This is a genomic window from Georgenia halophila (assembly GCF_039541595.1).
This window is the reverse complement of sequence record NZ_BAABGN010000003.1, coordinates 1-56447: the sequence shown is the minus strand read 5'-3', so window position 1 is coordinate 56447 and position 56447 is coordinate 1. Positions and strand designations below refer to the sequence as shown.

Sequence of the window (56447 nt, the reverse complement as noted above, 5' to 3'; positions counted from 1 at the left end):
TGCGCGGGATCGGCTCACCGACGTAGCGCGGTTCGGCGTCCTGCGAGAACTCGGAGCCGAGCTCGATCTCGGGGGGCGGCACGTCGTAGGAGCGGCGCCAGGTCATGAACTGCTCCTCGCCGTACTCGTCCCGGATCTCCTTCTTGTTCTTGCCCTGCAGGGCGCCGTAGTGCCGCTCGTTGAGGCGCCAGCTGCGCTTGACCGGGATCCAGTGCCGGTCGGCGACGTCGAGGGACAGGTTGGCCGTGGAGACGGCACGGCGCAGCAGCGAGGTGTGCACGACGTCTGGGGTGATGCCCGCGTCGACGAGCAGGTGCCCGCCCCGCTCGGCCTCCTGCGTGCCCTTCTCCGACAACGGCACGTCGACCCAGCCGGTGAAGAGATTCTTGGCGTTCCACTCGCTCTCGCCGTGGCGGAGCAGTACCAGGGTGTAGGTCATGCACACATTCCACCACGAAGACACCGGCGGCCGGCCACCTCACGGGTGGCAGGCCGCCGGTTCTGGTCCAGCTGGTCGACGGTCAGGCGGTGGCCTTCTCGTACGCCTCACGGATCTCCGCCGAGATGCGGCCGCGCTCCGAGACCTCGTAGCCGTGCTTGCGGGCCCACTCGCGGATCTTGCCGGCGTCCGAACCCGAGCCCGAGCCCGCGCGCGTCCCGCGCCGACCGGTGGTCCGGCGGCCGCCGGAACGGCGTGCGTGACCGACCCACTCGGCGAGCGACTCGCGCATCGCCTTGGCGTGGGCCTCGTTCAGGTCGATCTCGTAGGTGACCCCGTCGAGCGCGAACGTGACGGTCTCGTCCGCCTCGGACCCGTCGATGTCGTCAATGAGCTGGACTTGAACCTTCTGTGCCATGAGCTCTCCCCGGTCAGTTTGGAATACGGCCATTCAACAGGTCGCAGTGGCTGACGTTCCCGTCTGGAGCGACAGTATATTGTTTGGGCGGGAATTGTCATGCGAACCGCTGTCGAGATGTCCGGCTCCGGCGTTGGGACTTACTCGCCGGCGATCGGCCGGTCGGTGTTATTCGCCGCCGACTCGTGCGCGAGCCTGCGCTCGGCGTCACGCTCTTTTCGGTCGGCGTTGACGATGGCGCGTATCGCCAGGTAGAAGAGTATTCCCGTCCCGATCGAGGGGACGAGTGCGACGAGGTGGTCCACACCGAAAGTCTACGTCGATTGTCTCGGCGCGGTGGGCGCGGCGGCGTTGTCCTGTGGAGAGCGAGTGGGGGGGCATCGTGGGCAGCAGACTGCGCCTGACGAGCGGCACACGTTGCCGGGACGGCGGTGACGCCGCCGGATGACGCGTCGTGGTGGCGCGTGCGTACGTCCTGCGCCGGCCCGCGGCGGGAGCGGCGGCGCCCTCCGGCACGCGGCAGGTCAGACTCGGGACCAGGACGGTCCCGCAACGACGAAATGCCCGGTCAAACCACCGCCACTCGTGCCGGCACAACACGCCCCCGCCATTGTGATGCCTGGCACTTTCCCCGCGGGGCGTGCATTGCGAGTCACGAGGGGCAATATTAGGGACGGGACTGGCCGCTTTGCGAGACTGCGGCGGCGGGCGGACCGCGAGGTCACGGCAAGCACCATGGAACCACCGGCTCGGCTGCGTGACCGCCAGGAGCACGTACGAGGAACACGTCAGCAGGAAGCAGCATTTCGCTCGCATACTCCGGTGCCCACGCTTTGAAGTAATCCACGGCGCACCGCATTGACGAGGCCCCGGTCAGGACGGCAGCTCGACGCGGAACCTGCACCCGCGGGCGGAGACGAGATTTTCCACACCAACCCGGCCGCTGTGGGCCTCGACGATCCCCTTAACGATGGCCAGCCCGAGCCCGGCTCCCCCGGTCCCGGGCACATCGTCCACGCTCGCGTCGTCGGCACGCTCGGGCGTCCGCGCCCGGCTTCCCTGCCAGGCGACGTCGAAGACCCGGGCACGGTCCTCGTCCGCCAGGCCTCCGCAGCGGTCGCTGACGCTCAGCTCGATGCTCTGGGAGAGTCTCCGGCCCCGGATCTCGACCACGCCGTCGTACGATGTGTGCCTGATCGCGTTCGCCACCAGGTTGGCCATGACCCGGGACAGCCCCGCCGGGTCGGCCGCCACCACCAGGCCGGGCTCCACCGCGCCGTCCAGGCGCACACCGTGCGCCCGGGCCAGCGGGTCGGCACCGGCGATGGCCTCGCTCACCAGATCGCCGATGAGCACGGGCTGGGTGTCCAGCCGCATCACGCCGGCGTGGAGGCGGGAGAGCTCGAAGAGGTCGTCGACCAACCGGACCAGCCGGTCCACCTCCACCCCGATCTGTCGGTGGTAGCGCGACGGGTCGGGTGCGAGCCCGTCCTCGAGGGCCTCCGTCATGGCCCGCATCCCCGCCAGCGGGGTGCGCAAGTCGTGGGAGACCCACGAGACCAGCTCGCGTCGCGACTCCTCCAGGCGGCGCTCACGGGCCCGCGAGTCCGTCAGGCGTTCGTGGGTGGCGGCCAACTCGTCGGCGAGGCCCTGGAACTCCGCCGGCCCACGCCGCTGGGACGGGTAGGGCGTCGGCTCGGAGAACCGGCGGACATCGGCCCGCAGGGCCGCCGACCAGTGCGCCAGCGCCAGCCCGAGCAGCCATGCGACGACGCCCGCGACGAGGGCGGCTACGGCGGTCACCATCGTGACCACCTGCAGGTCGTGCTCGGACAGGAACATGCGTTGCGCGATTCCGAGCACACCAGCGAGGACTGCGCCGACCGCCACTACGGCCACCAGACCGAGCTGCGTCCGTAGCGACCGGTGCCGCAGCAGCCAGCCCGCGAGCACCCCGAGGATGCCGACCCCGAGCGCGGCGACCGTGGCGACCACGACGATCTCGATCTGGTCCGCGGTCATGCTCGTGGCTCCCACCGGTACCCGACGCCCCAGACCGTCACGAGGTTCTCCGGACGAGTGGGGTCGGCCTCGATCTTCTCGCGCAACCGGCGCACGTGGACCGTCACCGTGCTGGTGTCCCCGAAGGACCAGCCCCAGACGAGCCGCAGGAGGTCGTCCCGGGAGAACGCGGTGCCGGGGTGGACCATCAGGAACCGGAGCAGGTCGAACTCGCGGCCGGTCAGCACCAGCGGCCGGCCCGCGAGCGTGGCCTCGTGGCGGGCGGCGTCGACGACAAGGTCGGCGTCGGGTCACCACGTCCGATTGCGGCCGCGTGCCACCACCGGCCCGGCGGAGCACCGTGTCGACGCGCAAAGCCAGCTCCCGGGGGCTGAACGGCTTGGTCACGTAGTCGTCGGCGCCGTGGCGAAGGCCGACCACCGGGTCGGTCTCCGCGCCGAGAGCGGTCAGGATGATGATCGGGACGTCGCCGCTGGCGCGCAGCTGTTTGCACACGTCCAGCCCGTCGACGCCGGGCAGCATCAGGTCCAGGACCACCAGGTCGTAGGGCAGGCCGGACACCGCCCGCAGCGCGGCCTCGCCGTCGCCCGCCTCCACGGTTTCGTGACCCTGTGCCCTGATGTAGGTCGCCGCGACCTCGCGCACCGTCGGGTCGTCGTCGACCACGAGGACCCGGGCCATCAGGTGTCGCTCGAGATCTGACGCATGTATCGATCATCGCAGCGGCGGATCCGCGCGGAGGCGCAAACCCGGGGTTACCGACTCCTTACGGCACGGCACGGCACGGCACGGCACGGCACGGCACGGCACGGCACGAGAACAGCTCCTCGCCCGCACCATGGCAAGCAACCTGGCACAGGCCGGGAAACTGGTTGGCACCGCGTTCGCCGGGTTCACCGGTGAGGAGGAGGCCGCCGCGTGAGTCTCGGTCGTGCGGGAGCTCATGGTCATCAGGACTGTGCCGCACCCAACGCCATCCCGGTTCGCGCAGACCCGCAGGTCTGCCTTGCAGACTCACCGGCCGTCGGCGTCCACGGAGCGCTCGTGTGCCTGGGCGTGCAGCCGTCGCGCGCCCTCGGAGACCTGGGAGGCTCGGGCGACCGCACCGTCGACGGCCTCCAGCACCGCGGGGTCGACGGTGGCGCGCAGCGGCACCCGGGCGGCCCGTTTCCCGTCGGCGAGCACGAACACCTCGTCCATGCCGTCGACGTCGCGATCGACCGACGTCACCCGGGTGAGGTCGACCTCGCGGAACTCGGGGGGCCCGAACGGCGACTCTGCGCTGAGCGTGTTGCCGTCGAGGGTGACGACCACCGCGGTGGCGCGCATCCGTCGGTTCCCGAGGATGGCGTACGTGATGCGGGCGAGAATGAAGCCCACGAGGACGAACGCGGCGTAGAAGACAAGGTCGCCCCACAGCCGGTCGTTGCCGATGCTGACCAGGACCCCGACCGCGCAGGTGAACACAAGGACGCCGGCGACCAGCACCAGGTCTTGGCCACGCAGCGGATGCGCGTGGACGGACTGGTACGGCTCGTCGGTGCGGTGCGCGGGGTCATCGGGTGTCAATGCAGGGTTCCTATGTCGCGGATGGCTCGACTGGCCGGTCAGGCTACGCTACAGCGACCAGCCGTCCGCCTTCGCGCCCGGCGGCTCCAGCGCCTCGATCGCCGCTTCGGGCACCGCGGATGGATGGAGGGTATTCGCCAACTGCGGGTCTCGGGGTGAGGAGGGGCGCGGCGTGTCCTGTAGCCGGGTCGAGCCGACGTGGGCAACCATTGAAAGGCCTCTCGCGGCAAGCTGATTCGTCACCATCGGAATTGGCAGGCGAGACCCAACGACCCGATCAGAAGAGGATCTCATGCCAGCTATGGAGAAGCAGGTGGCCCGCGAGTGGAGCCATTCCCCCGAGCAGGTGTTCGCCGCGCTCACACAGGTGGTCGAGGACGGCAAGTACCGCCTCGGCGGCCGCGACGACGCCACTGGACGGCTGTCGTTCGAGAAGGGCAGCAAGTGGGGTTGGATCCACGTGTTCACCGCCACCGTCGAGCCTGCTGGCAACGGTGCGCGCCTCGATCTGACCGTCGCCTCGCCGCCTGACGCCGTGATCGGGCTGGCCAACGGCCTGATCCTCCAGAAGGCGGCTGACAAGACGGTCAACGCCGTCGACGCGGCGCTGGCGGACCGGTAACCCAACGCCGAGCCTGCGCGGCCACGCCCGTCTTCAGCAGTCGGCAACATGCCCACCGTTTGCTACCTCACCGCCGGAAGCAACCTTCGACGAGAACAATTGCTCGATCGATCCTGACGCCGTCGTCGAGCGGATCATGTTCTCCCCGTGCCACGTGCGCGAGCACGTGGCGTCGAGGCTGCGTGAGGCCCCGTTGACCGTCGACCGGCCGTTCCAGCTCGCGAACATCGTGGGTGCCGGGGGAGCACGGCCTGCCGAGCATGGGATCGCGAAGCGGCTGGTGGAGTTCGCGCACGAGTACTCGGCGTGCCGCTGCGGACGCAATGTCGCAGGTGCGCCACGCGGCCACGAACGTCTCCTGCAACAGGTCTCCGGCTCCCGCCTCCTCCGGCCGCTCGGCGACGCAGGCGCAGCAGCTTGGCATGGTGCTCATCCTCCTGGGCTCAAACAGGAGCGGCATCAACCCTGGGACTCTTCAGACCTCGGGGCCTCAGGGACGCGTTCGCCCAGACCGCCGCCGGAATGGCTACTGCGCCCGCCCTATCCGGCTCACCGGCTCCTCCACAACCGTGGTCGTGGACCACGACGCCCGCGGGCTGGTGTTGGCAGCGCCGGGAAGTGCCCCGACGCCGTCCGGGCCGCTGATCCGTTTCATGTGGTGAAGTGGCCACCGAAGCACTCGACGAGGTCGCCGCAGAGCGTGGAACGAGGCCCGGGCACTGGCCCGCACCGACGCGGCCGGGGCCGCCCCGCGCCGAAGCACCCCCGAGACCCGGCAGCGAGCGGGGCCAAGACGCTCTAGGGCGCCCGCTACTCGCTGTGGAAGAACCCCGGGAACCTCACCGAGAACCAGCAGGTCAAGCTCGCCTGGATCGCCGCCACCGACCCGAAGCTGTACCGGGCCTACCTCCTCAAGGACGGACTGCGGGTGGTGTTCCAGCTGCCCTACGCCGCCATCGAGCACGGCCTGTCCAACGGCCTGATCGAGTCCACCAACACCAAGATCCGACTCATCACCCGGATCGCGTTCGGCTTCAAGTCCGCCGACGCCCTCATCGCCCTAGCCATGCTCAACCTCGGCGGCCACCGCCGCGTACTCCCGAGCCGCAAATGACTCACAGGTCAGTCAGGAGAGCCGGAAAAGGGCCTCTGAGCAGGGAATGCCCCGGCGCTCGGGGTGACCGGGGCGTGGAGCCGCCTGTGGGAATCGAACCCACGACCTATTCATTACGAGTGAATCGCTCTGCCGACTGAGCTAAGGCGGCGCGGACGCCGGCAGGCCGGCGACTCAGCGCACACAACTCTACAAGGGCGCTGTCGCGGGCGACAAAACGTCCGGGCGTGACTCGCGACACCTGCCGAGCCCAAGGCCACCACCTAGAGCACGGCGGGCGCGTGCCCGGGTGACCCGCAGGCCAGGCCCTGAGCCATCAGCAGGTCAAGCCGTCCTTCGGCGGGTCACCCTCGACGAGGAAGGCGTCGACGGCGTCGAGGACGCAGTCGTTGGACCGCCCGTACGCGGTGTGCCCCTCCCCCTCGTGGGTCACGAGCACGCCGCTCGCGAGCTGCTCGGCGAGGCTGACGCTCCACTCGTAGGGCGTCGCCGGGTCCCCTGTGGTGCCGACGACGACGATCGGCGGGGCGCCCTCGGCATCGAGCGGGCCCGGGCGCTGCTGACCCTCGACGGGCCAGGCGTCGCACAGGACGTCGCCGTAGGACAGCGCCGGGCCGAACGTCGGTGCCGCGTCGGCGAGCTCGTCCGCCTGGCGACGCCAGTCCGAGATGTCGCCGGTCGCCGGCTGGTCGAGGCAGTTGACCGCCCAGTTGGCCTCGGTCGAGTTGTTCCGGTACGTCCCGTCCGGCGCCCGGCCGGCCATGGTGTCGGCGAGGAACAGCAGCTGTGATCCGTCCCCGCTCTCCATGGCCTGGGTGAGGGCGCTCGTCAGCGCCGGCCACGAACGGGTGTCGTACAACGGCGTCAGGATGCCGGAGACGGCCAGCGGCGCCGTCAGCTCCCGGCCGTCCGCCGTCGGCAGCGGGTTGTCTGCGGTGAGGTCGAGGAGCGTGCGGATCTGTTCCATGCCGTCGTCCGCATCGCCACGGAGCGGACAGTCCGGGCCGGCCTGGCAGTCCTCGACGTAGGCGCGCAGCGCCTCCTCGAACCCGACGGCCTGGTCGAGCGTCATCTGGTGGGCGCTCAGGGAGGGGTCCATCGCGCCGTCGAGCACGAACCGGCCGACCCGCTGCGGGAAGATGTCCGCGTAGACGGCGCCGAGGTGGGTGCCGTAGGAGTAGCCGAGGTAGTCGAGCGCGTCCTCGCCGAGCGCGGCACGCAGGATGTCCATGTCCCTGGCCGCCGAGGCCGTGTCGACGTGGCCGAGCAGCTCGCCGGTGCGCGAAGCGCAGCCCTGGGCGATGAGCTCGGCGTCCTCGCGGTACGCCTCCAGGCCTTCGGGGGTCTCGACGTCGTAGTCCGCCGCGCGCAGCCGGTCCAGCTGGGCGTCGGAGACGCAGTCGACCGGCGCGGACCCGGCGACGCCGCGGGGGTCGAACCCCACGACGTCGTACGCGGCGAGCAGCTCGGGACTGAACATGCGCTCGACGCTCTCGACCATGTCCGCGCCCGAGCCGCCGGGGCCGCCGGGGTTGATGACTAGGGACGGTGCCCCGTCGCTGCGGCTGGGCAGCCGCTTGAGGGCCAGCTCGATGGACTCGTCGGCGGGCGCGTCATAGCTGACCGGAACGGTGAGCTTCGCGCAGTCGTAGTTCCCGCAGGCCTGCCAGTCGAGGTCCTGGTCGTAGTACTCCTCGAGTGCCGGGTCCTGGGGCGCGGGGGTCGACCCGCTCGGTGCGGATTTGGGCTCGTTCGGCTCGGGCGAGGACTGGGACGCCTGGTCCTCACCCGCGGTCTCCACCCGCTCCATCGGCTCGTGGCCGCATCCGACCAGGACGATGGGCAGCAGCACCGCGACCACGCCGAGGCGCCTCGACAGGGACCGGGGAAGCACGCGACGCACCCGGTCACGCTACCTGTCCACACGGTCCTCGCGCGGCCGGTGCCGTCGGCTCATGGTGGCGCGGCTCAGCTCGCCTGCGGCCGCAGCGCCACCATCATGGCCTCGACCGCGAGAAGCGGCGCCACGTTGGCCTCCAGCCGCTCGCGCGCCACTCCCACGGAGTCCATGCGACGCACGGTTCGCTCCGGCGTCGAGTCGGCCGCGAGGCGGCGTACCTCGTGCTCCAGGTCCGTGTTGACCAGGTCGACGGCGGCACCGAGCTGGACCACGAGGACGTCCCGGTAGAGCGAGAGCAGGTCGACCATGGCTCGGTCGAGCACGTCGCGCTGTGCGCGGGTGGCCCGGCGCTTCTGCTCCTCCTCGAGCTGGCGGACCTGCCCGCGCAGCGCCGGCGGGAGCCGCGTCCCGGCCTCGGCGCCGAGGCTGCGCAGCAGAGCCGCCTTCTCGGTCGCGTCGCGCTCCTCGGTGGCCGCCTTGGCGTCCGCGCCGGCAGTATCGATGAGCTCCGCTGCCGCGAGGACGGCGTCGCCCACCCCGCGGATCCCGGCCGGCACGGCGAGGAGTCGACGGCGGCGTTCGCGCGCGTCCGGGTCACGGGCGAGCCGGCGTGCCAGACCGACGTGCGACTGTGCGGCCCGCGCGGCGGTGAGCGCCACGTCGGGGTCGAGGCCGTCGCGGCGCACGAGCAGGTCGGCCACGTCGTGGGGGTCGGGCACCCGCAGGTGGGCCCCGCGGCTTCGCGACCGAATGGTGGTCAGCACGTCCTCCGGGCTCGGCGCGCAGAGCAGCCACACCGTGCGCGGCGGTGGCTCCTCGATCGCCTTGAGGAGCACGTTCGAGGTGCGCTCGACCATGCGGTCGGCGTCCTCCATGAGCATCACGCGCCACCGGCCGCGGGCGGGCGCGCGCTGCGCCTGGGAGACGAGCGGACGGATCTCGTCGATGCTGAAGATGACCTTCTCGGTGCCCACGAGCGTCACGTCGGCGTGGGTGCCGGCGAGCACGGTAGTGCAGTCGTGGCAGCGGCCGCAGCCCGGCTCCTCGGGGTCGGTGCATTGCAGCGCCGCGGCGAACGCGCGCGCGGCGACCGACCGGCCGGAGCCGGGCGGTCCGGTGATGAGCCACGCGTGAGTCATGGCGCGCGCGCCGGCCTCGCCGGAGGCGTGCCTGGAGGCGAGCACGGCACCCTTGAGGGTCGTGACGACCGCGTCCTGGCCGACGACGTCGTCCCAGACGCTCATCGCGATCCCCCGGCGGGCAGCAGCGGCAGGAGGCGGTCACGGACGGCGGCGTGGACCTCCTCCGGGCTTGCGGCGGCATCGACGACGAGGAACCGTTCCGGCTCGGCACGGGCGAGCGCCAGGAAGTGCTCGCGCACGTGGATGTGGAACTCGATCGACTCGCGCTCGAGCCGGTCCGGGGCATGGCTGCGCCGCGCCGCGCCGGTGGCCGGGTCGAGGTCCAGCAGGACGGTCAGGTCGGGGAGCAGCCCCTCGGTGGCCCAGAGGTTGAGGTCGCGGATCTCGCCGTCGCCCAGCTCACGGGCCGCGCCCTGGTAGGCGATCGAGGAGTCGAGGTACCGGTCGGTGACCACCACGGCGCCGCCGGCGAGGGCGGGGCGCACCAGGTGGTGGACGTGGTGGGCGCGGTCGGTGGCGTAGAGCAGCGCCTCCGTGCGGGGGTCGAGGTCGTCGCCGTGCAGGACGGCGTCTCGCAGCACCCGCCCGAGATCGGTGCCGCCCGGCTCGCGGGTGAGGACGACGTCGTGCCCCGCAGCGCTCAGCCACGTGCCGAGGAGGTCGCGCTGGGTGGTCTTGCCCGCGCCGTCGCCGCCCTCGAGGGAGACGAAGCAGCCCGCGAGCTCGCCGGACGTGCCGGTGGCTGGCGCTCGAGGGGCGGCAGGGACCTCTGGACTCACCCGGTCAGGGTAGTCGGGCGCAGCGACACGGCGTGCCGACGAGCAGTAGCCTGCGTCGGGATGAGTGAGCGGACGACTGCGGACTTCTGGTTCGACCCCTCCTGCCCGTACACCTGGCTGACCTCGCGGTGGCTGGTGGAGGTCGCGCGGGTCCGGCCCGTGGACATCCGGTGGCACCTGATGAGCCTGTCGGTGCTCAACGAAGGCCAGGAGGAGGATCCCGAGGGAGACACCGAGGGCTACCTGTGGGTGCCCGTGCGTGTCTGCATGGCCACGCTGGAGGAGCACGGCGAGGCAGCGCTCGCGCGCCTCTACACGGCGCTGTGGACGGAGCCGCGCGAGGGTGACTGGCTCGGCGATCTCCACGCCGCCCTGCGTGCCGCCGGCCTGCCCGAGTCGCTCGCCGACGTGGGCGACTCGACGGCGTACGACGCGGCCGTGCGGGCCTCGCACGCGGAGGCGCTCGCGCAGGTGGGCGAGCACGTCGGCACGCCCGTCGTCAGGGCCACCACGCCCGACGGCGGATCGGCCGCCTTCTTCGGCCCGGTGATCTCGCGGTTGCCTGCCGGCGAGGATGCCGGACGGCTCTGGGACGGCACGCTGCTGGTCGCGGCCACGCCGGGGTTCCACGAGCTCAAGGGCCGCCCCCACGCCGAGCCGGAGCTCGACGCCACCGCCTGACCACGCGAAGGGCCTTCGCCCGGACCTCCGGCACCGGTGGAGAATGTGCTGAGTTTGCGGCTACGAACGACAAGTACAGCAACTTTTGGCGCCTGGGCGGGCCCGGGCACCTGGGGCGGGTCCGCGCGGCGCCCGGCCTGGCCCCGAGGGGTCAGGCCGCGAACGAGCGCTACTCGCCCGGGTAGACGACCCCGAGCTGGCGGCGCACCTCGTCCATGATCTCCATGACCTCGATCGTGGCGCTCCACGGCATGACGGGGGACTCCTGCTGCCCGGCCGTGACGCAGCGGGCCACCTCGGCGGCCTGATGCTGGAAGCCACCCAGGCGGGTGCCGTCCCCGGGCCAGGTCCAGGCTTCGCCGTCGGCCGGTGTGACGGTGATGGTGGTGGGCGCCCAGGCGCTGCCGGCCACGTCGATGCGACCCTCGGTCCCGATCACCGACGCGTCGGTGCGGCTGCGCGCCCACATGTTCGCGGTCGCCACGGCGACCGTGCGGCCGTAGCCGAGGGTGACGGCCTCGTGGACGTCCACGCCGAGCTCGTTGAGCGCACCGGCCGCGTGGACGTTCTCGGGCGCACCGAGCACGCTGTGGATGAAGGAGACGGGGTAGACGCCGAGGTCGAGCAGCGCACCACCGGCCAGGGACGGCTCTCGGAGGCGCTCGACGAGGGGCAGTCGCTGCCCGTGGTCCCCGCGCACGGCGAGGATCTCGCCGAGCACACCCGAGGCCGCGACGGCACGCAGCACCACCATGTGGGGCAGGAACCGGGTCCACATGGCCTCCATCGCGAACAGGCCGCGTTCCTCGGCCACGGCGAGCACCTCACGGGCCTCGCCGGCGTTGCGCGTGAAGGCCTTCTCCACCAGGACGGGCTTGCCCGCCTCCAGCGCCAGAACGGCGTGCTCGCGGTGATGGCTGTGCGGGGTGGCGACGTAGACGACGTCGACCTCGGGGTCCGCGAGCAGGCCGGCGTAGCTGCCGTGGGCACGGCCGATGCCGTGCGCCTGCGCGAACTCCTCCGCCTTGTCGACGGACCGCGAGCCGACGGCGACCACCTGCTGCGAGGAGTTGGCGGGCACCTCGGTCGCGAACTTCCGGGCGATGCCGCCCGCGCCGAGGATGCCCCAGCGCAGGGGCGGGGCGTCGTGCGGATCCGGCACGTCGGGAAGGCCGTCGGGCAGTGCGCTGGTCGTCGTCGCCGAAGAAGTCATGTCGGTCAACCTAGTGCCGCACCGGCTGCGACCGCGTCACCGTCCGGGACGCGGCCGCTCGAGCATCCCAGCGCTCGATCCTCGGGTGTTGACGTGCGAATCACTCGTTGGGCGAGCGGAACTTCCGCATCGGGTCGTAGCCGGCCTCGCTGATCTGGGGATCGGTCGACGCCGTCCGGTCCAGCGTCGATGCGGTCTCCGCCCTCCTCCGGGCCCGTTCGCTCGCCTGCCGGAACGCCGTGAACAGGATGACGAGGGCGACACCGACGACGACGGCGATCGAGACGAACAAGCCCTCCGACGAGAGCCGGTCGAACACGAACAGCAGCACGAAGGCGGCGATCGCGATCGCCGACAGCCCCAGCGTGCCCCGGATCGAACGCCGGAGGAACCGGTCGTACATCGTCCTCAGCCCTTCTTGGCGGTGCTCCGCTTCGTGGTGCTGCGTGAGGTGCTCTTCTTGGTGGACGCCGGCTTCTTGGCCGGGCCCTTCGCCCGCTTCTCGGCGAGCAGGTCGAACCCGCGCTCAGGTGTGATGGTATCGACGTCGTCGTCCTTGCGCAGCGTCGCGTTCGTCGCTCCGTCGGTGACGTACGGACCGAACCGGCCGTCCTTGACGACCACCGGCTTCCCGCTGGTCGGGTCCTCGCCCAGCTCGCGCAGCGGTGGGCGTGCGGTGGCGCCACGGCCGCGCTTGGGCTGTGCGTAGAGCGCCAGCGCCTCCTCGAGCGTGATGTCGAAGATCTGGTCCTCCGTCTCGAGGGACCGCGAGTCGGTGCCGCGCTTGAGGTAGGGGCCGTACCGGCCGTTCTGCGCGGTGATCTCGACGCCGTCCGGGTCCGTGCCGACGACCCGCGGCAGGGACAGCAGCCTGAGGGCCTGCTCGAGGTCGACGGTCTCGAGCTGCATGGACTTCAGGAGCGATGCGGTCCGCGGCTTCGGCTTCGCGCTCTTCTTCTTGCCCTTCTTCGGCCCCTCCTCCTCCGCCTCGGGAAGCACCTCGGTGACGTAGGGCCCGAAGCGTCCGTTCTTGGCGATGATCGTGTGTCCGGTCTCCGGGTCGGTGCCGAGCTCGCGTCCGTCGTCGGCCTGCTTCTCGAGCAGCTCGCGCGCCAGCTCGGGCGTCATCTCGTCGGGCGCGACGTCGTCGGGCACCGAGGCGCGGCGGGCGGGCTTGCCCTCTTCGCCGGGGCCCTCGATGTAGGGGCCGTACCGGCCCACGCGCAGGGTCAGACCGTCGCCGATGTCGATGCTGTTCGCGGCGCGTGCGTCGATGTCGCCGAGGTCGGCCACGAGATTGCGCAGACCCGGCCGGTCCGAGCCCTCGTCGCCGCGGTAGAACCGCGTGAGCCAACCGACGCGCTCCTCCTCCCCCGCCGCGATGCGGTCGAGGTCGCCCTCCATCTCGGCGGTGAAGTCGTAGTCGACCAGGCGGGGAAGGTTCTCCTCGAGCAGCCGGACCACGGAGAACGCCAACCAGGTCGGCACCAGGGCCTGCCCGCGCCGGTCGACGTAGCCACGGTCGGTGATGACGGAGATGGTGGCCGCGTAGGTGGAGGGTCGGCCGATGCCGCGCTCCTCGAGGGCCTTGACGAGGCTGGCCTCGGTGAATCGCGGTGGCGGAGTGGTCTCGTGGCCCTCGGGGGCGACCTCGTTCGTCTCGACGGCGTCGCCCTCACTCACGACGGGCAGGCGCGTGTCGTCCTTTCCCTGACCGCTCTCGTACCGGTCGGCGTCGCGGCCCTCCTCGTAGGCGGCGAGGAATCCGCGGAAGGTGATGACGGTGCCGGACGCCGTCAGCTCGGCGCGGGCGCTGCGCCCGTCGGCCAGGACGGGGTCGGCCCCGAGCCGCACGGTGGCGGTCGAGCCGCGGGCGTCGGCCATCTGCGAGGCGACGGTGCGCTTCCAGATCAGCTCGTAGAGCTTGAACTGCGCGCCGACGAGGCTGCTCGCGACCTGGGCGGGGGTGCGGAAGGAGTCTCCGGCGGGGCGGATCGCCTCGTGGGCCTCCTGGGCGCCCTTGGCCTTGCCGTAGGTGCGGGGCTTGTCGGCGACGTAGTCGGAGCCGTACAGCTCGGCGGCCTGCCCGCGCGCGGCGGAGACAGCCTGCGAGGACAGCGCCGGGGAGTCCGTACGCATGTAGGTGATGAAGCCGTTCTCGTACAGGCCCTGGGCGGTGCGCATGGTCTCCCGCGAGCTCATGCGCAGCTTGCGGGACGCCTCCTGCTGCAGCGTGGAGGTGGTGAAGGGCGCGGCCGGCCGGCGGGTGTACGGCTTCGTCTCCATCGAGACGACACGGGACTCCGTCTTCTCCAGGGCGGTGGCGACGTCGGTCGCGGTCGCCTCGTCGAGGTGCACCGCGCCGCTCTTCTCGGCCGCGGCCTTGAGCCGGCCGTCGTCGCCGAAGTCACGACCGGAGGCGACCTTCTTGCCGTCGAGGTTGACCAGCTTGGCGACGAACTCGCCGCGGTCCTCGGCGGGGCCGCCGGTGAAGGTTCCGCGCACGTCCCAGTAGGAGGCCGCACGGAAGGCCATCCGCTCACGTTCGCGCTCGACGACCAGGCGGGTGGCCACGGACTGCACGCGTCCGGCCGAGATCCCAGGCTTGACCTTGCGCCACAGCAGGGGCGAGACCTCGTAGCCGACGAGCCGGTCGAGTATCCGCCGGGTCTCCTGGGCGTCGACGAGGCGCTCGTCGACCTCACGGGTGTTCTCCAGGGCGCGGGTGATGGCCTCGCGGGTGATCTCGTGGAAGACCATCCGCTTGACGGGGACCTTGGGTTTGAGCACGTCGAGGAGGTGCCAGGCGATCGCCTCGCCCTCGCGGTCCTCGTCGGTGGCGAGGTAGAGCTCGTCGGACTCCTTCAGGGCACGCTTGAGCTCGGCGACCTTCTTCTTCTTGTCCGAGTCGACGACGTAGTAGGGGTCGAAGTCGCCCTCGACGTCGACGGCGAACTTCCCGTAAGGCCCCTTCTTCATGTCGGCCGGCAGCTCCGAGGGCTGCGGCAGGTCACGAATGTGCCCGACGCTGGCCTCGATCTCGAAGTCGTCGCCGAGGTAGCCGCGGATGGTGCGCGCCTTGGTCGGCGACTCGACGATCACGAGCTTGCGGGAGCTGGCCACAAGGACCTTCCTTCTGGGTGCTGGACGCCGCACGGCGTCCCTGGGTTCGCGCCGACCGTACATCTTCGCCGCGCAGCCGCGCAGTCGGGATCTGTGTCGCCGCTACCGGCGGGCTGGAGGTGCAGACCTGGGCCGTGGTGCCGCCAGCCACAGGGCGACGACGGCGGTCAGGCAGGTCACGGCGACGACGCCGACGCTGGCACCACCGTAGGCGATCAGGCGTTCGAGCCGTGCACCGCCGTCGCCCTGTGTGGTGATGAGCATGCTGAGGAGGGCCGCCAGGCCCGCCCCGATCCCGACGACCAAGAGGAACGCCCGGGTCGCGGTGTCGGCCCGGCGCACCCACTGCGGCGCGACGCGTCCGGTGTCGTCGGCGCCCGGTCCGAGGACCACGAGGGCCACCAGCAGCCACGCGGCGACGACGAGCACGGCCGCGACGACGTCACTGGCGCGGTGCCAGCCGCCGATCATGGTGGCCACGCCCGTGCCGCCGGCGTAGACGGCGCCGAGGAGCGCGGCGAGCCAGCGCCACCGCGGGGGCGCGACGATGAGGGCGGCCGCGGCCACCGTGGCTGCGACGGTGGTGTGACCGCTGGGCATGGAGTTGTCCACCGTCTCCGAGATCCCGTGGTCCGGCCGGTCCAGCAGGTCGTACTTGAGGATCTGCGTGCTGAGGTTCGCTCCGGCGACGACCACCGCCACCGCGACGGCGTGCCGCCAGCGGCGCCGCAGGAGGGCCAGACCGCCGGCGACAGCGATGACCAGCACCAGGAACGGCACCGACACGACCGCGAGCACCTGCTGCGCCGTCGAGTCGAGCCGGCTGCGGCCGATGCGTGACCCCTCGTAGGCGACCTCGTCGAGGCGCTGGCCGGTCGGGGTCGTGACGAAGAACCACCACACCGCCAGGACGGCGGCGGCCGCGACGACGGCGAGGACCACACCCGCGATCCGACGGTTGGCGCCGCGCGCGTCCTGGGTCACGCGACAACCGTAGGCGTCCGGAGGCCGCACGGTGTGGTTTCGTTGCGAGCCGTGGTCGCGCAGAGGTCGGTGCTGTCAGAAGACCGGCTTGCCGCCGGTCACACCGAGCACGGTGCCCGAGACGTAGCTCGCCTCGTCGCTCGCCAGATACACGTACGCCGTCGCCACCTCGACGGGCTGGCCGGCGCGTCCCAGCGGGGTGTCGGAACCGAAGCCCTCGACCTTCTCCTGAGGCATCGTGGACGGGATGAGGGGTGTCCAGATCGGCCCGGGGGCCACCGCGTTGACGCGGATGCCGCGGGGGCCCAGCTCGCCCGCGAGATTGACCGTGAGGTTGTTGAGCGCAGCCTTCGTCGCGGCATAGTCGAGCAGCGGTGTGGAGGGCTCGAAGGCCTGGATCGAGGTCGTGTTGATGACGCTCGAGCCGGGTTCCAGGTGTGGCGCGGCGGCCTTGGTCAACCAGAACGTGGCATAGACGTTGGTCGCGAACGTGCGCTCGATCTGGTCGTCGGGGAAGTCCTCCAGCTCCTGGTGGGCCATCTGGAAGCCGGCGTTGTTGACCAGGATGTCGAGGCCGCCGAACTCGGAGACGACCTTGCGGACCAGCTCCTTGTTCGCCTGCTGCGTGCGCTGGTCGGTCGGGCAGAGGACACATCTGCGGCCGGTGGCCTCGACGTGCCGCTGGGTCTCCTGGGCGTCCACCCGTTCCTGCGGCAGGTACGCGATCGCCACGTCCGCGCCCTCCTTGGCGAACGCGATGGCCGTGGCACGGCCGATACCGGAGTCCCCTCCGGTGACCAGGGCGCGCTTGCCGGTGAGGCGGTCCCGGCCGGCGTACGACGTCTCGCCGTGGTCGGGGGCCGGGCGGAGGTCCGCCGTCGTACCGGGCCAGTCCTGCTTCTGAACGGGAATGGACGAGAGGTCGCTCATGCCCCATGGTGTGCGCGGGCGGCAGGGGTCCGCACGTCGAGAGCCGCGGCAGACCTCCCCGCAGCGACGGGACGGCTGGCAGGAGGTGCCTTCCGTAGCTCCAGGGTGGTCCTGACGCGCAGGAGTGGTTACGGTCGTCGATTGAGTACTCGGCCCGGCGGCCGCGGCGCTGCACGCCCGTTCACGCCGTCGCGTCAGCGAGCGAACCCGACCGAGGAGAACCTCCATGAGTTCAACAGCTCAGCGAAGCGCCGGACCGCCGGCTGATCCACCCGAAGCAGGCAGGCCGCGGAAGAAGCCCCTCCTTCAGGCGCCACGCATCTTCATCCCCGCCCTCGTCATCATCCTCGGTGCGGTCGTCATCGCCTACGTCTGGCCGGAGACGGTCTCCACGACGCTCGACAGCTTCATGCTCGACGTGGTCGCGGCGCTCGGCCCCTGGTTCGTGGTCACCGTCGCCGGTTTCATCATCTTCTCCCTCTGGATGGGCCTGAGCCGCTTCGGTGACATCAAGCTCGGCAAGGACGAGGACGAGCCGGAGTTCTCGCTGCTGTCCTGGTTCGCGATGCTCTTCGCGGCCGGCATGGGCATCGGCCTCGTGTTCTGGGGAGCGGCCGAGCCCCTCGAGTACTTCACGAACCCGAAGCCCGGGGTCCCGGAAGGCGCCTCGGCCGCGGTGCGCGCCGAGGCGGCGATCAGCCAGACGTTCCTGCACTGGGGCTTCCACGCCTGGGCCATCTACGCCGTCGTCGGCCTCGCGGTCGCCTACGCCATCCACCGCAAAGGCAGGCCCGTCTCCATCCGGTGGGCGCTCGAGCCGCTGCTGGGCGACCGGGTCAAGGGGTGGATCGGCGACGTCATCGACGTCGTCGCCGTCGTCGGAACGCTGTTCGGCGTCGCAACCTCCTTGGGCCTCGGCGTGCAACAGATCTCGGCCGGCCTGAACTACCTGAACCTCATCCCCGAGGGCCAGATCGCTGACGACGGGACGATCTCCAACACCGTCCTGATCGTCCTGATCACCGCGATCACCTTCATCGCCCTGTTCTCCGTGCTCACCGGCATCGACAAGGGCATCAAGATCCTGTCCAACACGAACCTCGGCATGGCCGGCGTCTTCCTCATCGCCCTGCTGCTGCTGGGCCCCACCCTGTTCCTGCTCCGAGACCTCGTGCAGGGAATCGGCAGCTACCTGCAGAGCATCGTCGAGCTCACCTTCAACACCTCCGCCTACACGGGCGAAGAAGGCCTGTCCTGGCAGCGCTTCTGGACCGTCTTCTACTGGGGCTGGTGGATCTCCTGGGCGCCCTTCGTCGGCGTCTTCATCGCCCGGATCTCGAAGGGGCGCACCGTCCGCCAGTTCATCGGCGGGGTCCTCCTCGTCCCGACCATCATCACCTTCGTCTGGTTCACCGTCATGGGCGCCGGCGCGATCCGGCGGGCCTGGGAGGACAACAACGGCGGCCTGTGGGACCCGGAGATCGCCGCGACGGTCGGTGGGCAACCCGAGCGCGTGCTGTTCAGCTACCTCGACGGCCTGCCCGGCGCAACGCTGCTCGCCGTGGTCGCAGTACTGCTCGTCGCCATCTTCTTCGTCACCTCGTCCGACTCCGGCTCGCTCGTGGTGGACATGCTCTCCTCGGGCGGCGACATCAACCCACCGAGGTGGAGCCGGGCGATGTGGGCGCTGCTCGAGGGCGCGGTGGCCATCACGCTGCTGCTCGCCGACGGCCTGACAGCGCTGCGCAACGCGGCGATCCTGACCTCCATACCCGTGTCCGTCGTGATGGTCCTCATGTGCGTCTCCATCTACAAGGCACTGAGCGCCGAGCACCTCGTGCTGGTCCAGGCCGAGCGGCGACAGCGGCGTGAGGAGCTGCAGCGACGGCTCAGCACGCACGTCGAGGAGCAGGTCGACGTGACCTTCGACGAGAAGTTCGACGAGAAGTTCGACGAGGCCTACGCCGAGGTCGCCGCCGAGAACGGGGACGGTCCGGACGCAGGCGCAGCCGCCGGCACGCGGAGGGGCCGATCCTCCCGCTTCGGGCGCTTCCGCCGGGAGCGCTAGCACCTGCTCGACCGAGACCGCCCGGGCCACCTCGTGGCCCGGGCGGTCTGCTGTCCAGGCGCGGCTGCTCGCTGCCCCGGTCCCGGCGGTTTAGTGCTCCGGGCGGGGGCGGTGGCACCATGCGGCCATGAATCTGTGGGAACACATCGGCGTCGGACCCGTCGAAGCAGTCGCGGTCGTCCTGTCGACCTTCGCCCTCTACACCGCCTTCCTGACCATCACCCGGCTGCTCGGCCAGCGAGTCCTCGCCACGCTCTCGACCTTCGACGTCGCGGTCGTCATCGTGCTGGGAGCAATCCTGGGCCGCGCCGCGTTGGGGCACACACCCACGCTCGCCGGCGGCCTGCTGGCGCTGCTGACGCTCGTGGCGCTCGAGGGCGCGGTCGGCGCGCTGCGGCGGCACGCCTGGTTCGACCGGCTCGTGAGCACCACACCGGTGCTGCTCATGGCGGGCCCGACCGTGCTGATCGACCACCTGGACCGCGCGCACATCACCGAGGCCGAGCTCCGCTCGCGGCTGCGGCTCTCCGGCGTGCGCAGCACCGCCGAGGTGGCCGCCGTCGTCCTCGAGCCCACCGGTGCGATCAGCGTGCTCTGCAGGGGCGAGCCGATGGATCCCGCCCTGCTGGCCGGGGTGCGCGGCGCCGAGCTGCTCCCCGCGTCAGTCCTGGAACCGGGTTGCGGGCCCTTGAGCGATCCGGAGGCGGCATCGCCGTCGCCGACTGCTGAGACCTACGCCCAGGGCTGAGGTTCGAGCCTCAGTCCTCGCCGGGATCTTCGACGCTCGGCGGAGGCGGCGTAGGACGGAGGCGAACGTCGGACGGGCGCCGAGCCGCTGTCGGTTCGCTCAGGAGCCGGCAGCCTCCGTGGCGATGGCGTTGTCGATGTCCTCGGCAGTGTCGACCTTGCCCGCACGGCGCCTGGAGGCGAGCACCGCAAGCAGCGCGATGGCGGCCGCGGCGAGCGCGATGCCGATCCGCAGGCCGTGGTTGGCGTCCGCCGGGACGCTGAGCTGGACCACAGCCGGGGCGATCAGCAGGGAGACGAGGTTCATCACCTTGATGAGCGGGTTGATGGCCGGACCGGCGGTGTCCTTGAACGGGTCGCCGACGGTGTCGCCGATGATCGTGGCCTCGTGCGCCTCGGAGCCCTTGCCGCCGTAGTGGCCGTCCTCGACGATCTTCTTGGCGTTGTCCCAGGCGCCGCCGGAGTTGGCGAGGAAGACGGCCATGAGCACACCGGCACCGATCGTGCCGGCGAGGAAGCCGGCCAGCGGCCCCACGCCGAGGCCGAAACCGACGGCGATGGGCGCGAAGGCCGCCAGCAGGCCGGGCGTGGCGAGCTCGCGGAGCGAGTCCTTGGTGCACATGTCGACGACCCTGGCGTAGTCCGGGCGCTCCTTGCCGGTCATGATGCCCGGCATCTCGCGGAACTGGCGCCGCACCTCGAAGACGATCGCGCCGGCCGCCCGGGTGACCGCGTCGATCGCCAGCCCGGAGAACAGGAAGACCGTGGCACCGCCGAGGATCACACCCACCAGGGTGATCGGGGAGACGATGTCGTAGGAGACCATCGCGGCCACGACGCCGTCCGCCGTCGCCGCCCCGGCGTCCCCGATCTCTTCGAGCGCCGTGGTGACGGCATCCGCGTAGGAACCGAACAGCGCCGTCGCCGCGAGGACCGCCGTGGCGATCGCGATGCCCTTCGTGATCGCCTTGGTGGTGTTGCCGACCGCGTCGAGGTCGGTGAGCACCTGCGCACCCGCCTCGTCCACCTCACCGGACATCTCGGCCACGCCCTGGGCGTTGTCGCTGATGGGCCCGAAGGTGTCCATCGCGACGATCACGCCGACCGTGGTGAGCAGGCCGCAGCCGGCGAGAGCCACGAGGAACAGGGCCAGCCACACGTTGCCGCCGGCGATGAGGAACACGCCGCAGATGGCCGCGGCGATGATGCCCGCGGTGTAGACGGCGGAGGAGAACCCGACGCCGATGCCGGAGAGCACGACCGTGGCCGCACCGGTGCGCGACGTCGAGGCGACGTGCCGGGTCGGGCCCGACGTGGTGCCGGTGTAGTAGCCGGTCAGCCACAGGATCACGCCCGCGAGCACCACGCCGATCGCGACCGCGGCGATGACGACCAGCTGCGGGTTGCCCGGGTGGTCGGCGAGGTCTTCGCTGACGCCCTGGATCGCGCCGAAGGTGGTCGGGAGGTAGACGAGCGTGGCGATCGCGGCGAGGAGCACGCCGACGACGGCGGAGACGTAGAAGCCGCGATTGATCGCCGTCAGACCGGACTCGCTGCCCCGCACCTTCGTGATCACGACACCGAGCGCGGCCACGACGGCCCCGACGGCGGTGACGATGAGCGGCAGGATCAGCCCCTGCTCACCCATTGCCGCCCGGCCCAGGATCAGCGAGGCGACGAGCACCACGGCGTAGGACTCGAAGAGGTCGGCCGCCATGCCCGCGCAGTCACCGACGTTGTCCCCGACGTTGTCCGCGATCGTGGCGGCGTTACGAGGATCGTCCTCGGGGATGCCCTGCTCCACCTTGCCGACCAGGTCGGCGCCGACGTCGGCCGCCTTGGTGAAGATGCCGCCGCCGACCCGCATGAACATGGCGAGCAGCGCGGCGCCGAAGCCGAAGCCCTCCAGGACCGCCGGGGCGTCGCCGCGGTAGACCAGGACGACGCCGGCCGCGCCGAGGAGGCCGAGGCCGACGACGCCCATGCCGACGACGCCGCCGGTGCGGAAGGCGATGCCGGCGCCGATCCGGCGCCCGTCGGGCTTGGAGGCGACGGCCGCGACACGAACGTTCGCGCGGACGGCCAAGGACATGCCCAGGTATCCGATCGCCGCGGAGAAGCCGGCACCGAAGAGGAAGGCGATCGCCCGGCCGATCTTGACCTCGGGGTCGGCGGGCAGCAGGAACAGCAGCCCGAAGACGATGACCGCGAAGATGCCGAGCGTGCGGAACTGGCGACGCAGGAATGCCTGGGCACCTTCCTCGATCGCGCCCGCGATCTCCTGCATGCGCGGCGAACCGGTGTCCGCGGCCAGCACCTGACGTCGTAGCAGCACGGCGATCACGAGCGCGACGATCGCGATGCCCGCGATGACCCCGACGATCGTCAGGCTCGTGGTACTCAGCTCCAGCATCCGCCCTCCTCGGCAGCACGCACCAACGACGACGACGTCGAGGTGGGTCTTGTATCGCGGGCGAGCCTACCCGGTGGACGATTGACGTCCGCAAGATTTGCTCGCGTCGCTCTCAGCCCCGATCGGGTTCGCATCGTGGTCCCGCCCTTCTCGCACAGTGGTTGCCCCGATGGTGGCAGGTCAAAAACCATCACGCCGTCCGAGATCCTGACCACAAGCGGCCTTGGCCGCCACCTGCCACACCGGTCGTGGCGCAGACTGGGAGCGTGCTGGATCCCGTCGAGCTGCTGCGCACCACCGGTGCTCGCGACGGTCGCCTCCTCCACCTCGAGGTGCTGCCGGCACGCCCGGGCCGCACGGCCGAATGGCCGGCGTGGGCCGACCCCGACCTCGTCGCCGGCTACCGGCGCCTCGGCGTGGACCAGCCCTGGGCGCACCAGGTGAGCGCCGCCGATGCCGCGCACGCCGGGCGGCACACGATCATCGCTACCGGGACGGGGTCCGGAAAGTCGCTCGCCGCATGGCTGCCAGCGCTCTCGGCCGTCCGGGCGGGGCGCGCCGGGACAGCCGGCGGTCCGTCGTCGGGCAGCATCAAGGCCTACGACCGGCGGTCCAGCATCCTGTATCTCTCCCCCACCAAGGCGCTGGCCGCGGACCAGCTCGCCGGGCTCGAGCGGCTGCTGGAGGCTGCCGAGCTGCGGGACGTGCGCCTCACGACCTGTGACGGCGACACCCCGCTGACCGAGCGGGACTGGGCTCGCGACCACGCCGACGCCGTGCTGTCCAACCCGGACTTCCTGCACTTCTCGATGCTGCCGGGGCACCGGCGCTGGCAGCGGCTCCTCAAGGGGCTGCGCTACGTCGTCGTCGACGAGTGCCACGCCTACCGCGGCGTGCTGGGGGCCCACGTGGCGCTGGTGCTGCGCCGCCTGCTACGGCTGGCCCGCTCGTACGGCGCCGCGCCCACCGTGCTGGCGGCGTCGGCGACGACGGCGGAGCCGGCACTGACCGCCGCGCGCCTGATCGGGGCCGAGCCGGAGGAGATCACGGCCGTCACCGCGGACATGGCACCCGCGGGGCGGCGAACGATCGTGCTGTGGCAGCCGGCCCTGAGCGCCGGCTGGCCCGCCGAGGGCGTGGATCTGCAGGCCGGCGACGCCCAGGACGAGCCCTTCGAGTCGGGACCGCGGCGCAGCGCCACCGCCGAGACGTCCGAGCTGCTGGCGGACCTGGTGAGCGCGGGAGCGCGGACGCTGGCGTTCGTCCGTTCGCGCTACGGCGCCGAGGTCATCGCCGAGCAGACCCGGCGGCATCTGCGAGCGGTCGACCCCGACCTGGCGGGCCGGGTGGCGGCCTACCGCGGTGGGTACCTGCCGGAGGAGCGGCGTGACCTCGAGCGGTCCCTGCGCTCGGGAGAGCTGCTGGCGCTGGCCACGACGAACGCCCTCGAGCTGGGCGTGGACGTGGCCGGCCTGGACGCGGTGGTGATGGCGGGATGGCCGGGCACGCGGGTGTCGATGTGGCAACAGGCCGGCCGGGCGGGCCGCGCCGGCGCGGACGGGGTGGCGGTGCTCGTGGCGAGCGAGGACCCGCTGGACGGGTACGTGGTGCACCACCCGGAGACGATCTTCGGGGTGGAGGCGACGACGTTCGACCCGGCCAACCCGTACGTGCTCGCGCCGCACCTGTGCGCGGCCGCGTCGGAGCTGCCGCTGACGGAGCCGGACCTGACGCTGTTCGGGCTGCCCGACGCCAGTCTGCTGGAGGAGCTGGAGCGGCGCGGTCTGCTGCGCCGCCGGCCCACCGGGTGGTTCTGGAACATCGCCCGGCCGGAGCGGCCGCAGAACCTGACGGACCTTCGCGGCGGCGGTGAGTCGCCGGTCCAGATCGTCGAGGCGGAGACCGGGACGGTGCTCGGCACGGTCGACGGCGCCCGGGCCGACGCCACCGTGCACCCCGGCGCCGTGTACATCCACCAGGGCCGCACGTTCGTCGTGGACGCCCTGGAGGACGACGTCGCGCTGGTGCACGAGAAGTCCGACCTCAGCTACCGGACCAAGGCACGGTCGGAGTCCTCGGTGCGGATCCTGTCCGTGCGCGACGAGGTGACCTGGCAGTCCCGGCCGCACGGGGACGAGGTGACGTGGCGGTTCGGCGACGTCGAGGTGACGAGCCGGGTGGCCGGCTATGACCGGCGGCGCCTGCCGGGGATGGAGATCGTCGGCTCCTACCCGCTGGACACACCGGAGCGGGTGCTGGCGACCACCGCGACGTGGTGGACGGTCTCGGAGGAGGCCTGCGCCGACGCCGGCGTCGGCAAGGACTCCCTGCCCGGGGCGCTGCACGCGGCCGAGCACGCCTCGATCGGGCTGCTGCCCCTGCTGGCCACCTGCGACCGCTGGGACATCGGTGGCCTGTCGACGGCGGTGCACCCGCAGACCGGGCAGCCGACGGTGTTCGTCCACGACGGCTACCCCGGCGGTGCGGGCTTCGCCGAGCGGGGCTACCGCGCCGCGCTGGAGTGGATCAGGGCGACGAGGGACGCCATCGTCTCGTGCGGCTGCGCGGACGGCTGCCCGGCGTGCGTCCAGTCCCCGAAGTGCGGCAACGGCAACGCCCCGCTGGACAAGGCTGGTGCCGTGCGGCTGCTGTCCCTGCTCCTGCGATGCCGGGGCGGTGAGGCGGCCGCCGAACCGGTGGGCGAAACACGCGCGTGAAGGACTATCCGGCCGGACCGGCACGTGCCTCCGCGTGCGCCTCGAGCCGCCGACCCTCCAGGGGCCACGTCTCGCCGATGACGACGACCCCCGTCGTGACCTCGACGTTCTCGTCGATCACCCGGCAGGCGGTCAGCTCCGTGCCGTTGGCGGCCGCGACCTCGTCGGCCACCCGGCACGGGTCTCGAGCTTGGCCCCCGGCGGCGTGCAGGGCGGTCGCGGCCGCGAGCGCGGCGAGATCCGCGCCCGACTGAGCAGCACCACGCGCGTGCACCGCCTTGGAGAGCCCGACCACCGCGAGCGTCATGATGATCAGCACGGCGACGAGGGTGAGACCCAGCACCGTGCCGGAGCCGCGGTCACGTTCGACGCTGGCGTCCGTGCCGCCGTCGTCACGGCTCATCGGCCGACACCTGGCTCGGGCATCGCGCGGGCGCTGGCGCCGGCCTCGAGGTCGGCCATGCCGAGCAGACCGGGGATCTCGTGGGAGACCTCGACGAGCACGTACTCGGCCTCGTGGCTGACGACGACGGCCGCGCCTTCTCCGGCGAGGTCCCGGGCGACGGCCACGACCGCCGCCTCCGACTCGCCGAGGGCCGCGGCGCGAGCGGCGGCGCGGGCCGCGTCGCTGACCCGGACCTGGGTGCCCGCCGCGGCCGCCGCCGTCAGGAGCACGGCGAGCAGCATGACGACGGCGGGCAGCACGACGGCGAGCTCTGCCGTCACACTCCCGTGGTCACCGCGGCGAGGGGCGCCGGCGGTGGCGCCGGTCGGGCAAGGATCCTGCGGGCCCGGCGGCGGGCGGGAGACGGCTCCCCCGCCCACCGACGGGCGTGCGTCCGGGCTCATCAGTCGATCCCGAGTGCCCCGCGGATCAGGGCCTCCAGCATGTCTCTGACGAAGTCGCTCCTGATGATCAGCAGCAGGACGCCCGCCAGGGCGGCGGCCGCCACCATGACGATGGCGTACTCCGCCGTGGCCATGCCCTGATCGGCCGTGGCGCCCAGGGCGCGGACGCGGCGGGTGAGAGCTGCTCGCAGCCTGCCGGCCCGTCGTCGAACGGTCATCGTTTCTCCTTCCTCGCCCCGGGCGGGAGCCGCAGGGCATCCTCACGGACCGACTGGTCGCCGATCACGTGACGAGAGTGCGCGGGGAGAACGACGCTCTGCCGGACAGTGGGTCGCCGCTGTGGAGACCGGGTCGACGGCCGGGTGGTTGTGCGCGGTGCGACGTCGCTGCGCCCGTCCCGTCACGCCGTGCGTGACCGCCAGCTGCTCGGTGCGGTGCCGAGGGCACGCTTGAACGCCCGGCTGAACGCCTCGTCAGACTCGTAACCGACGCGGCGCGCGACAGCCGAGACCGTGAGGTCCGTCGACCTCAGCAGGTCCTCGGCGAGGTGCATGCGCCACGCGGTCATGTACCGGATCGGCGCCATCCCCAGCACGCTGCGGAAACGCTGGTCCAGGAGGGAGACGGACACGTTCGCCCGCCGGGCCAGCGTCACCAGATCCCACTTCCGATCGGGATCGGCGTGGACGGCCGCCAGCACCGGTGCGAGCACAGGGTCGGACAGTGCGGCCAGCCAACCCATGGGCTCGGCCGGGAAGTCGGCGACGTACAGGCGCAGGACCTCGATGAAGAGCAGCTCCGGCAGGCGCGGGGGCGCCTCGATGCGACCGTCCGGTGCCACGGCGGTCAGCCCGGCGGCGTACTCGATGCTCGCGCGGACCCAGTCGCCGGCCGGCCCGTCCGGTGGACTGACGACGAAGACCGGCGGAAACACCCGCAGACGCCGGTCGAACAGCGGGTCCTCGCAGCGGAGCCAGCCGCAGACGACGCTGGTGGTCCGGCCGCCGTTGCCGTGCCGGATCACCGGCATGCGCGTCCAGGGCGGTGGATCGATCAGGTCGGCGATGGGCACGCAGGTGCCCTCGTCGGCTCCGCCCATCCGATGGGCGTCGCCGTACGGCAGCACGATGACGTCACCGGGACCCGCCCAGAGACGCTCTCCGCCGTCGACCTCGATCCAGCACCGCCCGGCCGCGACGACGTGGAACAGGATCACGCGCGGCGCGCCCGGTGCCAGGATCGCAGCCGCGTCACCGGCGGGCAGCGACGTGTACGACCAGCCCTCGGTGTACTCCCCACGCAGGAAGATCGCACCGGACAGATGGAGTCGGTCGAGGGCGGCGTCTACCTGCGCCGTGGCTGTCCGGTCAGCTGCGGCGGCGACTCGGTCATGGCTTGCCCGCGAGGCGGACATGAGACTGATTCTGACAGATATCCCACGAGTCGGAGGAGCAACGATGCCACTCTTCATGGACGTTCACGACAGCCTGCCCGAAGGCGCGACCGCGACCGACGTCGCCGGTGCGCACGAGGCGGACCTGCGAATCCAAGCGCAGTACGGCGTGACCTATCACCGGTACTGGGTCGACGAGCAGAGCGGCAAGGTGTTCTGCCTCGTCGAGGCGCCGACCGCCGAGGACGCCGCCACGGTCCACCGCGAGGCCCACGGCCTGGTGGCCGACCACATCCACGAGGTCGTCGAGGGACGCTGAGCGACACGAGATCACGGCCCGGCCCGCGCCACGGCGTGTGCCGGGCCGTGATCGAGCAGGCCGCCCGAGCGCTCACCGCACGCGGACGTCACCCGCCTCGCCGTCGCGACGGGCCTCGTCGCCGGGTAAACGCCGGGGAGCCGCCGGTCGAGGCCGGTCAGCCGCCCATCACCAGCCAGCCGGCGCCGAGGATCACCGGGACGACGCCGACCAGGACGAAGGCGGGCAGGTAGCAGAGCCCGAGCGGCAGGACCAGGCGCACGCTGAGCTTGGCCGCGGCCTCCTGCGCCTCACGGGCCCGGGTGGCGCGCACGCCTCCCGCGGCCTGGCGCAGAAGCGGCCCCGGTGCTGCGCCGTCGACCCAGGCCGGCTCGAGCGCATCGACGAGTGGGCGCAGGGTCCCCGGCGCCTGCTCCCACGCCTCGCTCCACGAGGACCCGAGCAGCAGGGCGCGCGCGGCGCGGACCATCGCGCTGCCAGGCCCGGCGCCGTCGGTGACTGGCGGGACGGCGTCGGCCGGTGCGATCGCACGCCCGAGCGCGGTGAGGGTTCCGGGCACGGAGGCACCGGCGTCGAGCGCGGCATCGGCCAGGTCCAGCAGGACCGCGATGTCGACGTCACCCGGTGGCGGCGGACGCGGCTTCCGAGGCGCGCCCGGTGCGCCGGGTCTCCCGATCGACCACGGGAGCGCGGCCAGGGCGGCGAGCGCCGCCAGGGCCAGGAGGGTCACGACCGCTCCCGTCGGCCGATCCGGCGGCGCCGCGTCCGGACACGTCCCGCCGTCCCGGCCGTGCGCTCCAGGGACCGCACCCACCGGTGGCCCGCCACCATCAGCACCGACCCGGTCACGAGACAGACGGATCCGGCGCCGCCGTCGAGGAGCACAGCGATGGGATCCGTGCCCACGCCCAGACCGAGAAGCAGCCCCAGTGCCGGCAACCATCCGAGCAGCCGGGCGGTGGCGCGGGGACCGGCGAGCGCCACCGCCCTGGCGGACTCGGCGCTCCCGGCCTCCGTCAGCCCTTCCGCGCACCGCTGCAGCACGTCGGCCAGCGGTGCACCCAGCTCGCGGGTCAGCCGGCACGCGGCCAAGGTGCCCGGCAGGGCGCCCGCCGTCGTCGCGCTCAGCACCGGGTCGTGGCGCCGGAGGAGCCGCCACCGGCGGGACCGGTCCGGCGTCGGCCGCGCCGCGAGCGCGAGCAGCTGAGGCGGGACACCGTCCTCGGCGACGACCCCGGCCGACGCGCCGAGCCCGACGCGGGCGAACGTCTCCTCCCAGGCCTTCTCCACGGGCGCACCGGCACGCAACCGGGTGCCCACCTCGGTGACGAGCACCCCGAGGTCGAGGTCATCCGGCGGACGGGTGCGGCCGTGTCGTCGCCGTCGAGCGCGCAGACGCGCAGGAGTCGGTCGGGCGGCACGTCCGCCGGGCACCAGCAGCAGGGCGACCGCCACCCCCAGGAGGGCCGCGGCGACCACCGGTGTCACGAGGCCGCGGCGTGGCGACCGCCGCCCGACGCCGGTCCCACCGCCCGCCCCGACGGTCGCCGTGGCCCGTCGCGCAGCCGGCCGAGACCGAGCCGCCGGGCGAGCGGCTGCCACGCCCGGCCCGGCGCCGGCTCGCCGCCCTCGACCACGACCGCCGGCTCGCACCGCAGCTGGTCGCCGTCTCGGGCGAGCACACCGACCTCGGTGAGGCGGCGCACCCCGCCGGAGTCGCGCCGAAGGTGGACGACGGCGTCGACGGCGCTGACGGCCTGCGCGGTCATGGTGGCCTCCGCCAGATCGGCGAGGGACCCGAGGGCGACGAGCCGCGCGGGCACGTCGGCTGCGGTGTTGGCGTGGACGGTCGCCCAGCCGCCCTCGTGGCCGGTGTTGAGGGCGCCGAGGACGTCCCGGACCTCGGCGCCACGGCACTCGCCGAGCACGATCCGGTCGGGACGCATCCGCATGGCGGCGCGCACCAGCTCCGCGAGGGCCACCTCGCCGACCTGCTGGACGTTCGCCCGCCGCACCTGAAGGTGGACGACATGGGGGTGGTCCGGCTGCAGCTCGGCCGACTCCTCGATGCAGATGATCCGCTCATGGTCCGGCACGAGCGAGAGCAGGGCCGCCAGCAGCGTCGTCTTACCGGAGCCGGTCGCGCCGGAGACGAGGACGTTGGCGCGGCGCTCGACCAGGGCGCGCAGCACCGGTAGCAGCTCCACCGCAACGGTGCCTCCCGAGACCAGCTCGTCCAAGGTGAGGACGCGGGGCCGGTGGGTGCGCAGCGACACCAGGGTCCCGGTCGCCGAAAGCGGCGGCAGCACGGCGTGCAGCCGCGTACCGTCCGGGAGCGTCCCGTCCACCACCGGGCTGGCATCGTCCAGGCGCTGACCGCAGGCCGCCGCGAGGCGGGTGGCCAGGCGCCGCACCGCCGGGCGGTCCAGCCGTGCGCCGGTCTCGACCCGTTCCAGCCCGGCGCCGCGGTCGACCCACACCCCGTCCCGGCCGTTGACCAGCACGTCCGTGACGCCGGGGTCGTCCAGCAGTCGCTGCAGCGGGCCGGCCCCGCGCACCTCGGCACGGACCTCGGAGTCCAGGTGCAGCAGGTCCGCCGCGCCGACCCGGTCGACGTCGGTCAGCGCTCCCTGCAGCGGGACGCCGCGCACGAGCGCCTGACGCACCTGGGCGACGGGCTCGGTCGATCTCACGGCGCCAGCTCCAGCAGCCGGACCAGCTCGCGCGCCGTCGTCATCAGCGGACCACGACGGCGGTCACCGGGTCGCAGGCCGTGGTCGACGTCGGACGGTAGCTTCCGCTCGGTGCGCATGGCCGCGGCCAGCGGCAAGCCGGCGGAGGCGGCGACCTCCTCCGCGTCGGGCCGCGGGGCTCGGACCACCAGGTGCACGCCGCAGCCGGCCGCGGCCAGCGGTGCGGCGGCCATGGCGGCCGCGCCGGGCCGGACGCCGCCGCAGCTCAGGAGCACGACATCGTCGCAGCGATCGAGCCATACGTCGCGGGCGGCGCCGGGAGCGAGGACCTGGCGCGGCAGGTCGAGCACGACGACGTCGTGCCCCTGCCCGAGCGCACGCACCGCGGAGCGCACGGCCAGGTCGTCGACGTCCGCGCCGCCGCGGCGGTCCCCGGACAGGACCCGCACCAGGTGCCAGCTGGGCAGGGCGAGGGCGAGCCGGTCCGGGACCAGGGCTCCGCGTTCCTCGCGCACGTCAGCCCAGCGCCGGCCCGGATCAAACTCGAGACCGAGAAGGACGTCGAGCCCGCCGCCGGCCGGGTCGAGGTCGACCAGCGCGGTGGCCGCGCCGGCGTTGACGCAGGACCGCGCCAGCACGGCCGCGAGCGCCGAGGCGCCGGCGCCGCCGTGGGCGGCCAGGACGCCCACCGTGCGCGCCCGGTGCGGCGTGGCCGCCGTCACGACGACGTCGAGCAGGCGAGCCTCCTCGCCGGGGAGCCGGACCGCCGCCGGCACCTCGGCGTCCGCGGTGTCGGCGCGGGCGGGGTCGACCACCACGGTGAGCGCCCCGGAGGCGTCCTCGTCGAGCAGGACGGCTGCGAGGGGCATGGCGGTGCCGACCGGTACCACCGCGAGCCCTACCCCGGCCAGATCGGTGAGGCGTCGGACCCGGCCCGCCAGCTCGGCGTCGTCCGTTCGCAGCGCGACGGGCGCGAAGGCGGGCTGCGGGGAGTGCTGCTGCGATCCTGCCGGCGCCGCCAGCAGCATCGCGGACGTCGCTTCTCTCACGGTGGTCTCCTTTCGTGCTGTGGTCCTCAGGTTGCTGCCTCGTGCTCACGAGCATGACGAGCACGCACCCGACGGCGCAGGGCCGGGACGGGCATCTGTGGACGCCGCGGCGTTCCACCCGGCATGTGGATGCGGCGCGCCTCGCGACCAGCGGGACGGGCGTCGGTAGCGTGGAGCGCGCCCACCGACCGAGGAGGACCTGTGACCACGTCCGACCCCAACCGCCGCGACGAGCCCACCGACGGGCCCGACGCCGCGAGCACCAAGTTCGGCGGGCCCGCGGAACCGACCCAGGAGCCCGAGCCGGCGGCAGACGCCCCCGCCGCCGAGGCGACCCCCCAGCAGCGACCGAGCTGGCTCACCGAGCCGGCCGACGAACCGGCCGACGACGACGCCGCGGCGGGCACCACCTCTTCGGCACCGTGGTCGTCGACCCCGGCGGGAGCGGCACGCCCGACGGCGGATCCCGGCGCCGAGGGCACCGGCAACGACCCGGCCGGCACATCGGCGGACGACGAGCGCACGACGACCGCAGACCGCCGTCAGGGCTTCATGGGACTTCGGGACGAGGCCGACATCGGTCAGTCGGGCACGCCGGGTGGCGCGACCGGCACGGGACGATCCGACGCGACGACGACCCAGACCGGTCCGTCGCACGCCGCACCCATCCCGCCCGCGCCCGCGGCAACGGCGGCCGTTCCGGCTGCCGGTGCCGGGCACCCGCCGGCCAGCACCGGGGCCGCCGCGAGCACACCGGGCGGCACCACGCCGTCGCGCAGCACCCCGGGCAGCGCCGCGTCCTCCGACGACGCAGCGCTGCGTGAACGGTGGAGCTCCCGTCAGCCCGACCACTCCTCCGACGCGGCCCTCGAGGGCGCCACCCAGGCACGCCCGCGTTCCCGCGCAGCCGCCCACTGGTGGAGCCTGTTGATCTCCCTCGTGCTCACCCCGGTGGCGTGGTACCTCGTCGCCGACGGCGGCGCGCGCCTCACCCTCGGCGAGGAGAGCCCCTGGGCCACCGGCGAGATCGTGCCGTCCGCGCTCATCGAGCTGGTCGCCGGCCTGATCGTCGTGGCGGTGCTGCTGCTCGTCGCCCGTTGGTCGGCTCTGGGTGCCATCGTCATGGGCGCCATCGTGCTCCTCGCCGGGCTGGCCTTCGTCGTTCTGCCGAGCGAGACCGCGACGTTCCTCGATCCGGTCACCACCTGGCTGGAGGATTTCAACGCGTTCGGCGGCAACGTGGCGCACCACCTGCTCGAGGACGGACCGAGCGGCCGCATCGCGCTCTACGGGCTCGGCCTGCTCATGACGGGCGTCGTCTCCGGCGGCGCGCGTCGCAGCGGCCGCGCCGAGCAGCGCAGCCGCGAGGCGTACGAGCGCCGGACCGTGCGGAACGGCGACGGCGGGGCCTGAGCCGCCGAACACCGACACCGGCACACCGGCCCTCCGACCCTCCGACCCTCCGGCCCCGAAGATTGCGGACGCCCACCGGAAACCCGGTCCGGCCCTCGGCGACCGGGCCATCTTCGATATGTTGATCCGGACCGCCAGAGCCCGTCAGCCGGTCCCCGGCCGACGGCCGCAATCCAGATCCTCGGGAGACGCAGATGTCCCAGCAAAGTGCCGACGCAGCCCAGCCGGAGGCCGGCCTCGAGAACCTCCTCCACGAGACACGGACCTTCCCGCCCAGCCCGGAGTTCGCGGCTCAGGCCAACGCCACGGCGGAGATGTACGACGTCGCGGCCGCAGACAAGGAAGCCTTCTGGGCCGACCAGGCCCGCGAGCTGCTGACGTGGTCGAAGGACTTCACCGAGGTCCTCGACTTCTCCGGCGCCCCGGTGGCCCGCTGGTTCGCCGACGGCAAGCTCAACGCCGCCTACAACGCCGTCGACCGGCACGTCGAGGCCGGCCACGGCGACCGCGTGGCCATCCACTTCGAGGGCGAGCCCGGTGACACGCGCACGCTCACCTACGCCGACCTCAAGGAACAGGTCTCCCGCGCCGCCAACGCCCTGACCGAGCTCGGGGTCCGCACCGGCGACCGGGTGGCCGTGTACCTGCCGATGATCCCCGAGGCCGTCATCACGATGCTGGCCTGCGCCCGGATCGGCGCCCCGCACTCCGTGGTCTTCGGCGGCTTCTCCGCCGAGGCCCTGCACAGCCGCATCATCGACGCCGACGCCAAGGTCGTCGTCACCGCCGACGGCGGTTACCGTCGCGGCAAGCCCAGCTCGCTCAAGCCGGCGGTCGACGACGCCCTGGACAAGGGCACCGACGTGCGGCACGTGCTCGTCGTGGAACGAACCGGTCAGGACGTGGCGTGGCGCGAGGGACGCGACGTGCGGTGGGCCGACGCCCTCGAGTCCGCCTCCCCCGAGCACACCCCGGTCGAGGTCGAGGCCGAGCACCCGCTCTACATCCTCTACACCTCCGGCACGACCGGTAGGCCCAAGGGCATCATGCACACGACCGGCGGCTACCTCACCCAGTGCGCGTTCACCCACCGCCACGTCTTCGACCTCAAGCCGGAGACGGACGTGTACTGGTGCACCGCCGACGTCGGCTGGGTGACCGGGCACAGCTACGTCACCTACGGCCCGCTCGTCAACGGCGCCACCCAGGTGCTCTACGAGGGCACGCCGGACACCCCGGACAAGGACCGCTGGTGGGACATCGTCGAGAAGTACAAGGTCTCGATCCTCTACACCGCCCCCACCGGCATTCGTACCTGCATGAAGTGGGGCGCGGAGTACCCCGGCCGCCACGACCTGTCCTCGCTGCGCGTCCTCGGCAGCGTGGGCGAGCCGATCAACCCGGAGGCCTGGATCTGGTACCGGGACACCATCGGCGGCGGGAAGACCCCCGTGGTGGACACGTGGTGGCAGACCGAGACCGGCGCGATCATGATCTCCCCGCTGCCCGGCGTCACCGCCGCCAAGCCCGGATCCGCGCAGACCCCGCTGCCGGGCATCAGCGTCGACGTGCTGAACGAGGCCGGCGAGTCGGTCCCGGACGGCTCGGGCGGGTACCTGGTCCTCACCGAGCCGTGGCCCTCCATGCTCCGCGGCATCTGGGGCGACCCTCAGCGGTTCTACGACACGTACTGGTCGCGGTTCGAGGGCAAGTACTTCGCCGGCGACGGCGCGAAGAAGGATGAGGAGGGCGACATCTGGCTCCTCGGCCGCGTGGACGACGTCATGAACATCTCCGGGCACCGGCTGTCGACGACGGAGATCGAGTCGGCGCTCGTCTCCCACCCGGTGGTCGCCGAGGCCGCGGTGGTGGGCGCCAAGGACGCCACCACCGGTCAGGCCGTCGTCGCCTTCGTGATCCTGCGCTCCGACGTCGTCGAAGCCGGCGAGGACACCGGCGAAGCGTCGAAGATCATCGCCGACCTCCGGAACCACGTGGCCTCGGAGATCGGGCCAATCGCCAAGCCGCGCTCGATCCTCGTCGTGGCGGAGCTGCCGAAGACCCGGTCCGGGAAGATCATGCGGCGTCTGCTGAAGGACATCGCCGAGGGCCGCGAGGCCGGTGACGTCACGACGCTCGCCGACTCCTCGGTCATGGACCAGATCTCGAAGGGGATGAAGGGCAGCAGCCAGGACGGCTAGCCCGCAGGGCTGGTCGCTGCACCATCTGCTCAACGGGCCGGCCGGCCTCCTCCCCGTGAGGACACCGCTGGGCAACGAGAGTGTTGATTCGGTCGCTATAGCAACAGAACCAACACTCTCGTTCGTCGGGACGCCCAGCACCCCGATCCGGCGGCCGGTATCCCCTCGCAACGGGGCTCACCGGCTCGCTTAGGCTGGGCGCCATGCCTGCTCGACCCGTCCGGATGAAGGACGAGGTCGTCACGGCACTGCGGGACACCGTCGGCGTGGGCATGGGTTACCTCCCGCTCGGCGCCGCCTTCGGGATCCTCCTGGTCACCAGCGGCCTGGACTGGTGGTGGGCGCCGGTCTTCTCGCTGATCATCTACGCCGGCTCGATGGAGTTCTTGGCCATCAGCCTCGTCACCGGCGGCGTCGGGCTCGCGCAGGTCGCGATGACGACCTTCTTCGTCAACTTCCGGCACGTCTTCTACGGCCTGAGCTTCCCGCTCCGCGCCGTCCGGTCGACGGCGGGACGAATCTACGGCGTCCACGCCCTGACCGACGAGGCGTACGCGCTCCTCGCCACTCGGCCCCACTCGGAGATGACCGGGCCACGGGTGCTCGCCACCCAGGTGCTGTGCCACCTGTACTGGGTGGCGGGCTCGACGACGGGAGCCCTGCTCGGCGCCGGGATCGGCCTCGACGTCGAAGGACTGGGGTTCGCCCTGACCGCGCTGTTCGTAGTCCTCACCATCGACGCCTACCGCGCGGCACCCGACACCGCGACCCTGCTCGTCGCGCTGGCCTGCGCGGTCCTCGCGACGGTCCTGGTGCCAGGCGCGATGCTCGTGGCGGCGCTGACGGGCTTCGTCCTCGTGCTCGTGGGGCGCCTGACGCTACGAAGGACGCGCCGTGCCTGACTGGCGGATCCTGCTGACCCTGCTGGTGATCTTCGCCGTCACCTACGCCCTGCGGCTGGCGCCGTTCGTCGCGTTGCGCCGTGCGCGGAACTCCGCCGTCGTGGATTATCTGGCGCGCACCATGCCGCTCGGCGTCATGGCGATCCTGGTGGTGTACACGCTGGCGTCCGTGGACATCACGACGGTGCCCCACGGGCTGCCCGAGCTCATCGGCGTCGGTGCGACCGCCGGGCTGCACCTGTGGCGGCGCAACGCCCTGCTCAGCATCATCGGCGGCACCGCCGTGTACCTCGCGGCTCAGGCACTGCTGTGAACTCCAGCCGCCTGGCGCGGTCCGTCTGGGACGCCGCGTAGGTGTGGGTCATGTGGCAGCGGAGTGCACCGACGGCGCGGTTGTCGGCGGTCATGCGCCGATCTTGTTCTGAAGCCGTCTCGGCATCGAGGTACGGGCCGACGAACTCAGTCGAGGCCATAGCGCGCGTGCGCGAGCCACCAACCCGTCGGTGTCGACGCGGCCGGTGATGTACTCCTCGGCGTCCGCGGGGCCGGCTGGCGTCAAAAGTGGTCGATCGGATGTTTTGGACCGATTCGGTTTCGCGCACGGGTTCGGGACGGTGGTCGGCGTCGACCACGAAGGGGTCGCACCCTCCCAGAAACGATCGTTTGCGGTCCACGGCACCAAGCGTGCACACAACTAAGGTCCGGACCCATGGAGCAAACGACGGACGGGTGGAACAACGCCGGCGAGCCTCTACAGCCACGAGCGAACGACTACGATGCTTTCGCCGCCGCTTACTCCGCGGAGAACGACGATAGCCTCGCCAACGCCTATTACGAGCGGCCCGCCATGCTGGCGCTGGCGGGCAACGTGGCGGGCCGCAGGATCCTCGATGCCGGATGCGGATCGGGAATCCTGTCCGCTGCTCTGCGGGATCGCGGGGCCACCGTCACCGGCATCGACGCCAGCGCCGGCATGCTCGAGCTTGCGAAACAGCGTCTCGGTGACGACACCGCGCTGCACGGGGTGGACTTGAACGACCCATTGCCGTTCGAAGACAGCGCTTTCGACGACGTGGTCGCCTCGTTGGTTTTGCACTACCTCGAGGACTGGGCACCGGCGCTGACGGAGATGCAGCGAGTCCTCAAGCCCGGCGGCAGACTGTTCGTCTCCGTTGACCACCCGATCGTGGCCTACACCATCCAGGAACCGCGCCCGGACTACTTCGCGAACACCGGTTACGAGTTCGAGTGGGAGTTCGGCGGGCAGCGTGTTCCCATGCGGTTCTGGCGCAAGTCACTGCAAGGGATGCTCGACGCCTTCGCGTCTGCCGGTTTCCGCCTCACGAGCATCAGCGAGCCGCAGCCCCTTCCGGAAGCACGTGACCTGTACCCCGAGGCCTTCGCCCATCTCTCGACCGCCCCCGGCTTCTTGTTCTTCACGCTCGAAGCAAGGGCGGCGAGAAGCGGTAGGAGGCCCTGACTCGGCTCAGCGGTCGAGCTATGGCCGGCCGGGCGGCCGGCCCTCGCTGGCCAGCCAGACGGAAATCCCGAAACGAACGTTTGAGGCGGTGTTTGTCGGTGCTCCGTGGCGGCGTTCTTGCCCGCGGGTCTGGCAGAGCGGTGACTGCGCTGGCTTGTGCTCTGCTGATCGTCACGCGGGAAGAACGTCTCACGATTCGTCAACGAACCATGAAAGCAACTGCGACCCCGACCACAGCTGGGACGGAATTTCGGATGAGACGGGCCGGTCAACTGCGGCTGCCGTGCCCGTCACCCCGGTTGGTGCGGAAGGATCGCGCAGTTCAGAAGATACGGCTTCGGGGGCGAACCCTCTGCTTGTGGGTTTCGTGATGCGCGGCGTCCGCGCTTGATGGCTGCCGCAAAGAGGTCACGGATGTGGAGGGCTTCTTCATTGGTGAGGTCGACTCGGACATCGACCATGAGCACCGGTTGGCCCTGTTCGTTCAAGGATGGTGGTAGATCGCTCGCCCAGACGTCGCCGTTGCTATCGCGCGCGAGCACCCGACCGCTGTTCCCGGACCGGAACAGCACCGTTGTGTAGGCGTCGACGACCTGCTCAGCGAGTCGTCGTTCTTGACTCGTCACCCGGTGGCGAAGGTCGTCGTAGGGCATGGCCTCGTTCGGCACGAAGTAGCCCTCGAAGGCGGAGCGGTAGACCTTGATCGGGCGGCCGCGTCTATGACGCGTCTGGGTGATTCGTAGCAGGTCGACGTCGAGCATGTTCCGGACGCGGTAGAGCATCGCGTTCGGGCTGCAGCCCAACTCAGTGGCTGCTTGACCCACCGAGAGCTCCCGACCCAGGAAGGGTTGCAGGAAACGGGATCTGAGCGGATCGCCCACGATTCGAGCTTGCGCCGGGTCCTCGACCCGGTGGAGTGTGTCCGGGTCGATACCAGGCCAAGGTGAATCTGCGTCTTCCATTTCACATAGGGTACCGACCAGCGTGGGTAACGATGCAGTCTCACGCCCGCCCTTCGCTGCTTCGCAACCGTGACGTCGCTCTGCTTTGGACCGCGGGCCTGATCTCGCTGACGGGCAACCTGGCGATGTTCGTCGCGCTGCCGGTGGCGGTGTTCAGCTCGACGAGCTCGGCGTGGGCGACCGCGGCAACTGCGCTTGCCGGGGCTGCGCCAGCGGTCTTGGTCGCCCAGTTCGCGGGTGTGGTGGCGGACCGGGTGGATCGGCGCAGGCTACTGGCAGCGGCGAACGTGGCTATGGCGGTTCTGACCTGTGCATTCCTGGTCTTGCCCGATGGTTCGTGGTGGCCGTATGCCGCGGTCAATCTCATCGTCATGAGCGCGGCACAGTTCGTCGGCCCGGCGGAACATGCCCTGTTGGGCGACCTCATCCCGCCGAGCCGCCTGGGCGAGGGGGCGAGCCTGAACTCGCTGAACAACAACATCGCCCGGCTGGTCGGTCCGGCCTTGGGGGGCTGGGTGTTCGCCCAGCTCGGCTTCTGGGCCACCGTGATCCTCGACGCGGCTACGTTCCTAGTCGCCGCGCTGCTGGTGGTCGGCGTGTCCAAGCGCCGGCGGCCCCCGGCCGGGCCACGGTCCGCAACAGTTGGGCTCAGTGCAGAATGGCTGCTGGGCGCGCGGAGGGTATGGACTCATCCAGCACTGCGTCCGCTCGTCCTCCTCGTCGCGGTGGTGATGTTCGGCGAAGGTGCCATCTCTGCACTGATGGCGCCATTCACCGGTGATGTCCTCGGCGGCGGTGCAGGTCTGCTCGGCGCCATGCTGGCCGCCCAGGCCGTCGGTGGCATCGCCGGAGCCTGGTGGTCCTCCCGGAACGCCGATCGTCAACCGCCGCTGCAAATCCTCGCCGGCGCCTCGATATCCTCCGGCCTTCTTCTCGTCGTCGTCTTCAACTACGCACTCCTGTATCCGCACGCATGGCCGGCCGTGGTGCTGACCGGTCTAGCCGGCTTCCCGTTCGCCGTGTTCGGCGCCGCTCATGGCTACGCGCTCCAGATCTATGCGCCGCCGGAGCTGCGCGGTCGTGTCTACTCGCTGTCATCAGGAGTCTTGAGCCTGGCGCGGCTGTCTGGAATCACCGTTGCGGGCCTCGCTGCGGAACGCTGGAGCGCGTTGGTGATCAACATCGACGCTGCCGGATACCTTGTCGCCGGGGTCATCGCACTTCGTCTCACTCGCCGGAGAAGGACACTCAGCGGTGCGCCGACGCAGTGACTGACTTATTTCCCGTGGGCGCCCCGTGCGCTTCGTGGAGGCAGCAGTGGCTCGATGCATCTCCGCTCGGGGTAGGTCAGCAGAGCCACATCCCGGATTCTCCAGGCGCTCACGCCGGAGAGGTCAGCGCTGCCCAGGGACGGGGTTTCGCGAGGGACACACCTGTCGCCCGTAAGCAATCGATTGTGGCACTCGGTCAGACTGGGTCTATGGACTCAACCGCGGGACGGATGTCGTCGTGAGTCGCATGGTGCTGACGTGCGGCCCTGCCGGTGCCGGCAAGTCCACCGTCGCCCGACGTCTCGAGGACGGCGGCATGGTGCGTCTTTCGTTCGGTCAAGAGGCGTGGTCGAGGGGGATTCGCTCGATGCCGTTGGCGCCGGAAGTCCATGGGGAGATCGAGAAACAAGCTGCGCCGCCAGTTCCTTGAGCCTGTCGCGGCAGGCTCGGACCTCGTGTTGAACTTCTCGTTCCGGTCACGACGATGTCATTGGCGGCGATCCCTTCGTGGTCGCGACGGTCGTGAAGCTTCCTTGCGGGTCTACGTCGACTCCGAGCACGTGGCGGCCGGCCAGGGTCACCGCCCGCGCCGGATGGTTCATGTGTCCCCCCAGCACAAAGCGCTCGACCCCACACTCGCGCTCACCGGCAGTCCGGGCGTTCGTACGTGTGCGCCGAAACTGACCGTCACCGTTCGTGCTCCGGATTCGGCGCGGTGCGGCTAGCCGAGGACCTCACCCGACATACGGACGGCGTGGTCCGGACCTTCCGGCACGGACCCCCTGCTGCTTGTGCCGCCGAGCACCCAGACCGCGGTAACGTCTCCGCACGTGGTCGCCGACTCGAGCTGTGTGCTGGTCCCCGGGCCGTGGCAGCACCGCGACGTCGCCGCCAACGGCGCCCAGTTCCACGTCGTCACGGCGGGTGAGCTGAGCCCCGAGCGGTCGCTCGTCGTCCTCCTGCACGCCTTCCCGGAGTTCTGGTGGGCGTGGCGCCATCAGATCCCGGCCCTCGCAGACGACGGATACGCCGTCGTCGCGATGGACCTGCGCGGGTTCGCCGGCAGCGACAAGCCACCGCACCGGCACGAGACGGCCGTGTTCGCGCGGGACGTGGCCGGGGTGATCCGCTCCCTCGGCTTCGGGAGCGCCGCCGTCGTCGGGCACGGGTTCGGCGGGACGGTGGCATGGGCGATGCCGCACATCGCACCGGGCCTCACCCGCGCCATCGCGGTGCTCGCCAACCCGCACCCTGTCCCGTTGCACACCTTCCGTACCCGAGTCCCGCCGCGGGCGTTGTCCGCCCTCCTGCGCTTCCAGGTCCCCTGGTTCCCCGAGCGGGCGATCCGCGAAGGCGAGCTGGTGGCCCGGCTGCTGCGTGCCTGGTCAGCACCGGGCAACGACGGGGCCACGAGCGAGAGCGCGCGGTACACCGAGGCTCTCGGGCTGCCGTTCGCCGCCCATTCCACGATGGAGCACTTCCGCTGGCTGCTCCGCTCGACGCCACGCCCCGACGGCCGCCGTTACCTCGATCAGGTCAGTGCGCCGGTGACGGTCCCCACCCTGACGATGCGCGGCCGGCAGGACCCGCTGTGGCCGGCGCGCGCCTTCAGGCACGACGCCGGGTTCGTCAGCGGTCCGCTGCGCCAGGAGGTGCTCGACGGCGCAGGGCACTTCCTGCCCGAGGAGGCACCCGACGCGGTCACCGCTCTGCTGCTCGAGCACCTCGCGACCGTCCGCGCATGACCACCTCAGACGACGGTGACGAGTCCTCGGGCCTTGTCCGGGTCGGTCTCTCCCTCGCCGTAGGACGGGCACAGCTCGGCGAGCACGCAGGCGCCGCACGCCGGACGGCGTGAGTGGCAGACCCGGCGCCCGTGGAAGATCAGCCGGTGGCACGCCATCGTCCACTCCTCCTTCGGCAGCAGCTCGGCTATCGCCTGCTCGACCTTCACCGGGTCCTTCTCCTTGGTCCACCCCAGCCGCCGGGCGAGCCGGCCGACATGGGTGTCCACGGTGATACCCGGGACGCCGAACGCGTTCCCCAGCACCACGTTCGCCGTCTTGCGACCCACGCCGGGCAGGCGCACCAGCTGCTCGAGCGTGCCGGGGACCTCGCCGCCGTGCTCGGCGACCAGTGCCGCGCTCAGACCCTGCAACGACGCCGTCTTGGCGCGGTAGAACCCGAGCGGCCGCAGGATCTCCTCGAGCTCCTCGCGGGGTGCCGAGGCGTAGGCCGCGGCGTCGCGGTACCGGTCGAACAGCACCGGCGTCACCTGGTTGACGCGCTTGTCGGTGGTCTGCGCCGACAGCACGGTGGCGACGAGCAGCTCCAGCGGCGTGGTGAAGTCGAGCTCGCAGCGCGCATCGGGCCAGGCCTCGGCGAGGAGGGCGTCGACCGCCAGCGCCTGCTCCCGGAGTGCCTTCTTCGAGCGGGGCCGGCGCGGTCGGACGGGGCCGGTGGCCGGACGGTCGGTGGCAGGTCGGGCGCTCATGTCTGCCAGAGTAGGGCGACCCGCCCACACGCCGTCGTGTGCCCGTAGTCACAGGTAGTGGCAGGATGGGGGCGGTCGCGGCCCGGCCACGGGTCGCGCAAGACCGACCGATGGGACCTGAGGTGGAACTGAACGTCATCGGAAGCGTGCCGCTCTTCGACGCTCTCGACGAGCAGGACCAGGGCGAGCTCCGGGCCCTGATGACCGAGACGACGCTGCGGCGCAGCGAGACGCTCTTCAACGAGGGAGACCCGGGCGACCGGCTCTACATCATCGTCGACGGCAAGGTGAAGCTCGGCCACACCGCCTCCGACGGCCGGGAAAACCTGCTGGCCGTCCTCGGGCCGGGTGAGCTGCTCGGCGAGCTGACCCTCTTCGACCCGGGCCCCCGGTCGACGACGGCGACCGCGGTCGCCCCCAGCCGGCTGCTCACGCTCGAGCACGCCGCACTGATGTCGTTCCTCGAGTCCCACCCCTCGCTGGCCAAGCACATGCTCCGCGCACTGGCGCAGCGCCTCCGGCGGACCAACGAGTCCCTTGCCGACCTCGTCTTCTCCGACGTCCCCGGTCGTGTCGCCAAGGCGCTCCTCGACCTGGCCGACCGTTTCGGCCGTCCCACCGATCAGGGCGTGCACGTCTCGCACGACCTCACCCAGGAGGAGCTCGCCCAGCTGGTGGGCGCCTCCCGCGAGACGGTCAACAAGTCCCTCGCGGAGTTCGTCTCGCGTGGCTGGATCCGGCTCGAGGGCCGCGCGGTGCTGCTGATGGAGGTCGACCGGCTGCGCCGCCGGGCCCGCTAGCGGACCGCGACGACGAGCTCGAGCTCGACGGGCGCGTCCAGCGGCAGGACGGCCACTCCGACCGCGCTGCGGGCGTGCTCGCCCGCGTCACCGAAGACCTGCCCGAGCAACTCGGAGGCGCCGTTGACGACCTGCGGTTGGCCGACGAAGTCCGGCGCCGAGGACACGAACCCGGTCACCTTGACGACCCGGACGACGGCGTCCAGGCCACCGGCCGCCTCGGCTGCGGCGGCGAGCGCGTTGAGGGCACACGTACGGGCGGCCTCCTTGGCGACGTCGGGACTGACCTGCCCCTCAGCCGTACCGACCTTGCCGCTGACGCCGAGAGTGCCGTCGACCATCGGGAGCTGGCCCGAGGTGTACGCGAGGTCCCCGACCCGTACGGCCGGGACGTAGGAGGCGACCGGCGTGGGGACCGTCGGCAGCGACAGTCCGAGCTCGGCGAGCCGCTCGGTGGGCGTCACTGCTCGGCCTTGGGCCGCTTGAGGTAGGCCACGAGGTTGTTCGAACCGGCTGGACCAGGCACGACCTGGACGAGCTCCCAGCCGTCCTCGCCCCACTGGTCGAGGATCGCCTTCGTGTTGTGGATCAGCAGGGGGATGGTGGCGTACTCCCAGGTCGTCATGACCACCATCCTAGGGTCCGGGCCGATCCGCGGACGGGCACCGCGGCTGTCGGGCTCGCTCAGGCGCTCAGCTCCTGCACGTCGCGCATCTGCTCCATCTGCTCGACGTCCGCACGCTGCCGGGCCCGCACGTGCGCGATGACCCTGGGCGGGCGGTCGGCGTGCAGCTCGGCGACGAGGTCGTCGTCGACGTGCTCGAGCCACTCGGCCCAGTCGGTGACGTCCGGGTAGTGGCGTAGGAGCGCGCGGCGCTCACGCTCGGTGAGACCTCCCCAGACACCGAAGGGCGCGTGCGAGGTCAGTGCGTCGGCCAGACACTCCATCCTGACCGGACAGTCGAAGCACACTTCCCGCACCTGCCGCTGGGCAGCCCCGCGAACGAACAGCGAGTCCGGCTCGCCGCCGGCGCATGCTGCTCGAGACGCCCAGGTCTGGTCGTCATTGACGCTCATCGACCCTCCTTGTCGGCCCCCCGTGGACCACCGACACCGCTTGTCTGGCTTTGCGGCGACGCTAGGTCGTGCAGGACCCTGGACGGAAGGGTCGTGACCCAGACGTGACCAAGACGTGACCCAACGGCCATGACGTGGTCATGCCACCGAGCAGCCTCAGCCCTCGGCGAACCGCCGGAGTGGAACGCGACACGCCGCGTGAGACCCGGTGGTCCGCCCGCGTAGCCTAGGGATCATGTCGTCTCAGTCCTCTGCATCCGGGCGCGCCGTCAAGCCCGCGCAGCTGCTCGTCATGCTGCTCGCCTTCATCCTCGTCGCCGGCCTCGGCGGGGTGCTGGGCGCAGGCCTCGTCATGCCGGCCGTCGGCGCCGTCGGCACGGTGAGCCAGACGACCACGGACATGTTCGAGGAGCTGCCGAGCGAGCTCGCCTTCCCCGAGCCGTCGCAGAGCAGTCAGATCCTCGCGGCCGACGGGTCGCTGCTGGCGACGATCTACGCGAACAACCGGATCGTCGTCGAGCTCGACGAGATCTCGCCGCACCTGCAGCACGCGGTGGTCGCCATCGAGGACCGCCGGTTCTACGAGCACCGCGGCGTGGACCCCGAGGGCATCATGCGGGCGTTCGTCAACAACCTCTCGGGCGGGCAGATTCAGGGCGCCTCCACGCTGACCCAGCAGTACATCAAGAACATGCTCATCGAGCAGGGCCGCATCTCCGGTGACGAGGAGGCCATCCGGGAAGCCGCCGCCACCGACTATGGCCGCAAGCTGGAGGAGGCCCGCCTGGCCATCGCGCTCGAGCAGCGGGCCAGCAAGGACGAGATCCTCGAGGGCTATCTCAACATCGCCCAGTTCGGACCCTCCCAGTACGGCGTCGAGACGGCGGCCCAGTACTACTTCTCCAAGTCGGCCAAGGACCTGACCGTCGCACAGGCGGCAACCCTGGCCGGCATCACCCAGTCGCCCAACGAGAACGACCCGGTCGACCACCCGGAGAAGGCCAAGGAGCGCCGCGACAACGTGTTGCGCACCATGCTCGGCCAGGGCTACATCTCGCAGGAGCAGTACGACGAGGCGAAGAACACCACGATCGAGGAGATGCTCGACGTCTCACCGACGCCCAACGGGTGCGCGGCGGCAGGCGCGTCCGCGTACTTCTGCGAGTACGTCGTCGACGAGGCGCTGCAGTCCGACGCATGGGGCGAGTCCCGCGAGGACCGGCAGCAGGCCCTCTACCGCGGCGGGCTCGTCATCCACACCACACTTCAGCCCGACCGTCAGAAGGCGGCGCGGGAGGCGGTCACCGGAGCCGTGCCGGTCAACGACCCGTCCGGCATCAAGATGGCGCTGTCCTCCGTGGAACCGGGCACCGGCAACATCGTCGCGATGACGCAGAACACCAACTGGTCCTCCGCACCGAGCGAGGACGACCCGAGCGCGACGGCGGTCAACCTCAACGTCGGGCTGAGCCACGGCGGCGGACGCGGGTTCCAGTCCGGTTCCTCCTTCAAGGTCTTCACCCTGATCGAGTGGCTCGAGCAGGGTCATGCGTTGACGGACATCGTCGACTCCAACAACGACACCTACCCGGCCGATTCGTGGAACATCTCGTGTGGTCGGTACGAGACCCTCTACACCCCGAAGAACCTCGAGAGCGCCGGCGGCGACTTCATGAGCGTGCAGGAGGCCACCCGACGGTCGGTGAACCTCACGTTCGTGCAGATGGCGAACCAGATGGACATGTGCAACATCGTCGAGAACGCGGAGCGCATGGGCATCCAGACGGGCACCGGCGACCCGCTCATGCCCTACCCCTCGGCCGTGCTGGGGTCGAACACGATCACCCCGCTGAGCCAGGCGGTGGCCTTCGCGACGCTCGCCAACCAGGGTGAGCGGTGCGATGCGCGGTCGATCACGAAGATCACCGACCGGTCCGGCGAGAACATCGCCACGTTCGAGCCGTCCTGCGAGCAGGTCGTCGATCCGAACGTCGTCAACGCCGTCCACCACGCTCTCCAGGGCGTCGTCACGCCGCAACCGGACTCGACGGGCAAGAACGCGGTCCTTCCTGACGGCCGGCCCGCCGCCGGCAAGACGGGTACAGCGAACGACGACTCCGCCGCCTGGTTCGTCGGATACACCCCGCAGCTCTCTGCCGCGGTGTGGATGGGTCACCAAGAGGGCACCAAGTCGATGTTCGAATCGACCATCGACGGCGAGTTTCACAGGCTGGTCTACGGCGGCGCCATCCCGGCCCCGACGTGGCGCAACTACATGAGCACCGCACTGTCGGGCCAGGAGCACAAGCCCTTCCCGGAGGTCGGGGACCGACAACTATACGGCGAGCGGGTCACCGTCCCGGACGTCTCCGGCCGTAGCGTCGGCGACGCGAGCGCTATCCTCCAGGGTGCCGGCCTCCGGGCACAGGTGAGCTCCTCGGGGGCCTACTCCGCTCTTCCCGCCGGCACCGTGGCGGGCACCTCTCCCGGTGCCGGCAGCTCGCTCTCGCTCGACTCTGTCGTCACGCTCGTGCCCAGCATGGGTCCGCCGCCCGATGACAGCGGTGACGACGGCGGTGGCGGCAACGACGATGACACCGACGGTGGCAACGGGAACGGTAACGGCAACGGCCCGCCGGACGATCGCGGCAACCCCAGGGACGACGACTGAGCGCCGCCGGCCCCCGACGCCTCGCCGCCGGGCTGACCCTCGCTGCCCTGGGCGGCCTGGGATGGTCGCTGGTCGAGGCGCAGATGTACACGCTCCGGCGTCACACCGTGCCGGTGCTGCCCGCAGGTGCCGACCCGATCCGCCTGCTGCACGTCTCGGACATGCATCTGGTCCCCAGCCAGCGCGACAAGATCGCGTGGGTCCGTGACCTTGCTTCCGAGGCGCCTGACCTCGTGGTCACCACGGGCGACAACATGGCGCACACGCGCGCCCTGCCCGCCGTGCTCGAGGCCTACGCGCCCTTCCTCGACATGCCCGGCGCCTTCGTCTTCGGCTCGAACGACTACTACGCGCCGGAGCCGAAGAACCCCGCGCGCTACCTCGTCCCCACGGCCCCCAAGCGGGTGCCCGACGTCGAGCTGCCCGCCGGCGAGCTCGCCGCAGCGTTCCGCACCGCCGGATGGCTCGACCTGTCGAACCGTCGCGACCACCTCACCGTTCGCGGAACCGACATCTCGCTGGTCGGCGTGGACGATCCGCACCTCGACATGGACTGCTTTCCGGACGACGGCGACTCTCAGTTGGCACTTCACCTCGGCGTCACGCACGCGCCCTACCAGAGGGTGCTGGGCGCCATGCACGACGACGGAGCCGACCTGATCCTCGCCGGCCACACCCACGGTGGCCAGCTGTGCCTCCCGGGTTTCGGCGCCCTGATCACCAACTGCGATCTCGACCGCGGTCGCGCGTCCGGCCTCCACGGCTGGCCAGGTCCGCGCCCCGGTTCCCCCGGCGCCGAGGGATCGACGTGGCTGCACGTCTCTGCCGGACTCGGCACGAGCCCGTACACGCCCGTCCGGTTCGCCTGCCGGCCAGAGGCGTCGCTCCTCACCCTGGTACCGCGCGGGGTCTGACGGCGGCGCCGAGGGTGGCATGTGTCTCATTGGGCGTCGCTGACGGCGGCCGGTTTCACGAGGGGCCGTGCTCTCGGCTATCCTGGACCGGCGGATTCGGGGTGTAGCGCAGCTTGGTAGCGCGCTTCGTTCGGGACGAAGAGGTCGTGGGTTCAAATCCCGCCACCCCGACTGTGGACGGTCCGGGTCCTCGTAGGAGGGCCCGGACCGTCGTTGTTCCGCCGCCGGACCCGGGATGCTGCGGACAACGGGCCGACGTAGCCGCCTGTACGGCGCCGTCGCAGAGGGCAGCGCGGCGAGGTCCGCCAGCTCCGCTCCGTGCCCCCCGGGCGCCGAGACCTGGCGCGGGCGATGGGTGCGTGCGGGCCGTGCGCATCCGGCCCACGGCCGACAGTTCTCCCGGCGTTCACCTACCGAAACCTTCACAGCCACTTCGTCTCCCTAGCGTGAGCGAGTCCGAGATCCCTCCCTCGAGGAGCGAAGATGCCACGCCCCAGCCCACGCCGTTCCCTCCTGCCAATGCTCGCCGCACACAGCGGCGGCAGATCCGCGATGACCTGCGAGTACCGGTGCGGCAACGCCTGTTTCCACAAGGTCCCGAACACCTCGTCGAACGCCTACTTCGGGGATGTCGCCGCCAGCGCGTTCTCGCGCCGCGCGGCGCTCCAGGCGGGCACCGTGCTCGCCCTGGCCGGCGGCGCCACGAGCGCCCTGGGCCAGGGTGCCGCCGCTGCGCCCCCGCCCCACGCGCCAGGAGGCACCGCCGTCGGGCTGCGGTTCGAGCCGATCCAGCAGCAGACGGGTGACGCCTTCACCGTCCCGCCGGGCTACCTCCACGACGTCGTGATCCGTTGGGGCGACCCGATCTTCTCCGACGCGCCCGAGTTCGACCCGGAGAACCAGAGCGCCGAGGCACAGCTCCGGCAGTTCGGCTACAACAACGACCACGTCGGGCTCTTTGATCTGGGACGCGGCGAGCACCTCATAGTGGCCAACCACGAGTACTCGTCCGAGCCGATGATGTTCCCCCGCTACGACCCGGAGAACCCCACACAGGCGCAGGTCGAGACGGCCTGGGCCGCGCACGGCCTGACCGTGGTCGCGGTCAGCGGTGAGTGGCGCGGCCGGCGCTCGCGCGCCCTCGACCCGGTGCTCGACCACCCGCTGAACCGGCGGCTGCACACGTCGAGCGAGTTCGAGCTGACCGGACCGGCGGCCGGCTCCGAGCTCCTGCGCACCAGTGCCGACGCCGAGGGTCGCACGGTGCTGGGGACCCTCAACAACTGCGCCGGCGGCCTGACGCCGTGGGGCACGTGGCTGACCGCGGAGGAGAACTTCAATCAGTACTTCGCCAACGCGGACGCCGTGGCCGACCCGACCGCACGTGAGCGTCTCTCGCGCTACGGCGCGACGGGCGGCGAGAGCGGCCGGAAGTGGGAGCGGTTCGACGCCCGCTTCGACCTGGCCCTGGAGCCGAACGAGTTCAACCGGTTCGGGTGGATCGTCGAGGTCGACCCGTTCGACCCGACCTCGACGCCGAAGAAGCGCACCGCGCTGGGCCGGTTCAAGCACGAGGCGGCCAACGTCCAGATCGCCGCGGACGGCCGCGCCGTCGCCTACATGGGCGACGATGAGCGGTTCGACTACCTGTACAAGTTCGTCTCCGACGAGGCTTACGTCGAGGGCGACGTCGCGCACAACGCGACGCTCCTCGACAACGGCACCCTCTACGTCGCCCGCCTCACCGGCGACAGCCCGGCGTCGCAGATCGACGGCTCGGGCACGCTGCCGGGCGACGGCGAGTTCGACGGTTCCGGCGAGTGGATCCCCCTGGTCAGCGGCAACACCTCGCACGTGCCCGGCATGACCGCCCAGGAGGTCCTCATCTTCACCCGGCAGGCGGGTGATGCCGTCGGGGCCACCAAGATGGACCGGCCCGAGGACGTGGAGCCCAGTCCCCGCACCGGCGCGGTCTACGTCGCGCTCACCAACAACACGAGCCGGACCGCCGCCCAGGCCGAGGAGCCGAACCCGCGGGCCGTGAACAAGTTCGGTCATGTCCTGGAGCTGGTGGAGGCAGGGAGCGACGCGTCGGCGGCGACGTTCGCCTGGAGCATCTTCCTTCTCTGCGGCGACCCGGAGGACCCGAGCACCTACTTCGCCGGCTACGACAAGTCCCAGGTCTCCCCGATCTCCTGCCCGGACAACCTGGCGTTCGACGACCACGGCAACCTGTGGATCAGCACCGACGGGCAGCCCGGCACGCTGGGTACGAACGACGCGCTGTACGGCGTCGCGGTCGAGGGTCGTCAGCGCGGCGAGGTCCGTCAGTTCCTCGCCGTTCCGGCCGGTGGCGAGACCTGCGGCCCCGTCATCACGGACGACCGTGTGCTCGTGGCAGTCCAGCACCCGGGAGAGGTCGACGGCGCCTCGTACGAGACTCCCCTCTCGCACTGGCCCGACGGCGGATCGTCCATCCCCCGCCCGTCGGTCGTGGCCACCTACCGCGCCGACGGAAAGAAGATCGGCCACGCCTGAATTGGCCTCCTTCACGACGGCGCCGGCCGCCACGACTCGTGGCGGCCGGCGCCCTCGTCGCACGATGCCGTTCCGACATTCGCGGACCGACCCCGTCCACCACCATCCAGCTCTGCCCGCTGTGCGGGTTCCCCGCCATTCGGGGCGGCGTCAGTGAGGACCTCGAGTCGGGCGAAGCGCCCGCGAGGAAACGTCCTGGCACGGAAAAGAGGATGCTTTTCAGCATCGGCTGTGGGCTGCCCTCCACCCGGGTGGTCAAAGCTCTGGGCGTGTGCGAGGTCGGGCAGTACGTCCGCCGAGGCTCCGGCATAGAAGCGCGCACAACATTTGCCGACGAATTCACACGCAATCCTTGACGATCCGCTTCTGGACTGCAAGGCTGCGCCCCGCAGTGCTTTCATTTCAGGGGGGATCACCATGCGTAAACTTTTCTTGACCATTGCGGCATTCGCGCTCGTGTTCATGAGCGCCGCGGTGCCGTCCGCCGCCGCCGAGCCGGTTTCCGTGCTGTGCACGGGAACCAACGTCATCAAGTACAGCCCCGGCGTCACCTACGAGGAGCGCACCGTCCAGATCAGCGGGCAGGACGACGCCACGGCGTGCGTCGATGTCTTCGCGCCGGCGCAGGCCCTGTCCTTCGTGGCACCGTTCAGCGGCACATTCACCACCTCGTGCGCCTCGCTTTTCACCGGCGGCACCGGCACGCAGACCCTCATCTGGAACACCGGTGAGACCTCGCGGTGGAGCTGGACGATGCACTTCTCGACAAACCTCAACGGCCAGCTGGTGTCGATCGCGGACGGCCCGATCACCAGCGGCCGGTACGCGGGTGCGGAGCTGCGGCAGGTGGTCACAGTGACCACCCTCGACCAGACCGCATGTTCCTCGGACAACGGACTCCAAGAGACCGGCGGCCCCTCGAACTGGGTGTTCACCTCCTGAACCAGGGCAAGAGCCCACTATCGGAGCCACTGACCAGTTGCTCCACCGACCCGTAGGCTCGAGGTATGCCGGTTCCCGAGTTCGTCATCCGACTGCGCGCGCACATCGGCCACGACCTGCTGTGGTTGCCCGGGGTGACCGGGGTCGTCCTTGACGACGACGACCAGGTCCTGCTCGGGCGGCGTGCGGACAACGGGCTGTGGGCTTTGCCGTCGGGGATTCTGGAACCCGGCGAGGAGCCGGCCGTCGGGCTGATACGTGAGATCGAGGAGGAGACCGCCGTGGTGGCCGAGGCCGTCGCGCTGACGTCCGTCAGCGCGGGCCACCGGGTCACCTACCCGAACGGTGACGTCTCCCAGTACCTGGACCTGACGTTCCTGTGCCGCTACGTCAGCGGAGAGGCTCGAGTCGCCGACGACGAGTCGATCGACGTCGCCTGGTTATGTCTCGACGCGCTGCCCGTCGACATGACGGAGACATCGGTGGAGCGGCTGGCAAAGGCGCTCGCCTACCGCGAGGACACCAGGGCGGGCACCGCCTTCGTGCGATGAGGGGCGTCGCCGCCGTTGCGTTGTGGCGGTGACCGGCTCGGCCGGTGGCCGGACTGGCCCGGGCGCGATGCGCCCGGACCAGCCCCGCATCCGGACTAGCGCAGCGGAGTGAAGTCGCGGTTCGCGATGTGCTGCGGTCGTGCTGCCGGAGCCGCGTACGGCTCGGTCAGCGCGTTCTCCACGCTGTTGAACACCATGAAGATGTTCGAGCGCGGGAACGGCGTGATGTTGTTCCCGGAGCCATGCATGATGTTCGAGTCGAACCACAGGGCCGACCCGGCAGCACCGGTGAACTGGTCGATGCCGAACTGGGTGGCCATCGTGGTGATGACGTCCTCGGACGGCACGCCGATCTTCTGCTCCTTGAGCGAGGAGGCGTGGTTGTCCTCCGGGGTCTCACCGACGCTCGGCACGAACGTCCGGTGCGATCCGGGCATGACCATGAGCCCGCCGTTGAACGGGTAGTTCTGGGTCAGCGCGATCGAGCAGCTCACGGCGCGGGGCGCCGGCATGCCGTCCTCGGCGTGCCACGTCTCGAAGTCGGAGTGCCAGTAGAACCCGGTGCCCTTGAAGCCCGGCATGTAGTTCACCCGGGTCTGGTGCAGGTACACGTCCGAGCCGAGCAGCTGCCGCGCACGGTCGAGCAACCGGGGGTCCCGGCCGAGGGCCGCAAGGCTCTCGCTGAGCTTCTGTACCTCGAACACTGTGCGAACCTCGCCCGAGGCCTTCTCGGTAATGACCCGCGGGTCACCGGCGAGTGTCGGGTCCGTGGAGAGACGATGCAGCTCTGCGCTGAACTCGTCCACCTCCGATGCGGTGATGAAGTCCTCGAGGATGGTGAAGCCTCGCTGCTCGTGCGCCTCCAGTGCGGCGGTATCGAACGGCCCGTCGTCCGGCGAACCCCATACGGTCGGATGCTCGCGGTTGAACGCTTCACCGGGCTGGGGAAGTCGGGTCGGGTAGAGATCGGTGGTCGGGTCAATCGTCGCGGTCATGGATCATCCCTTCTCCCGGGTCGGTAACCCCCGGGTTCGTGGCGCCTTTCACTCGCAGCGTTGCTGTCTCACCCCTCTTCGGTGACGAGCGGGTAGACGCCGTTCTCGTCGTGAACCTCCCGGCCGGTCACGGGCGGGTTGAACACGCACACGGTCCGCATCTGGGTGCGGGGCTCAACGCGGTGCTTGTCATGATCGTTGAGCAGGTACAACGACCCGGGGGCGAGCTGATGGGTCTCGCCGGTCCCGAGGTCGGTGATCTGGCCTTCGCCCTCGACGACGAACACGGCCTCGATGTGGTTCGCGTACCAGAACTCGTTCACCGTTCCCGCGTAGAGGGTCGTCTCGTGCACCGAGAAGCCGGCCTTCTCCTTCGCCAGCACGATGCGCTTGCTGCGCCAGTTCTCGGTCTTGATGTCGTCGTCGGTGTCATCGATCTCGTTGACGGTACGCACGAGCATGTAGGTGATGCCTTTCTTTGTGAGGGTGAGGGGATCAGGCTTCGGCGAGGACCGCGGTCACGGCCTCGTCGAAGATGGCGAGGCCGCGGTTGAGCTCGTCCTCGGTGATGGTCAGGGGCGGCAGGAACTTGGCGACCTCGTCGAGCGGGCCGGAGGTCTCCAGGATCAGTCCCCGGTTGAACGCCTCGCGGCACACCTCTCCGGCCTTCTCGGCGTCGCCGAACTGCAGGCCACGTGCCAGGCCCCGTCCCTTGGCGATGAGACCCGCGTCGGGGTAACGGGCGGTCAGCTCGTTCAGCTTGCTCTCGACCTGCGCCCCCTTCTCCGCCGTCGACCGCTGCAGGGTGTCGTCCGCCCAGAAGGTCCGGATCGCCTCGGCACCGGTGACGAACGCCGGCGCGAAGCCGCGGAAGGTGCCGTTGTGCTCGCCGGGCTCGAACACGTCCAGCTCGGGACGCACGAGGGTGAGTGCCAGCGGCAGGCCGTAGCCGGAGATGGACTTCGACAGGCAGATCATGTCCGGGACGATGCCGGCTTCCTCGAAGCTGAAGAAGCTCCCCGTTCGCCCGCAACCCATCTGGATGTCGTCGAGGATGAGCAGGATCTCGTGCCGCTTGCACAGCTCGGCGAGCGCCCGCAGCCACTCGATCCGGGCGGTGTTCATGCCACCCTCTCCCTGCACGGTCTCGACGATCACGGCGGCCGGCTCGTTGAGGCCGGAGCCGGCGTCCTCGAGCAGCCGCTCGAAGTACATGAAGTCCGAGACGTCGCCGTCGAAGTAGTCGTCGTACGGCATCGGTGTGGCGTGCACCAGCGGGATGCCGGCACCACCGCGCTTCATGGAGTTACCGGTGACCGACAGCGCACCGAGCGTCATGCCGTGGAAGGCGTTGGTGAACGAGACCACGGCCTCGCGCCCGGTGATCTTGCGCGCCAGCTTGAGCGCACCCTCGACGGCGTTCGCGCCGCCGGGTCCGGGGAACATCACCTTGTGGTCCAGACCGCGCGGACGCAGGATCTTCTCGGCGAAGGTGGTGAGGAAGTCGCGCCGTGCCGTCGACAGCATGTCGAGGGAGTGGACGATCTTGTCGCTGGAGAGGTACTCGAGCAGTGCCTTCTTCAGCACCGGGTTGTTGTGCCCGTAGTTGAGTGTCCCGGCGCCGGCGAAGAAGTCGAGGTACTCGCTGCCTTCCTCGGTGTACAGGGTCGCGCCGAGCGCACGATCGAACACCACCGGCCAGCTGCGCGAATAGCTACGGACACCCGATTCGAGCTCGATGACAGATTCGAGCTCGTTGGCATCTGTCGTTGGCGTGAGGGACATGCGATTCCTTTGTGTCGTGGCCGGGTATCCGGCGCGTGGCGGCCCGCTGGGCGAGCTCGTGGGCTAGGACGTTGAGCGGCTAGTGCTGCGACAAGGGCGAGATCTCGAGCATCGGCTCGGCTTCATGACCGTCGGGAAAATCCTCCTCGCGGATGAACGGCCGCCACGTCAGGCTGGCGTCGTGCCGGCGCGCGATCCCTTCGAACAACGCACGCGACGCCAGGTTGGACTCCGTGACGGTGGCCTCGAGAGCACCGATGTCCGGGTGGTCGTCGAGGACGTCCTGGATCATCCGGCCGGCCAGGCCGCGACCTCGTGCGTCCGAGGAGACGGCCACCTGCCAGATGAACAGACTTCCCGGGCGCTCCGGAGGCCGGTAACCGAGCACGTAGCCGACGGCCTTCTCGCCGAGGAGGGCGACACGGCAGGTTGTTCCGAAATGACGGGCGAGCAGCAGGTAGGTGTACGAGGCGTTGAGGTCGAGGCTGCCGCTGTCGCGGGCCAGTCGCCACATCGCGGCGCCATCGGCACCACCGGTCGGGCGGATCGTCAGCTCGTCAGTCTCGGCAGTCTTCTCGGTCGGCGTCTCGTCGGGGTCGTGCTGCGTCGTGGTCGGCATACCGGAGCCCATCGTACGGAGTTATCGTTCGGACCGGAACCTGAGCGTGGCGCCGATATGCCGATCCGGTCGGGAGCTGCTACCCGCCGGGCGCACCCTGGCGCGGGAACCTCCCGACGGCAAACACCCGGACATCGCACACCGAGGTGCTCGCATTGCGAGACGGGAGCGTCTCATATTGCACGATCGAGACCCCACTCACCGGCGACGAAACGCGCTGCCGGCGCCTTCGGGGCCGCACCGGCCGACGCGAGCCATGCCAATCGATGAACCGCACGCCCCTGGGGAACCAACCCGCGTACGCCACCCGGCTGAGGCCCCAACCGCCAGGCCACGACACGTGCAGACGCCGGCCGGTCGTGCCCCTGGGGGAAGGGCAGGACCGGCCGGCGCTGCTGGCCGATGAGCTGGGCAGGACGCTCACAGGCAGATCACGTTGTGTGGTGCCCTCGCCCCTGGTTATGGGCGTCCGGAGGCGAGGACATCACGAGGAGCGGACTACATCACGGCCGGCCCATCGAGGTCGGCTGCGATGTTGCGCCGCCGGCTGAGGCCCATGAATCCTCCGCCGACACCGACGAGGAGCATCGCGCCCAGGACGGTGGCCAGCGAGACCGGGGCACCGGTGTTCGGCAGGCCCGGGATCAACGGGGCGGAGGCCGTGTGGTGCTCGGTCGCGCAGTCCGGGTTGCCGTCCGCGGCCGGGACACAGCTGCCACGCTCGTCCGGGCTGGTCACCACGTTGTCCATGGTGGCGTCGGGCTCATCACCCACGGTCACCGAGTACGTGAGGGTCACGACCTGGTCGACTTCGAGGTCACCGGTCCAGGTCAGCTGGTCCCCGGCCCGCTCGAGCGTGCCGGAGGACGCGGACGCGTCACCGTTCCAGTCCGCCACCGAGAACACCCCGGAGAGGTCATCGACCACGATGGCGTCCTCGACCCCGGCGGTACCGACCTGCTCCACGACCACGGTGTAGGTGACCACGTCACCCTGACCGACCTGGGACCCGGACTCCGGGTCGGAGGTCTTGGAGTACACGTAGGCACCGTTGAGGTGCTCGGTGGTGCACGCCTGGTCCTGACCCTGGGCCGGGACACACTGCCCGTCGGTGGTCACCACGTTGACCAGGTGGCGGTCACCCTCGGCCGTCACGGTCACCGAGTAGGTCAACGTGACCTCCTCATCGACCTCCAACGGCCCCGCCCAGGTCAGCTCGGGCTCCTCGAACGCGACCTCACCGGCCGTGGCCTGCGCGTCATCGTTGAAGGTCGCGTCGTCCAGCACGTTCGACAGGTCGTCCTCCAACACTGCCTGCGCCACCGGCGCGATACCGACGTGGTCGACCGTGACCGTGTACTCGATGACGTCACCGACCTCGACCTCGGACCCGGAGACCGGGTCAGAGGTCTTGACGACCTCGTAGTCACCAACCTGATGACTGGTCGTGCAGTCCGGGTTCTCATCCGGTGCCGGGATACACGCACCACGGTTGTCCTCGGTGGTGACCACGTTCATCAGCTGGTCATCACCGACACCCGCCTCGGTGACCGTCACCGAGTAGATCAACGTCACCGTGTCCCCGACAGCCAGATCACCAGACCAGGACAGGGTCGGCCCCGCCAAGGACACCTCACCCGCCGTCGCC

General features: G+C 70.9%; 52 protein-coding genes, 2 tRNA genes and 2 pseudogenes (1 of these 56 running past the window's edge). 21 read left to right on the top strand and 35 right to left on the bottom strand.

Going from position 1 to position 56447, the window contains the following annotated elements; all coding sequences use genetic code 11:
• The 6 genes and pseudogenes from ABD907_RS05510 to ABD907_RS05480 form a co-directional block, all read right to left on the bottom strand.
• Positions 1–439, bottom strand: the 5' portion of a protein-coding gene (locus ABD907_RS05510; RefSeq protein ID WP_345215502.1) for a phosphoglyceromutase. It extends 299 nt beyond the left edge of the window; 439 of the gene's 738 nt are visible here — the first part of the coding sequence; the start codon lies at positions 437–439; the stop codon falls past the left edge of the window.
• 82 nt (positions 440–521) lie between these two features.
• The gene (locus ABD907_RS05505) at positions 522–857 is read right to left on the bottom strand and encodes a histone-like nucleoid-structuring protein Lsr2 (protein WP_345215501.1); all 336 of its coding nucleotides are present in this window, start codon (positions 855–857) and stop codon (positions 522–524) included.
• Between the two features lie 140 nt (positions 858–997).
• The gene (locus tag ABD907_RS05500; RefSeq protein ID WP_345215500.1) at positions 998–1162 is read right to left on the bottom strand and encodes a hypothetical protein; all 165 of its coding nucleotides are present in this window, start codon (positions 1160–1162) and stop codon (positions 998–1000) included.
• A gap of 568 nt (positions 1163–1730) precedes the next feature.
• Positions 1731–2879 (bottom strand): sensor histidine kinase, encoded by a 1149-nt coding sequence (locus tag ABD907_RS05495; RefSeq protein ID WP_345215504.1) that lies wholly within the window; start codon positions 2877–2879, stop codon positions 1731–1733.
• Positions 2876–3560, bottom strand: a pseudogene (locus tag ABD907_RS21220) (response regulator transcription factor). Before ABD907_RS21220 ends, ABD907_RS05495 begins: the two are co-directional and overlap by 4 nt.
• Before the next feature lie 333 nt (positions 3561–3893).
• The gene (locus ABD907_RS05480) at positions 3894–4448 is read right to left on the bottom strand and encodes a hypothetical protein (protein ID WP_345215499.1); all 555 of its coding nucleotides are present in this window, start codon (positions 4446–4448) and stop codon (positions 3894–3896) included.
• A gap of 292 nt (positions 4449–4740) precedes the next feature.
• Here ABD907_RS05480 and ABD907_RS05475 point away from each other — a divergent pair, with 292 nt between their 5' ends.
• Positions 4741–5070, top strand: coding sequence for a hypothetical protein (locus ABD907_RS05475; RefSeq protein WP_345215498.1), 330 nt, complete (start codon positions 4741–4743; stop codon positions 5068–5070).
• 67 nt (positions 5071–5137) lie between these two features.
• Here ABD907_RS05475 and ABD907_RS05470 read toward each other — a convergent pair whose 3' ends face one another.
• Positions 5138–5503 carry a hypothetical protein gene (locus ABD907_RS05470; protein ID WP_345215506.1) on the bottom strand — a complete coding sequence of 122 codons (366 nt, stop codon included), beginning with the start codon at positions 5501–5503 and terminating at the stop codon, positions 5138–5140.
• 177 nt (positions 5504–5680) lie between these two features.
• Between ABD907_RS05470 and ABD907_RS05465 the strand changes: the two are divergent.
• Positions 5681–6184: pseudogene (locus tag ABD907_RS05465) on the top strand (ISL3 family transposase); the annotation flags it as partial.
• 75 nt (positions 6185–6259) lie between these two features.
• Here the strand turns inward: ABD907_RS05465 and ABD907_RS05460 are convergent.
• The 4 genes from ABD907_RS05460 to tmk form a co-directional block, all read right to left on the bottom strand.
• Positions 6260–6335 (bottom strand) — tRNA-Thr (locus ABD907_RS05460).
• Positions 6336–6500: 165 nt separating this feature from the next.
• On the bottom strand, positions 6501–8087 hold the full coding sequence (locus ABD907_RS05455; RefSeq protein ID WP_345215497.1) for an alpha/beta hydrolase: 1587 nt from the start codon (positions 8085–8087) through the stop codon (positions 6501–6503).
• A 65-nt stretch (positions 8088–8152) separates the two neighbouring features.
• Complete coding sequence (locus tag ABD907_RS05450) at positions 8153–9328, bottom strand: DNA polymerase III subunit delta' (RefSeq protein WP_345215496.1); 1176 nt, start codon at positions 9326–9328, stop codon at positions 8153–8155.
• Positions 9325–10005, bottom strand: a complete 681-nt coding sequence (tmk, locus tag ABD907_RS05445; protein WP_345215495.1) for a dTMP kinase — start codon at positions 10003–10005, stop codon at positions 9325–9327. The genes ABD907_RS05450 and tmk overlap by 4 nt, the downstream gene beginning before the upstream one ends.
• Before the next feature lie 60 nt (positions 10006–10065).
• On the opposite strand from tmk, the gene ABD907_RS05440 reads away from it, so the two are divergent.
• Positions 10066–10686, top strand: coding sequence for a mycothiol-dependent nitroreductase Rv2466c family protein (locus ABD907_RS05440; protein WP_345215494.1), 621 nt, complete (start codon positions 10066–10068; stop codon positions 10684–10686).
• Positions 10687–10855: 169 nt separating this feature from the next.
• Here ABD907_RS05440 and ABD907_RS05435 read toward each other — a convergent pair whose 3' ends face one another.
• From ABD907_RS05435 to ABD907_RS05415, 5 genes are all read right to left on the bottom strand, one after another.
• A complete protein-coding gene (locus ABD907_RS05435; RefSeq protein WP_345215493.1) occupies positions 10856–11899 on the bottom strand; it encodes a Gfo/Idh/MocA family protein in 1044 nt (347 codons plus the stop codon).
• 100 nt (positions 11900–11999) lie between these two features.
• Positions 12000–12302: a hypothetical protein gene (locus tag ABD907_RS05430; protein WP_345215492.1), complete on the bottom strand. Its 303-nt coding sequence runs from the start codon at positions 12300–12302 to the stop codon at positions 12000–12002.
• Positions 12303–12307: 5 nt separating this feature from the next.
• Positions 12308–15022, bottom strand: coding sequence for a type I DNA topoisomerase (topA, locus tag ABD907_RS05425; protein WP_345215491.1), 2715 nt, complete (start codon positions 15020–15022; stop codon positions 12308–12310).
• A 102-nt stretch (positions 15023–15124) separates the two neighbouring features.
• The gene (locus tag ABD907_RS05420) at positions 15125–16006 is read right to left on the bottom strand and encodes a phosphatase PAP2 family protein (protein WP_345215490.1); all 882 of its coding nucleotides are present in this window, start codon (positions 16004–16006) and stop codon (positions 15125–15127) included.
• 75 nt (positions 16007–16081) lie between these two features.
• On the bottom strand, positions 16082–16936 hold the full coding sequence (locus ABD907_RS05415) for a glucose 1-dehydrogenase (protein ID WP_345215489.1): 855 nt from the start codon (positions 16934–16936) through the stop codon (positions 16082–16084).
• Between the two features lie 226 nt (positions 16937–17162).
• On the opposite strand from ABD907_RS05415, the gene ABD907_RS05410 reads away from it, so the two are divergent.
• A complete protein-coding gene (locus ABD907_RS05410) occupies positions 17163–19004 on the top strand; it encodes a BCCT family transporter (protein ID WP_345215488.1) in 1842 nt (613 codons plus the stop codon).
• A gap of 127 nt (positions 19005–19131) precedes the next feature.
• A complete protein-coding gene (locus tag ABD907_RS05405) occupies positions 19132–19752 on the top strand; it encodes a DUF421 domain-containing protein (protein WP_345215487.1) in 621 nt (206 codons plus the stop codon).
• A 99-nt stretch (positions 19753–19851) separates the two neighbouring features.
• On the opposite strand, the gene ABD907_RS05400 is transcribed toward ABD907_RS05405, so the two are convergent.
• Positions 19852–22164, bottom strand: a complete 2313-nt coding sequence (locus ABD907_RS05400; protein ID WP_345215486.1) for a sodium-translocating pyrophosphatase — start codon at positions 22162–22164, stop codon at positions 19852–19854.
• A 266-nt stretch (positions 22165–22430) separates the two neighbouring features.
• On the opposite strand from ABD907_RS05400, the gene ABD907_RS05395 reads away from it, so the two are divergent.
• Positions 22431–24881: a DEAD/DEAH box helicase gene (locus ABD907_RS05395; RefSeq protein WP_345215485.1), complete on the top strand. Its 2451-nt coding sequence runs from the start codon at positions 22431–22433 to the stop codon at positions 24879–24881.
• 4 nt (positions 24882–24885) lie between these two features.
• Here ABD907_RS05395 and ABD907_RS05390 read toward each other — a convergent pair whose 3' ends face one another.
• The 4 genes from ABD907_RS05390 to ABD907_RS05375 all read right to left on the bottom strand — a co-directional run bounded on the left by ABD907_RS05390 (position 24886) and on the right by ABD907_RS05375 (position 27144).
• A complete protein-coding gene (locus ABD907_RS05390; RefSeq protein ID WP_345215484.1) occupies positions 24886–25284 on the bottom strand; it encodes an Rv3654c family TadE-like protein in 399 nt (132 codons plus the stop codon).
• Complete coding sequence (locus tag ABD907_RS05385) at positions 25281–25730, bottom strand: TadE family type IV pilus minor pilin (protein ID WP_345215483.1); 450 nt, start codon at positions 25728–25730, stop codon at positions 25281–25283. The genes ABD907_RS05390 and ABD907_RS05385 overlap by 4 nt, the downstream gene beginning before the upstream one ends.
• Positions 25730–25948 (bottom strand): DUF4244 domain-containing protein, encoded by a 219-nt coding sequence (locus tag ABD907_RS05380; RefSeq protein ID WP_345215482.1) that lies wholly within the window; start codon positions 25946–25948, stop codon positions 25730–25732. The genes ABD907_RS05385 and ABD907_RS05380 overlap by 1 nt, the downstream gene beginning before the upstream one ends.
• 182 nt (positions 25949–26130) lie before the next feature.
• Positions 26131–27144: an AraC family transcriptional regulator gene (locus ABD907_RS05375; RefSeq protein WP_345215481.1), complete on the bottom strand. Its 1014-nt coding sequence runs from the start codon at positions 27142–27144 to the stop codon at positions 26131–26133.
• A 43-nt stretch (positions 27145–27187) separates the two neighbouring features.
• Here ABD907_RS05375 and ABD907_RS05370 point away from each other — a divergent pair, with 43 nt between their 5' ends.
• Positions 27188–27442 (top strand): DUF4242 domain-containing protein, encoded by a 255-nt coding sequence (locus ABD907_RS05370; RefSeq protein WP_345215480.1) that lies wholly within the window; start codon positions 27188–27190, stop codon positions 27440–27442.
• A 157-nt stretch (positions 27443–27599) separates the two neighbouring features.
• Here the strand turns inward: ABD907_RS05370 and ABD907_RS05365 are convergent, their stop codons facing one another.
• The 4 genes from ABD907_RS05365 to ssd are packed head-to-tail and all read right to left on the bottom strand — an operon-like array spanning position 27600 to position 31184.
• Entirely contained in the window at positions 27600–28172 is a 573-nt protein-coding gene (locus ABD907_RS05365) for a type II secretion system F family protein (RefSeq protein WP_345215479.1), read from the bottom strand.
• Positions 28169–28930, bottom strand: a complete 762-nt coding sequence (locus ABD907_RS05360) for a hypothetical protein (RefSeq protein ID WP_345215478.1) — start codon at positions 28928–28930, stop codon at positions 28169–28171. The genes ABD907_RS05365 and ABD907_RS05360 overlap by 4 nt, the downstream gene beginning before the upstream one ends.
• Positions 28927–30135, bottom strand: a complete 1209-nt coding sequence (locus tag ABD907_RS05355; protein WP_345215477.1) for a TadA family conjugal transfer-associated ATPase — start codon at positions 30133–30135, stop codon at positions 28927–28929. Before ABD907_RS05355 ends, ABD907_RS05360 begins: the two co-directional genes overlap by 4 nt.
• Positions 30132–31184 carry a septum site-determining protein Ssd gene (gene ssd, locus ABD907_RS05350; protein WP_345215476.1) on the bottom strand — a complete coding sequence of 351 codons (1053 nt, stop codon included), beginning with the start codon at positions 31182–31184 and terminating at the stop codon, positions 30132–30134. Before ssd ends, ABD907_RS05355 begins: the two co-directional genes overlap by 4 nt.
• A 201-nt stretch (positions 31185–31385) precedes the next feature.
• On the opposite strand from ssd, the gene ABD907_RS05345 reads away from it, so the two are divergent.
• The 5 genes from ABD907_RS05345 (at position 31386) to ABD907_RS05325 (ending at position 37180) form a co-directional block, all read left to right on the top strand.
• Complete coding sequence (locus ABD907_RS05345; protein WP_345215475.1) at positions 31386–32597, top strand: hypothetical protein; 1212 nt, start codon at positions 31386–31388, stop codon at positions 32595–32597.
• A 194-nt stretch (positions 32598–32791) separates the two neighbouring features.
• Complete coding sequence (acs, locus tag ABD907_RS05340) at positions 32792–34798, top strand: acetate--CoA ligase (RefSeq protein ID WP_345215474.1); 2007 nt, start codon at positions 32792–32794, stop codon at positions 34796–34798.
• 203 nt (positions 34799–35001) lie between these two features.
• Complete coding sequence (locus ABD907_RS05335; RefSeq protein WP_345215473.1) at positions 35002–35700, top strand: AzlC family ABC transporter permease; 699 nt, start codon at positions 35002–35004, stop codon at positions 35698–35700.
• Positions 35693–36013 (top strand): branched-chain amino acid transporter permease, encoded by a 321-nt coding sequence (locus ABD907_RS05330; protein ID WP_345215472.1) that lies wholly within the window; start codon positions 35693–35695, stop codon positions 36011–36013. The genes ABD907_RS05335 and ABD907_RS05330 overlap by 8 nt, the downstream gene beginning before the upstream one ends.
• A 396-nt stretch (positions 36014–36409) precedes the next feature.
• Entirely contained in the window at positions 36410–37180 is a 771-nt protein-coding gene (locus ABD907_RS05325) for a class I SAM-dependent methyltransferase (protein ID WP_345215471.1), read from the top strand.
• A 290-nt stretch (positions 37181–37470) separates the two neighbouring features.
• Here the strand turns inward: ABD907_RS05325 and ABD907_RS05320 are convergent, their stop codons facing one another.
• Entirely contained in the window at positions 37471–38061 is a 591-nt protein-coding gene (locus ABD907_RS05320) for a helix-turn-helix domain-containing protein (protein WP_345215470.1), read from the bottom strand.
• A 113-nt stretch (positions 38062–38174) separates the two neighbouring features.
• Between ABD907_RS05320 and ABD907_RS05315 the strand changes: the two genes are divergently transcribed.
• Together ABD907_RS05315 and ABD907_RS05310 are read left to right on the top strand one after the other, a co-directional pair.
• Positions 38175–39413, top strand: coding sequence for an MFS transporter (locus tag ABD907_RS05315; RefSeq protein WP_345215469.1), 1239 nt, complete (start codon positions 38175–38177; stop codon positions 39411–39413).
• 830 nt (positions 39414–40243) lie between these two features.
• Positions 40244–41158, top strand: a complete 915-nt coding sequence (locus ABD907_RS05310; RefSeq protein WP_345215468.1) for an alpha/beta fold hydrolase — start codon at positions 40244–40246, stop codon at positions 41156–41158.
• A 5-nt stretch (positions 41159–41163) separates the two neighbouring features.
• Here ABD907_RS05310 and nth read toward each other — a convergent pair whose 3' ends face one another.
• A complete protein-coding gene (gene nth / locus ABD907_RS05305) occupies positions 41164–41907 on the bottom strand; it encodes an endonuclease III (protein ID WP_345215467.1) in 744 nt (247 codons plus the stop codon).
• A 110-nt stretch (positions 41908–42017) separates the two neighbouring features.
• Here nth and ABD907_RS05300 point away from each other — a divergent pair, with 110 nt between their 5' ends.
• Positions 42018–42707: a Crp/Fnr family transcriptional regulator gene (locus tag ABD907_RS05300; protein ID WP_345215466.1), complete on the top strand. Its 690-nt coding sequence runs from the start codon at positions 42018–42020 to the stop codon at positions 42705–42707.
• Here ABD907_RS05300 and ABD907_RS05295 read toward each other — a convergent pair.
• From ABD907_RS05295 to ABD907_RS05285, 3 genes are read right to left on the bottom strand one after another with little or no spacing between them, the layout of a single operon-like run.
• Positions 42704–43171, bottom strand: a complete 468-nt coding sequence (locus ABD907_RS05295; RefSeq protein WP_345215465.1) for a RidA family protein — start codon at positions 43169–43171, stop codon at positions 42704–42706. The two genes, ABD907_RS05300 and ABD907_RS05295, sit on opposite strands and share 4 nt — an antisense overlap.
• Complete coding sequence (gene sp36 / locus ABD907_RS05290; RefSeq protein ID WP_345215464.1) at positions 43168–43332, bottom strand: Sp36 family protein; 165 nt, start codon at positions 43330–43332, stop codon at positions 43168–43170. The genes ABD907_RS05295 and sp36 overlap by 4 nt, the downstream gene beginning before the upstream one ends.
• A gap of 59 nt (positions 43333–43391) precedes the next feature.
• Positions 43392–43784, bottom strand: coding sequence for a WhiB family transcriptional regulator (locus ABD907_RS05285; protein WP_345215463.1), 393 nt, complete (start codon positions 43782–43784; stop codon positions 43392–43394).
• Between the two features lie 235 nt (positions 43785–44019).
• Between ABD907_RS05285 and ABD907_RS05280 the strand changes: the two genes are divergently transcribed.
• The 6 genes from ABD907_RS05280 to ABD907_RS05255 all read left to right on the top strand — a co-directional run bounded on the left by ABD907_RS05280 (position 44020) and on the right by ABD907_RS05255 (position 51400).
• Positions 44020–46455, top strand: a complete 2436-nt coding sequence (locus ABD907_RS05280; protein WP_345215462.1) for a penicillin-binding protein — start codon at positions 44020–44022, stop codon at positions 46453–46455.
• 83 nt (positions 46456–46538) lie between these two features.
• The gene (locus ABD907_RS05275; protein ID WP_345215461.1) at positions 46539–47369 is read left to right on the top strand and encodes a metallophosphoesterase; all 831 of its coding nucleotides are present in this window, start codon (positions 46539–46541) and stop codon (positions 47367–47369) included.
• Between the two features lie 97 nt (positions 47370–47466).
• A tRNA-Pro gene (locus ABD907_RS05270) sits at positions 47467–47540 on the top strand.
• 312 nt (positions 47541–47852) lie between these two features.
• Entirely contained in the window at positions 47853–49907 is a 2055-nt protein-coding gene (locus ABD907_RS05265) for a PhoX family protein (protein ID WP_345215460.1), read from the top strand.
• A 417-nt stretch (positions 49908–50324) separates the two neighbouring features.
• Entirely contained in the window at positions 50325–50849 is a 525-nt protein-coding gene (locus tag ABD907_RS05260) for a hypothetical protein (protein WP_345215459.1), read from the top strand.
• Between the two features lie 65 nt (positions 50850–50914).
• Positions 50915–51400 carry an NUDIX hydrolase gene (locus ABD907_RS05255; protein ID WP_345215458.1) on the top strand — a complete coding sequence of 162 codons (486 nt, stop codon included), beginning with the start codon at positions 50915–50917 and terminating at the stop codon, positions 51398–51400.
• A gap of 95 nt (positions 51401–51495) precedes the next feature.
• Here ABD907_RS05255 and thpD read toward each other — a convergent pair whose 3' ends face one another.
• The 5 genes from thpD to ABD907_RS05230 form a co-directional block, all read right to left on the bottom strand.
• On the bottom strand, positions 51496–52395 hold the full coding sequence (gene thpD, locus ABD907_RS05250; RefSeq protein ID WP_345215457.1) for an ectoine hydroxylase: 900 nt from the start codon (positions 52393–52395) through the stop codon (positions 51496–51498).
• A gap of 68 nt (positions 52396–52463) precedes the next feature.
• Positions 52464–52856 carry an ectoine synthase gene (locus ABD907_RS05245; protein WP_345215456.1) on the bottom strand — a complete coding sequence of 131 codons (393 nt, stop codon included), beginning with the start codon at positions 52854–52856 and terminating at the stop codon, positions 52464–52466.
• 34 nt (positions 52857–52890) lie between these two features.
• The gene (gene ectB / locus ABD907_RS05240; protein WP_345215455.1) at positions 52891–54180 is read right to left on the bottom strand and encodes a diaminobutyrate--2-oxoglutarate transaminase; all 1290 of its coding nucleotides are present in this window, start codon (positions 54178–54180) and stop codon (positions 52891–52893) included.
• 79 nt (positions 54181–54259) lie between these two features.
• A complete protein-coding gene (gene ectA / locus ABD907_RS05235; RefSeq protein WP_345215454.1) occupies positions 54260–54799 on the bottom strand; it encodes a diaminobutyrate acetyltransferase in 540 nt (179 codons plus the stop codon).
• A gap of 498 nt (positions 54800–55297) precedes the next feature.
• Positions 55298–56447 (bottom strand): DUF7927 domain-containing protein (locus ABD907_RS05230; RefSeq protein ID WP_345215453.1); only part of this gene is annotated, 1150 nt, incomplete at its 5' end.

Excerpts from the sequence above, each read along its gene's own strand:
- ABD907_RS05380 (WP_345215482.1), bottom strand. The coding sequence starts at position 25,948 with ATGACCGTTCGACGACGGGCCGGCAGGCTGCGAGCAGCTCTCACCCGC.
- ABD907_RS05450 (WP_345215496.1), bottom strand. The coding sequence starts at position 9,328 with ATGAGCGTCTGGGACGACGTCGTCGGCCAGGACGCGGTCGTCACGACC.
- acs (WP_345215474.1), top strand. The coding sequence starts at position 32,792 with ATGTCCCAGCAAAGTGCCGACGCAGCCCAGCCGGAGGCCGGCCTCGAG.
- ABD907_RS05440 (WP_345215494.1), top strand. The coding sequence starts at position 10,066 with ATGAGTGAGCGGACGACTGCGGACTTCTGGTTCGACCCCTCCTGCCCG.
- ABD907_RS05400 (WP_345215486.1), bottom strand. The coding sequence starts at position 22,164 with ATGCTGGAGCTGAGTACCACGAGCCTGACGATCGTCGGGGTCATCGCG.
- ABD907_RS05430 (WP_345215492.1), bottom strand. The coding sequence starts at position 12,302 with ATGTACGACCGGTTCCTCCGGCGTTCGATCCGGGGCACGCTGGGGCTG.
- ABD907_RS05260 (WP_345215459.1), top strand. The coding sequence starts at position 50,325 with ATGCGTAAACTTTTCTTGACCATTGCGGCATTCGCGCTCGTGTTCATG.
- ABD907_RS05475 (WP_345215498.1), top strand. The coding sequence starts at position 4,741 with ATGCCAGCTATGGAGAAGCAGGTGGCCCGCGAGTGGAGCCATTCCCCC.
- ABD907_RS05495 (WP_345215504.1), bottom strand. The coding sequence starts at position 2,879 with ATGACCGCGGACCAGATCGAGATCGTCGTGGTCGCCACGGTCGCCGCG.
- sp36 (WP_345215464.1), bottom strand. The coding sequence starts at position 43,332 with ATGACGACCTGGGAGTACGCCACCATCCCCCTGCTGATCCACAACACG.
- ABD907_RS05275 (WP_345215461.1), top strand. The coding sequence starts at position 46,539 with ATGTACACGCTCCGGCGTCACACCGTGCCGGTGCTGCCCGCAGGTGCC.
- ABD907_RS05285 (WP_345215463.1), bottom strand. The coding sequence starts at position 43,784 with ATGAGCGTCAATGACGACCAGACCTGGGCGTCTCGAGCAGCATGCGCC.
- ABD907_RS05280 (WP_345215462.1), top strand. The coding sequence starts at position 44,020 with ATGTCGTCTCAGTCCTCTGCATCCGGGCGCGCCGTCAAGCCCGCGCAG.
- ectB (WP_345215455.1), bottom strand. The coding sequence starts at position 54,180 with ATGTCCCTCACGCCAACGACAGATGCCAACGAGCTCGAATCTGTCATC.
- ABD907_RS05435 (WP_345215493.1), bottom strand. The coding sequence starts at position 11,899 with ATGACTTCTTCGGCGACGACGACCAGCGCACTGCCCGACGGCCTTCCC.
- ABD907_RS05390 (WP_345215484.1), bottom strand. The coding sequence starts at position 25,284 with ATGAGCCGTGACGACGGCGGCACGGACGCCAGCGTCGAACGTGACCGC.
- ABD907_RS05470 (WP_345215506.1), bottom strand. The coding sequence starts at position 5,503 with ATGAGCACCATGCCAAGCTGCTGCGCCTGCGTCGCCGAGCGGCCGGAG.
- ABD907_RS05315 (WP_345215469.1), top strand. The coding sequence starts at position 38,175 with ATGCAGTCTCACGCCCGCCCTTCGCTGCTTCGCAACCGTGACGTCGCT.
- ABD907_RS05335 (WP_345215473.1), top strand. The coding sequence starts at position 35,002 with ATGCCTGCTCGACCCGTCCGGATGAAGGACGAGGTCGTCACGGCACTG.
- ABD907_RS05255 (WP_345215458.1), top strand. The coding sequence starts at position 50,915 with ATGCCGGTTCCCGAGTTCGTCATCCGACTGCGCGCGCACATCGGCCAC.
- ABD907_RS05245 (WP_345215456.1), bottom strand. The coding sequence starts at position 52,856 with ATGCTCGTGCGTACCGTCAACGAGATCGATGACACCGACGACGACATC.
- ABD907_RS05375 (WP_345215481.1), bottom strand. The coding sequence starts at position 27,144 with ATGTCCGCCTCGCGGGCAAGCCATGACCGAGTCGCCGCCGCAGCTGAC.
- ABD907_RS05410 (WP_345215488.1), top strand. The coding sequence starts at position 17,163 with ATGAGTTCAACAGCTCAGCGAAGCGCCGGACCGCCGGCTGATCCACCC.
- nth (WP_345215467.1), bottom strand. The coding sequence starts at position 41,907 with ATGAGCGCCCGACCTGCCACCGACCGTCCGGCCACCGGCCCCGTCCGA.
- ABD907_RS05300 (WP_345215466.1), top strand. The coding sequence starts at position 42,018 with ATGGGACCTGAGGTGGAACTGAACGTCATCGGAAGCGTGCCGCTCTTC.
- ABD907_RS05370 (WP_345215480.1), top strand. The coding sequence starts at position 27,188 with ATGCCACTCTTCATGGACGTTCACGACAGCCTGCCCGAAGGCGCGACC.
- ABD907_RS05415 (WP_345215489.1), bottom strand. The coding sequence starts at position 16,936 with ATGAGCGACCTCTCGTCCATTCCCGTTCAGAAGCAGGACTGGCCCGGT.
- ABD907_RS05325 (WP_345215471.1), top strand. The coding sequence starts at position 36,410 with ATGGAGCAAACGACGGACGGGTGGAACAACGCCGGCGAGCCTCTACAG.
- ABD907_RS05385 (WP_345215483.1), bottom strand. The coding sequence starts at position 25,730 with ATGAGCCCGGACGCACGCCCGTCGGTGGGCGGGGGAGCCGTCTCCCGC.
- thpD (WP_345215457.1), bottom strand. The coding sequence starts at position 52,395 with ATGACCGCGACGATTGACCCGACCACCGATCTCTACCCGACCCGACTT.
- ectA (WP_345215454.1), bottom strand. The coding sequence starts at position 54,799 with ATGCCGACCACGACGCAGCACGACCCCGACGAGACGCCGACCGAGAAG.
- ABD907_RS05405 (WP_345215487.1), top strand. The coding sequence starts at position 19,132 with ATGAATCTGTGGGAACACATCGGCGTCGGACCCGTCGAAGCAGTCGCG.
- ABD907_RS05265 (WP_345215460.1), top strand. The coding sequence starts at position 47,853 with ATGCCACGCCCCAGCCCACGCCGTTCCCTCCTGCCAATGCTCGCCGCA.
- ABD907_RS05505 (WP_345215501.1), bottom strand. The coding sequence starts at position 857 with ATGGCACAGAAGGTTCAAGTCCAGCTCATTGACGACATCGACGGGTCC.